Annotated in this window: 56 protein-coding genes, 2 tRNA genes and 1 pseudogene (2 of these 59 running past the window's edge); 33 read left to right on the top strand and 26 right to left on the bottom strand. The window is 62.7% G+C overall.

Annotation, left to right across the window (positions count from 1 at the left end):
• The 4 genes from ACP7AL_RS14290 to ACP7AL_RS14275 form a co-directional block, all read right to left on the bottom strand.
• Positions 1–299, bottom strand: the start of a protein-coding gene (locus ACP7AL_RS14290; protein ID WP_425992270.1) for an MBL fold metallo-hydrolase. It extends 559 nt beyond the left edge of the window; only the first 299 of its 858 coding nucleotides appear in the window; it begins with the start codon at positions 297–299; its stop codon lies beyond the left edge, outside the window.
• A gap of 88 nt (positions 300–387) precedes the next feature.
• The gene (locus ACP7AL_RS14285; RefSeq protein WP_006018842.1) at positions 388–1173 is read right to left on the bottom strand and encodes an SDR family oxidoreductase; all 786 of its coding nucleotides are present in this window, start codon (positions 1171–1173) and stop codon (positions 388–390) included.
• 111 nt (positions 1174–1284) lie between these two features.
• On the bottom strand, positions 1285–2892 hold the full coding sequence (locus tag ACP7AL_RS14280; protein WP_425992268.1) for a GMC family oxidoreductase: 1608 nt from the start codon (positions 2890–2892) through the stop codon (positions 1285–1287).
• A 63-nt stretch (positions 2893–2955) separates the two neighbouring features.
• On the bottom strand, positions 2956–4386 hold the full coding sequence (locus ACP7AL_RS14275; protein ID WP_425992266.1) for a coniferyl aldehyde dehydrogenase: 1431 nt from the start codon (positions 4384–4386) through the stop codon (positions 2956–2958).
• A 323-nt stretch (positions 4387–4709) separates the two neighbouring features.
• On the opposite strand from ACP7AL_RS14275, the gene ACP7AL_RS14270 reads away from it, so the two are divergent.
• Positions 4710–4786: transfer RNA gene (locus tag ACP7AL_RS14270), tRNA-Met, on the top strand.
• 67 nt (positions 4787–4853) lie between these two features.
• Here the strand turns inward: ACP7AL_RS14270 and ACP7AL_RS14265 are convergent.
• The 3 genes from ACP7AL_RS14265 to ACP7AL_RS14255 all read right to left on the bottom strand — a co-directional run bounded on the left by ACP7AL_RS14265 (position 4854) and on the right by ACP7AL_RS14255 (position 7329).
• Positions 4854–5915, bottom strand: coding sequence for a ketopantoate reductase family protein (locus ACP7AL_RS14265; RefSeq protein WP_425992264.1), 1062 nt, complete (start codon positions 5913–5915; stop codon positions 4854–4856).
• 294 nt (positions 5916–6209) lie between these two features.
• A complete protein-coding gene (locus ACP7AL_RS14260) occupies positions 6210–6695 on the bottom strand; it encodes a cupin domain-containing protein (RefSeq protein ID WP_006018846.1) in 486 nt (161 codons plus the stop codon).
• 109 nt (positions 6696–6804) lie between these two features.
• Positions 6805–7329, bottom strand: coding sequence for a GNAT family N-acetyltransferase (locus ACP7AL_RS14255; protein ID WP_425992261.1), 525 nt, complete (start codon positions 7327–7329; stop codon positions 6805–6807).
• 106 nt (positions 7330–7435) lie between these two features.
• On the opposite strand from ACP7AL_RS14255, the gene ACP7AL_RS14250 reads away from it, so the two are divergent.
• The 14 genes from ACP7AL_RS14250 to ACP7AL_RS14185 all read left to right on the top strand — a co-directional run bounded on the left by ACP7AL_RS14250 (position 7436) and on the right by ACP7AL_RS14185 (position 18035).
• Positions 7436–8677 carry an MFS transporter gene (locus ACP7AL_RS14250; RefSeq protein WP_006018848.1) on the top strand — a complete coding sequence of 414 codons (1242 nt, stop codon included), beginning with the start codon at positions 7436–7438 and terminating at the stop codon, positions 8675–8677.
• 173 nt (positions 8678–8850) lie between these two features.
• Entirely contained in the window at positions 8851–9447 is a 597-nt protein-coding gene (locus tag ACP7AL_RS14245) for a superoxide dismutase (protein ID WP_006018849.1), read from the top strand.
• A gap of 75 nt (positions 9448–9522) precedes the next feature.
• Entirely contained in the window at positions 9523–9897 is a 375-nt protein-coding gene (gene crcB / locus ACP7AL_RS14240) for a fluoride efflux transporter CrcB (protein ID WP_006018850.1), read from the top strand.
• 13 nt (positions 9898–9910) lie between these two features.
• The gene (locus tag ACP7AL_RS14235; RefSeq protein WP_425992258.1) at positions 9911–10504 is read left to right on the top strand and encodes a permease; all 594 of its coding nucleotides are present in this window, start codon (positions 9911–9913) and stop codon (positions 10502–10504) included.
• Positions 10501–10998 carry a hypothetical protein gene (locus tag ACP7AL_RS14230; protein WP_425992256.1) on the top strand — a complete coding sequence of 166 codons (498 nt, stop codon included), beginning with the start codon at positions 10501–10503 and terminating at the stop codon, positions 10996–10998. Before ACP7AL_RS14235 ends, ACP7AL_RS14230 begins: the two co-directional genes overlap by 4 nt.
• Before the next feature lie 132 nt (positions 10999–11130).
• Positions 11131–11328, top strand: a complete 198-nt coding sequence (locus tag ACP7AL_RS14225; protein ID WP_425992254.1) for a hypothetical protein — start codon at positions 11131–11133, stop codon at positions 11326–11328.
• 2 nt (positions 11329–11330) lie between these two features.
• Positions 11331–12086 (top strand): metal ABC transporter ATP-binding protein, encoded by a 756-nt coding sequence (locus tag ACP7AL_RS14220; protein ID WP_425992252.1) that lies wholly within the window; start codon positions 11331–11333, stop codon positions 12084–12086.
• Between the two features lie 7 nt (positions 12087–12093).
• A complete protein-coding gene (locus ACP7AL_RS14215) occupies positions 12094–12963 on the top strand; it encodes a metal ABC transporter permease (RefSeq protein ID WP_006018855.1) in 870 nt (289 codons plus the stop codon).
• Between the two features lie 11 nt (positions 12964–12974).
• A complete protein-coding gene (locus ACP7AL_RS14210; protein ID WP_425992250.1) occupies positions 12975–13868 on the top strand; it encodes a metal ABC transporter substrate-binding protein in 894 nt (297 codons plus the stop codon).
• Between the two features lie 51 nt (positions 13869–13919).
• On the top strand, positions 13920–14972 hold the full coding sequence (locus tag ACP7AL_RS14205) for a CobW family GTP-binding protein (protein ID WP_425992248.1): 1053 nt from the start codon (positions 13920–13922) through the stop codon (positions 14970–14972).
• Positions 14972–15991: a WD40 repeat domain-containing protein gene (locus tag ACP7AL_RS14200; RefSeq protein ID WP_425992963.1), complete on the top strand. Its 1020-nt coding sequence runs from the start codon at positions 14972–14974 to the stop codon at positions 15989–15991. Before ACP7AL_RS14205 ends, ACP7AL_RS14200 begins: the two co-directional genes overlap by 1 nt.
• Before the next feature lie 16 nt (positions 15992–16007).
• Positions 16008–16724: an MgtC/SapB family protein gene (locus ACP7AL_RS14195; RefSeq protein ID WP_425992246.1), complete on the top strand. Its 717-nt coding sequence runs from the start codon at positions 16008–16010 to the stop codon at positions 16722–16724.
• Between the two features lie 132 nt (positions 16725–16856).
• Complete coding sequence (locus tag ACP7AL_RS14190; protein WP_425992244.1) at positions 16857–17186, top strand: hypothetical protein; 330 nt, start codon at positions 16857–16859, stop codon at positions 17184–17186.
• A 108-nt stretch (positions 17187–17294) separates the two neighbouring features.
• Positions 17295–18035 (top strand): acetoacetate decarboxylase, encoded by a 741-nt coding sequence (locus tag ACP7AL_RS14185; RefSeq protein WP_006018861.1) that lies wholly within the window; start codon positions 17295–17297, stop codon positions 18033–18035.
• Positions 18036–18110: 75 nt separating this feature from the next.
• On the opposite strand, the gene ACP7AL_RS14180 is transcribed toward ACP7AL_RS14185, so the two are convergent.
• The 6 genes from ACP7AL_RS14180 to ACP7AL_RS14155 all read right to left on the bottom strand — a co-directional run bounded on the left by ACP7AL_RS14180 (position 18111) and on the right by ACP7AL_RS14155 (position 23610).
• On the bottom strand, positions 18111–19505 hold the full coding sequence (locus ACP7AL_RS14180; protein ID WP_051054983.1) for a homospermidine synthase: 1395 nt from the start codon (positions 19503–19505) through the stop codon (positions 18111–18113).
• Positions 19506–19668: 163 nt separating this feature from the next.
• A complete protein-coding gene (gene rnk / locus ACP7AL_RS14175) occupies positions 19669–20073 on the bottom strand; it encodes a nucleoside diphosphate kinase regulator (protein WP_425992242.1) in 405 nt (134 codons plus the stop codon).
• A 269-nt stretch (positions 20074–20342) separates the two neighbouring features.
• Complete coding sequence (locus tag ACP7AL_RS14170; RefSeq protein ID WP_425992240.1) at positions 20343–20732, bottom strand: RidA family protein; 390 nt, start codon at positions 20730–20732, stop codon at positions 20343–20345.
• Between the two features lie 73 nt (positions 20733–20805).
• Complete coding sequence (locus ACP7AL_RS14165) at positions 20806–21408, bottom strand: GNAT family N-acetyltransferase (RefSeq protein WP_425992238.1); 603 nt, start codon at positions 21406–21408, stop codon at positions 20806–20808.
• A gap of 166 nt (positions 21409–21574) precedes the next feature.
• A complete protein-coding gene (locus ACP7AL_RS14160; RefSeq protein ID WP_006018867.1) occupies positions 21575–22717 on the bottom strand; it encodes a type III PLP-dependent enzyme in 1143 nt (380 codons plus the stop codon).
• A 632-nt stretch (positions 22718–23349) separates the two neighbouring features.
• The gene (locus ACP7AL_RS14155) at positions 23350–23610 is read right to left on the bottom strand and encodes a hypothetical protein (RefSeq protein WP_006018868.1); all 261 of its coding nucleotides are present in this window, start codon (positions 23608–23610) and stop codon (positions 23350–23352) included.
• A gap of 130 nt (positions 23611–23740) precedes the next feature.
• Here ACP7AL_RS14155 and ACP7AL_RS14150 point away from each other — a divergent pair, with 130 nt between their 5' ends.
• The 6 genes from ACP7AL_RS14150 to ACP7AL_RS14125 all read left to right on the top strand — a co-directional run bounded on the left by ACP7AL_RS14150 (position 23741) and on the right by ACP7AL_RS14125 (position 30567).
• On the top strand, positions 23741–25825 hold the full coding sequence (locus ACP7AL_RS14150; RefSeq protein WP_425992235.1) for a M3 family metallopeptidase: 2085 nt from the start codon (positions 23741–23743) through the stop codon (positions 25823–25825).
• A 12-nt stretch (positions 25826–25837) separates the two neighbouring features.
• Positions 25838–26488 carry a DUF1007 family protein gene (locus ACP7AL_RS14145; RefSeq protein ID WP_425992233.1) on the top strand — a complete coding sequence of 217 codons (651 nt, stop codon included), beginning with the start codon at positions 25838–25840 and terminating at the stop codon, positions 26486–26488.
• 143 nt (positions 26489–26631) lie between these two features.
• Positions 26632–27705 (top strand): nickel/cobalt transporter, encoded by a 1074-nt coding sequence (locus ACP7AL_RS14140; protein ID WP_425992960.1) that lies wholly within the window; start codon positions 26632–26634, stop codon positions 27703–27705.
• 49 nt (positions 27706–27754) lie between these two features.
• Positions 27755–28792, top strand: coding sequence for a ferrochelatase (gene hemH, locus ACP7AL_RS14135; protein ID WP_006018872.1), 1038 nt, complete (start codon positions 27755–27757; stop codon positions 28790–28792).
• Between the two features lie 345 nt (positions 28793–29137).
• The gene (locus tag ACP7AL_RS14130; protein ID WP_425992231.1) at positions 29138–30118 is read left to right on the top strand and encodes an SPFH domain-containing protein; all 981 of its coding nucleotides are present in this window, start codon (positions 29138–29140) and stop codon (positions 30116–30118) included.
• Positions 30119–30123: 5 nt separating this feature from the next.
• A complete protein-coding gene (locus ACP7AL_RS14125) occupies positions 30124–30567 on the top strand; it encodes an NfeD family protein (RefSeq protein ID WP_425992229.1) in 444 nt (147 codons plus the stop codon).
• A gap of 95 nt (positions 30568–30662) precedes the next feature.
• Here ACP7AL_RS14125 and ACP7AL_RS14120 read toward each other — a convergent pair whose 3' ends face one another.
• Positions 30663–31676 (bottom strand): KpsF/GutQ family sugar-phosphate isomerase, encoded by a 1014-nt coding sequence (locus ACP7AL_RS14120; RefSeq protein WP_425992227.1) that lies wholly within the window; start codon positions 31674–31676, stop codon positions 30663–30665.
• A 248-nt stretch (positions 31677–31924) separates the two neighbouring features.
• Between ACP7AL_RS14120 and ACP7AL_RS14115 the strand changes: the two genes are divergently transcribed.
• From ACP7AL_RS14115 to ACP7AL_RS14105, 3 genes and pseudogenes are all read left to right on the top strand, one after another.
• Entirely contained in the window at positions 31925–33586 is a 1662-nt protein-coding gene (locus ACP7AL_RS14115) for an outer membrane beta-barrel protein (protein WP_425992225.1), read from the top strand.
• A gap of 154 nt (positions 33587–33740) precedes the next feature.
• Positions 33741–35228, top strand: a pseudogene (locus ACP7AL_RS14110) (sensor domain-containing diguanylate cyclase).
• Between the two features lie 905 nt (positions 35229–36133).
• Positions 36134–36337: a hypothetical protein gene (locus ACP7AL_RS14105; protein ID WP_006018879.1), complete on the top strand. Its 204-nt coding sequence runs from the start codon at positions 36134–36136 to the stop codon at positions 36335–36337.
• Between the two features lie 218 nt (positions 36338–36555).
• Here the strand turns inward: ACP7AL_RS14105 and ACP7AL_RS14100 are convergent, their stop codons facing one another.
• From ACP7AL_RS14100 to ACP7AL_RS14085, 4 genes are all read right to left on the bottom strand, one after another.
• Entirely contained in the window at positions 36556–37884 is a 1329-nt protein-coding gene (locus ACP7AL_RS14100) for a serine hydrolase domain-containing protein (protein WP_425992223.1), read from the bottom strand.
• Positions 37885–38030: 146 nt separating this feature from the next.
• Positions 38031–38441, bottom strand: a complete 411-nt coding sequence (locus tag ACP7AL_RS14095) for a BA14K family protein (protein WP_425992221.1) — start codon at positions 38439–38441, stop codon at positions 38031–38033.
• Positions 38442–38618: 177 nt separating this feature from the next.
• Positions 38619–40304 carry a hypothetical protein gene (locus tag ACP7AL_RS14090; protein WP_425992219.1) on the bottom strand — a complete coding sequence of 562 codons (1686 nt, stop codon included), beginning with the start codon at positions 40302–40304 and terminating at the stop codon, positions 38619–38621.
• A gap of 143 nt (positions 40305–40447) precedes the next feature.
• Positions 40448–41557: an ATP-dependent DNA helicase gene (locus ACP7AL_RS14085; protein WP_006018883.1), complete on the bottom strand. Its 1110-nt coding sequence runs from the start codon at positions 41555–41557 to the stop codon at positions 40448–40450.
• 194 nt (positions 41558–41751) lie between these two features.
• Between ACP7AL_RS14085 and ACP7AL_RS14080 the strand changes: the two genes are divergently transcribed.
• The 4 genes from ACP7AL_RS14080 to ACP7AL_RS14065 all read left to right on the top strand — a co-directional run bounded on the left by ACP7AL_RS14080 (position 41752) and on the right by ACP7AL_RS14065 (position 44241).
• A complete protein-coding gene (locus ACP7AL_RS14080; protein ID WP_425992216.1) occupies positions 41752–42144 on the top strand; it encodes a DUF4345 domain-containing protein in 393 nt (130 codons plus the stop codon).
• Between the two features lie 17 nt (positions 42145–42161).
• Positions 42162–42323: a hypothetical protein gene (locus tag ACP7AL_RS14075; RefSeq protein WP_006018885.1), complete on the top strand. Its 162-nt coding sequence runs from the start codon at positions 42162–42164 to the stop codon at positions 42321–42323.
• Between the two features lie 119 nt (positions 42324–42442).
• On the top strand, positions 42443–43684 hold the full coding sequence (locus ACP7AL_RS14070) for a PLP-dependent aminotransferase family protein (protein ID WP_425992214.1): 1242 nt from the start codon (positions 42443–42445) through the stop codon (positions 43682–43684).
• Positions 43685–43689: 5 nt separating this feature from the next.
• The gene (locus ACP7AL_RS14065; protein WP_425992212.1) at positions 43690–44241 is read left to right on the top strand and encodes an SRPBCC family protein; all 552 of its coding nucleotides are present in this window, start codon (positions 43690–43692) and stop codon (positions 44239–44241) included.
• Between the two features lie 167 nt (positions 44242–44408).
• On the opposite strand, the gene ACP7AL_RS14060 is transcribed toward ACP7AL_RS14065, so the two are convergent.
• The 8 genes from ACP7AL_RS14060 to ACP7AL_RS14025 form a co-directional block, all read right to left on the bottom strand.
• The gene (locus ACP7AL_RS14060) at positions 44409–45785 is read right to left on the bottom strand and encodes a sigma-54 interaction domain-containing protein (RefSeq protein WP_024919478.1); all 1377 of its coding nucleotides are present in this window, start codon (positions 45783–45785) and stop codon (positions 44409–44411) included.
• A 68-nt stretch (positions 45786–45853) separates the two neighbouring features.
• Positions 45854–46207, bottom strand: a complete 354-nt coding sequence (gene fliN / locus ACP7AL_RS14055) for a flagellar motor switch protein FliN (RefSeq protein ID WP_425992210.1) — start codon at positions 46205–46207, stop codon at positions 45854–45856.
• Entirely contained in the window at positions 46204–46851 is a 648-nt protein-coding gene (locus ACP7AL_RS14050) for a FliH/SctL family protein (protein WP_006018890.1), read from the bottom strand. The genes fliN and ACP7AL_RS14050 overlap by 4 nt, the downstream gene beginning before the upstream one ends.
• Positions 46851–47951 (bottom strand): flagellar motor switch protein FliG, encoded by a 1101-nt coding sequence (fliG, locus tag ACP7AL_RS14045; protein ID WP_006018891.1) that lies wholly within the window; start codon positions 47949–47951, stop codon positions 46851–46853. The genes ACP7AL_RS14050 and fliG overlap by 1 nt, the downstream gene beginning before the upstream one ends.
• A 6-nt stretch (positions 47952–47957) precedes the next feature.
• The gene (gene fliF, locus ACP7AL_RS14040) at positions 47958–49574 is read right to left on the bottom strand and encodes a flagellar basal-body MS-ring/collar protein FliF (RefSeq protein ID WP_425992207.1); all 1617 of its coding nucleotides are present in this window, start codon (positions 49572–49574) and stop codon (positions 47958–47960) included.
• A gap of 173 nt (positions 49575–49747) precedes the next feature.
• Positions 49748–50023, bottom strand: a complete 276-nt coding sequence (locus ACP7AL_RS14035; protein WP_002714638.1) for a DUF1153 domain-containing protein — start codon at positions 50021–50023, stop codon at positions 49748–49750.
• A 201-nt stretch (positions 50024–50224) separates the two neighbouring features.
• Complete coding sequence (locus ACP7AL_RS14030) at positions 50225–50929, bottom strand: flagellar hook assembly protein FlgD (protein ID WP_425992205.1); 705 nt, start codon at positions 50927–50929, stop codon at positions 50225–50227.
• Between the two features lie 10 nt (positions 50930–50939).
• Positions 50940–52481, bottom strand: a complete 1542-nt coding sequence (locus tag ACP7AL_RS14025; protein ID WP_425992203.1) for a flagellar hook-length control protein FliK — start codon at positions 52479–52481, stop codon at positions 50940–50942.
• A 300-nt stretch (positions 52482–52781) separates the two neighbouring features.
• On the opposite strand from ACP7AL_RS14025, the gene mnmA reads away from it, so the two are divergent.
• The 5 genes from mnmA to ACP7AL_RS14000 all read left to right on the top strand — a co-directional run.
• Positions 52782–53957, top strand: coding sequence for a tRNA 2-thiouridine(34) synthase MnmA (gene mnmA, locus ACP7AL_RS14020; RefSeq protein ID WP_006018899.1), 1176 nt, complete (start codon positions 52782–52784; stop codon positions 53955–53957).
• 78 nt (positions 53958–54035) lie between these two features.
• Positions 54036–54674 carry a class I SAM-dependent methyltransferase gene (locus tag ACP7AL_RS14015; RefSeq protein ID WP_006018900.1) on the top strand — a complete coding sequence of 213 codons (639 nt, stop codon included), beginning with the start codon at positions 54036–54038 and terminating at the stop codon, positions 54672–54674.
• 52 nt (positions 54675–54726) lie between these two features.
• Positions 54727–55098, top strand: coding sequence for a hypothetical protein (locus ACP7AL_RS14010; protein WP_425992200.1), 372 nt, complete (start codon positions 54727–54729; stop codon positions 55096–55098).
• A 151-nt stretch (positions 55099–55249) separates the two neighbouring features.
• Positions 55250–55326, top strand: a tRNA-Met gene (locus tag ACP7AL_RS14005).
• A gap of 135 nt (positions 55327–55461) precedes the next feature.
• Positions 55462–56059, top strand: the 5' portion of a protein-coding gene (locus tag ACP7AL_RS14000) for a Bug family tripartite tricarboxylate transporter substrate binding protein (RefSeq protein ID WP_425992198.1). 392 nt of this gene lie beyond the right edge of the window; the window shows 598 of its 990 coding nt (coding positions 1–598); its start codon is at positions 55462–55464; the stop codon falls past the right edge of the window.

Here is a 56059-nt window from a genome sequence, read left to right as displayed (position 1 = left end):
CCTGCGGCAGCGAGGTCATTCAGGAACGGCCTGTCGAGATTATTCCACACCGGTACGGATCGGCCGGTCTTGTTGTTGCCGATGCAGGTATCGACAATGATCTTGTTCGTCGGCGTCTCCACGATCCACGACTGCACATTGAGCCTCAAGCGGCCTTCGGCGTTCGCATAATGCGGCACCAGCCATGGAAGCTTCCGGGCTTCTTCAGGTGTGGCCTGCGGAAGAATGAATCGCGTGCCGCCCGTCGCTCCGATTTCCACGACGTTGGTGATTTTGACGCGGCCCACGGTCCATTGCATCAAGCCTGCTCCCGGTCGCTTCGGCGTATTGTTTTCACCCTCGGGTTTTCAACCCGAGGGTTTGTTTTGCGTTGATCGCGCGTGACGCTTACATCGTGCCCGGATAGGCGCCGCCGTCGAGCAGGATGTTCTGGCCGGTGATGAAGCCGGACTTGGCGCCGCACAGGAAGGCGCAGGCGAGGCCAAATTCCTCCGGATCGCCGAAGCGTCCGGCGGGGTTCTGCTTGGCGCGCTGCTTCAGCAGATCCTCGACGGAAATGCCTTGCGCATCCGCGGCCTTCTGCGCGATCGGCCCGCGAATGCGGTCGGTGTCGAACGGTCCCGGCAGCAGGCCGTTGATGGTGACATTGGCGATCACGGTCTTGCGCGCGATGCCGGCGACGAAACCGGTGAGACCGCTGCGCGCGCCGTTCGACAATCCCAGCACGTCGATCGGCGCCTTCACCGCGGCGGACGTGATATTGACGATGCGGCCGAACTTGCGCGCCATCATGCCGTCGACCGTCGCCTTGATCAGTTCGATCGGCGTCAGCATGTTGGCGTCGAGCGCCTTGATCCAGTCGTCGCGGGACCAGTCGCGAAAATCGCCCGGCGGCGGCCCGCCGGCATTGTTGATCAGGATGTCCGGATCGGGACAAGCCTTCAGCGCGGCTTCGCGTCCGGCCGGTGTGGTGATGTCGCCGACGACTTCCGTCACCGTCACCTTGGGGCTGGCTTTGCGAATGTCCGCTGCGGTCCTGGCGAGGGCTTCCGCGCCGCGCGCCGTGATCGTGACATGCACGCCTTCATTCGCCAGCGCGATCGCGCAGGCGCGGCCCAGACCCTTGCTTGCTGCGCACACAATCGCGCGCCGTCCTGAAATTCCGAGATCCACTGGTTACTCCCGTTTTTGCTGGGTTTCTTGTCTCCGCCGCAAACCGGTCACGGAACTGTCGGCGGTGTTGGGTAGATAAGCCGTCATGCCTGATCTATGCGGCGCGCGCAATCAAGGGGCGCGCATCTCTGCCTTGATCATGTCGGCCGCCTTCTCGCCGATCATGATGGTGGGGGCATTGGTATTGCCGCCGATCACTTCGGGCATGATCGATGCGTCCGCGATGCGCAGGCCCTCGATGCCGTAGACCTTGAGCCTTGGATCGACCACGGCCATCGGATCATTGACGCCCATCTTGCAGGTGCCGACCGGGTGATAGACCGTGTCGGTCCGCGCACGCAAAGCCTCGCGAATCTGGTCGTCGGATTCCACGCCAGCGGTGAACGGATCGGACGTTTGAAGGGCTTTCAGCGCGGGCGCATCGAGCAGGCGCCTGGTTGTCTTGAAGCCTGCGACCATCGCCTCGAGATCGTCGGGATCGCCAAAGAAATTCGGGTCGATGGCGGGTGGCTGCATCGGATCGGCGCTTTGCAGCCAGACGCTGCCGCGGCTTTTCGGCCGCAGCAGGCAGACGTGGCAGGAAAAGCCGCTGCCGAAGAACGGCGTGCGGCCATGGTTGTTCACCACCGCCATGCAGAAGTGCAGTTGAATGTCCGGCAAATCCAGATCGGGCCGGGTTTTGAGAAACCCGCCGCATTCGGCGATGTTCGATGTCATCGGGCCGCGGCGCTCGCGGCGATACTGGAAGATCGATTTGATGATGCGTTTGATGCCCGGAAGCGTCAATCCGGTGAAGTTCGGATTGTCCGAGCGGAAGCCGAACACGAAGTCCGGGTGATCGTGCAGGTTCTTGCCGACGCCGGGCAAATGATGCACCGGCGCGATGCCGTGCCTGGCGAGTTCGGATTGATCGCCGACGCCGGACAGCATCAGCAGTTGCGGGGTCTGGAAAGCGCCGAGGCCGAGGACGATTTCGCGCCGCGCCTTGACCTGCTTCGTCTCCTTGCCCCGGCGATACGCGATGCCGGTCGCACGCTTGCCGTCGAACAGGATGCGCGTGGCATGCGCGCCGGTGATCACATGCAGGTTCTTGCGTGTATCCATGAACGGATGGATGTAGCCGCGCGCGGCACTCCAGCGTTCGCCGTTCTTCTGCGTGACCTGATAAACGCCGAGCCCTTCCTGTTCCTCGCCGTTGAAGTCCTCGTTGATCCGGAACTGTGCCTCGCGCGCGGCCTGCAGGTAGATGTCCTGAACCGGATTGTCGGTTTGCAGCTTGGTGACGCTGAGCGGGCCGCCCTTGCCGTGATAGAAGCCGTCCAGTTCGCTGTTGTCTTCGGACCGCTTGAAGTAGGGCAGCACGTCGGCATACGACCATCCCGTGTTGCCGAGCGAGGCCCAGCGATCGTAGTCGGCCTTGTGGCCACGGATGTAGCACATCGCGTTGATCGATGACGATCCGCCGAGGCCCTTGCCACGCGGCTGGTAGCCTTTGCGGCCGTTGAGGCCGGGCTGCGGGACCGTTTCGAACGCCCAGTTGTTGACCGGGCCGGACACCATGAAAATCAGCGCGCCGGGCGTGGTCACGACCCAGTTGTCGTCCTTGCCGCCGGCTTCCAGCAGCGCGACCGAGACATTTGGGTCTTCCGACAGGCGGCTTGCCACCGCGCAGCCTCCCGAGCCCGCGCCCACAACCACGTAATCGAGCGTGTCCGCCATGATCTGCCCCCTGACAGCATTGTTTACGCCGGCATTGATGCCGGTCGTCTTGATCTGAAAAGTTTACGACATGAAACGCAGCAGCTTGATCAGGCGCGCGATCCTGCTGCCATAGGGCGGGTACAGGTCTGCGAGCCGGTTGAACGGTGAGCGATAGAACACCGGCTTCATCTTGCTCAACGTGCGGAAGCCCCATTCGCCGTGATAGGCGCCGGTGCCTGATGCGCCGACGCCGCCCATCGGCTGATTGGCCTGCACGAAATGAAACAGGCAATCATTGATGGTGACACCGCCGGAGACGGTGCGTGCGAGCACCTGATCCCGCGCGGCGTCGTCCTTGCCGAACCAGTACAGTGCCAGCGGACGATCATTCGCGTTGATATGAGCGATGGCTGCGTCGGTGGTGTCACAGGCGAACACCGGCAGGATCGGCCCGAAGATTTCCTCCTGCATCACCTTCATGTCGGTGGTGGCGCCGCTGATGAAAGTTGGCGGGAATTTCCGTTGTGCTTTCCACGCCGGATTGTCGGCGCTCGCCGGCTGCACGATTTTGCCGCCCCGCGCGGCGGCGTCCTGCACAAGGCTTTCGAGCCGGGCGTAATGCTTGTCCGAAACGATCGAGGTGTAATCCTTGTTGTCGGGGCTGGTGCCGAACATCCGCGCGACCGCGCTGTTCGCCCTGGCGATGAACTCGTCCATGTTGCCACGTGCGATCAGGACGTAGTCCGGCGCGATGCAGGTTTGTCCGGCGTTCATCAGCTTGCCGTAGACGATCCGCTCGGCGGCTTCGTTGATGTCGGCGGACCGATCGATGATGGCCGGCGACTTGCCGCCGAGTTCGAGGGTCACCGGCGTCAGGTTGCGGCCCGCGGCTTCCGCCACCAGCCGCCCGACGCGGGTCGAGCCGGTGAAGATCAGATGATCGAACGGCAGCGCCGCGAACCGCTCGGATATATCGCCGTCGATGCCGGTGACCGTCACTTCGGTATCGTCGAATTTTTCCGCGATCAGCTTCTGCAGCAGCGCGGAAAACCGCGGCACCAGTTCGCTCGGCTTGATCATCACGCGGTTGCCGGCGGCGATGGCGGCGACGGCAGGGGCGAGTGTGAGCTGCAATGGATAATTCCACGGCGCGATGATGCCGACCACGCCGAGCGGCTGCGGCAGCAGTTTGTTCTTCGCCGGGAAGTATTGCAGTTCGGTCGCGACATGCTTCGGCGCCATCCAGCGGCCGAGATTCTTGGTCGCGTGCTTGATCTCCGCGAGGACGAACAGCGTCTCGGCGATCAGGGTCTCCGTCCTGGAGCGATTGCCGAAATCTGCCGAGATCACCTCGTCGAACCGGGTTTCATTCTCCACCACAAGGGCGCGCAGCCGGGCGAGCCGGTCGCGGCGCTCTGCAAGGGAAGGTTCTGCCGCACGCGACAGCGCCATGGCGCGGCGGAACACATCCTCGATGCCGCCTGCGGCGGGATTCCTGACGGCCTGATTCATCGGTCTCCCCGGGTTTCCTCGTGGCCGGCTTTTGGATGCCATGCCTTATTTGGATTGACTGAAGGCTGATATGTCGCGGCCCTGTTGGCAAGCCCGCTTGGACGCGAGCCGCAGAAACGCCATGGCATCAGTCCCTTGGACGGCCGTCATAAAATCGTGAAAAAGATCGCCCGCAGGCCTTTCCAAAGCGGGGTGTCGTTGGTACATACGCCTCGCACCACGGGCGTCTTGCCCTGGTAGCCTTCTCTCGCCTCCGGACGGGTTGGAACGACGCTTTTGGCGTTGAACTGTCGTCGGTCGTGTGAAGGTGCGCACCGGTTTATCGCGGGGTGGAGCAGCCCGGTAGCTCGTCAGGCTCATAACCTGAAGGTCATAGGTTCAAATCCTATCCCCGCAACCAAACAAAAAACCCTTCCAGATCAATGATCTGGAAGGGTTTTTCTTTGGCCGGGTTACGGCAGCGGCCGCTATCCTGCGGATCCACCCGGCACGATCTTCTCGCCCAGTTTCATATCGACGACTTCGACCGTGCGATCGATATCGGCATTGGGCATTCCAAGCTGATGCGAGATCAGCTTCACCAAGAGATCGACCCGCTCAATGAAAGGCGCGCCGCTGGCCACCGCGCGTGCGGCTGACGACGGCTTGAGCAGGCTTTCCGCGGCCTTGGCGTATTTCTCGAACGGCACCTGATCTTCCGGGTCCGCGCCGAGCTTTCGCGCGACCGCATCGACATGGTTGTAGATCGACTTCGAGAGATTCAGATCGCGATGCACGGCCTCGCGGATCGGCTGGGGATCGTTGGGCGTGATGCAGCGATAGTTTCCGGTCAGCAGCATCGACCACTTCGCCAGCGGGACGAACAGCGAGTCGAACACCTTCAGCTTCACCGGAACGTCCTTGCCGTCGAGCGTCACCGCGTCGATATCGGCTTCGAGTTCGCGCAGCAGCTTGTTGTGCGCCTCATCTGCAAATGTCGCAGCCTTGAAATTTGTCGGCAAGCCGACGTGAAGGACATTCGCCGGCTCCTCCGGCGGACGGAAGGCCTGCGGATCGGGCGAGCAGAGCGTCACGAGGCCCGGCTCAAACCGTTCCCAGACCTGCGCATTGGTGTAGGCCTCTTCGAGGTCCATGTTCGCCAGAGCGTCGATCCGCTTGAGATAGGGCAGCGGCGGCATGTTCATGATCGACAGACACGGCAGCCTCGCCGCGGCGATCTTGATCATCAGAACGCGGATCGTGTGGTTGGTGTACTGCGGCTCCTGCATGGCAAGAGCGACGAGATCATAACGCGACAGATCGACCTTGTCGGGCGAGGTGGCGTCCAGTTTCCCGGGCAGGTCGCGCGAAAAGATAGAGCGGTGCGCCGGTTCGCCGCGAAGCTGGATGCGGACTTCGGTGCCGTCACGGTTGATGAGTTCCGCGGTGTTCTTGCGGCAAACCAGCGTCACGTTGTGACCGGCCATCAGCAGCTTTGTTCCCAGCAGCGAGCCGTACGAGGCTCCAAGAATCAGAATGTTGCGTGCCATGCTTGCTCGTCCTCAAAATTACGCCGTCTCAACACAACCGGGCTGAGAGTGTCTGTCACATCAGAAATCCTGCCGGGGCAAAGAACGGCTCAGGCCAGATCCTTAACATCGCAGGGAAAATAGGCCTTCGGGTGGAAGGGCGCCCGTATCTAACGCAAGTTGGTATACATAACAATCATATACCAGCCCGTTTTGGGCTTTTGGGCAGGCTATTGGCCGCGATGGCCGTGTCGATTGTCGTGCGCCTGCCTCTGGAAAAAGCCGCCCGATTGGGGCGGCTTTTATTTGGTCTTGTCAGTTGGTTTTGCCGAATTGCGGCTCATCCGGTTTGCTGAAGGCGTTTCCGCTTGGTCCGTATCCCGTGATCTGGATGATCGCGCCTTCCTCGCGCGTGCCGTCCCAGTGCACCTTGCCGTTCGGATGCATCATGTAGGCGCCGGTCTTGAGCGGGATTGCCTTCTGCGGCTCGAACGCTTCGCCTGTGCCGGTGTACCAGGTGCCGGACAGCACCACGACATGCCGGTCTTCGGGATGCTTGTGCGGCTTGCTCATGATGCCCGGTGGCCACTTGATGCGCAGCACGTAGATGCCGGGCTTTGATGGATCGCCAAACAGTGTCGCCACCTCGACCCCGACACCGAACGGATTCTTGTACTGCTCTTCGCCCTGCTTGATTCGAATGAAGCCATCGGCATCTGTTTCGGCCTGCGCTGCCGGCTGAAACATCATCGCGACAGCGGCACATCCCGCGATCGTCAAAGCAGTTCTGATTTTTTTCATGGTGGTTCGCTCCCTTGCTTTTCTTGTTGTGAAGGGAGGCTAGCCCGGCCTTTCAGAACGGGCAATGGAGAGAGCCCTGTTTAAAACTCTTCAGGCGTATTCGCTTCGCTCACCAGGGCAGGCCGCAGAGGTCGATCGTGCCTTCGCGCAGCAGGCGCTTGATCTTGAAGACATAGGGCGCCATCGCCGTGAACGGCGCGCGTCCGCCGGGCTGCTCTGCGTACACGGTGCCGTTGAAAGTCTGCCAGCCGAGTTTTTCGTAAAATGCAGTGTTGTGCGGTTCGCAGAACAGCATTCCGAAGTCGGTGGCACGTTCCTCGGTCAGGGTGTGGATCGCCGCGTTGATGGCCAGCGTCGCGTAGCCGCGGCCGCGGACATCCTCGCGCGTCGCCACGCCGCCGATTCCGCCGATGGTGACCTTGCGGCCGTTCCAGGTGCCGGTGCGGCGATAAATCCCGGCATGGCAGACGACATCGCCGTCCAGTTCGATCATCACCCGCAGGTCGGCATGGGCGAAGACGATGTGGCCCCAGGGTGCTGCTTTCACGACCTCCGGCGGCCAGACCGCCGACAACAGCGGTTTGACCGCGGGCCAGGCCGTATTACCGGTCGCGATATCGATTTCGATGCTCATCCGATCGCCTGTCCTTGGGGCGCGCACATCAGCCTTGTTCTTTGCGCAGATGTAAAATGCCGATTCCGATGCGACTATGAACGCCATATCGGGAGAATTTTTTACAATGCAGGCTTCTCAGCTCAGCTCCTACCAGAAGTGGTCGATCCTGATCGGCGCGTCCGTCATGTTGAGCCTGTCGATGGGTATGCGGCAGAGCTTCGGGCTTTTCCAGCCCTCGATCCTGCATGATACCCAGATCACCAGCGCGGATTTCTCGCTGGCCACCGCGATCCAGAACATCATGTGGGGCATCACCCAGCCTTTCGTCGGCATGTTCGCCGACCGCTACGGCTCCCGTTACGTGATGCTCATCGGTGTCCTTGTCTACATTCTCGGCCTCGTCACCATGATCTTCGCGACCACGGCGCTGGCCTTCACGTTCGGCTGCGGCATCTGCGTCGGCATCGCGCTGTCCTGCACGGCGTCGAGCATGAGCATGACCGTCTCGGCGCGGGCGGTGTCCGCGGCCAAGCGCAGCGTCACCATGGGGGCGATTTCAGCCGCCGGTTCCATCGGTCTGGTGATCGCCTCGCCACTGGCCCAGACCCTGATCTCGACATCCGGCTGGCAGATCGCTCTGGTCGGTTTCATCGGTCTGGCCTGTGTCATGCTTCCGTCAGCCTTCAGCGCGGGCAAGGCCGACAAGATCGAGATCGACAAGGCGGACGATGTGAACCAGTCGCTTGGCGCGGTGGTCCAGTCGGCGCTCGGACATTCCGGCTACGTCATCATGGCGCTCGCGTTCTTCGTGTGCGGGCTGCAGCTTGTCTTCATCACGACACATCTGCCGAATTATCTTGCGATCTGCGGCCTTGATCCGTCGCTCGGCGCAACGGCGCTGGCGCTGGTCGGGCTGTTCAATGTGTTCGGGTCCTACGCGTTCGGCTGGCTGGGAGGACGTTATCCCAAGCAACTGCTGCTCGGCGGCATTTACATTGTGCGTTCGCTTGCGATCGCGGTGTATTTCCTCCTTCCCGCCACGCCGACATCGACGCTGATTTTCGCGGCGGTGATGGGCTCGCTCTGGCTCGGCGTCGTGCCGCTGGTGAACGGTCTCGTCGCGCAATTGTTCGGACTGCGCTACATGGCGACCCTGACCGGTATCGCCTTCCTCAGCCATCAGGTGGGATCGTTTATCGGCGCCTGGGGCAGCGGCCTGATTTTCGATCGTCTCGGCAGCTATGATCTGGCCTGGAAGGGCGCGGTTATCATCGGCCTGATCGCGGGGTCGTTCCAGATGCTGATGAATGTGCGGCCGCCGAAGGCCAAGAACGAACTGGCCGGAGCGCTGCCCGAGGCTGCTTAAGAGGCTGTCCGAATAAGGCGATTTGTAAAAACGATGGTCCGGCACTACCCGCTCTGCGGGGCGATCCGGCCATCATCGCGATTCAGTGCGGCAACCCTGTTTCCCTCTCCGGGAAACCTTCTATAGTGCGCCGCGTTGACACCTCGTCACCCACAATTTCCGGAAGTTGACCCATGACCTTCACGCTCGCGAATTTGCCTTACGCTCATGATGCGCTCCAGCCGTACATGTCGAAGGAGACGCTCGAATATCATCACGACAAGCATCACCAGGCTTACGTGACCAACCTCAACAATCTGATCAAGGGCACCGAGTTTGAGGGCAAGTCCCTTGAAGACATCGTGAAGGGCTCGTTCGGCAAGAACGCGCCGATCTTCAACAACGCCGGCCAGGACTATAACCACAACCATTTCTGGAACTGGATGAAGCCCAACGGCGGCGGCGACAAGCTTCCCGGCAAGCTCGCCAAGAAGATCGACGAGGATCTCGGCGGTCTCGAGAAGTTCAAGACCGACTTCATCGCGGCCGGTGTCGGCCAGTTCGGCTCGGGCTGGGCGTGGCTGTCGGTGAAGAACGGCAAGCTCGAAATTTCGAAGACGCTGAACGGCGAGAGCCCGCTGGTCCATGGCGCGACGCCGATCCTCGGCGTCGATGTGTGGGAGCATTCCTACTACATCGATTACCGCAATCGCCGCCCTGACTATCTCAAGGCGTTCGTCGATCACCTCGTGAACTGGGAATACGTCGAGTCCCTGTTCGAGAAGGCCTAACCAGCGCATTGAACTCAAGGGGCCGCAATTTGCGGCCCCTTTTTTAGAACGACATTCAGGCGAACCTGAGTTCCCATGAACTATGTTCTTGTCTTTGTCGGCGGTGGTCTGGGCGCGTCGCTTCGCCATGCGGTCAATGTCGGCTGCGCCCGTGCATGCGGCCTCAATTTTCCCTACGGCACGTTCGTGATCAACATCACCGGCTCGCTGGTGATGGGGCTCATCGCCGGTTATCTCGCCTTCAAGGGTGAGGCATCGCAGCCGTGGCGGCTGTTCGTCATGACCGGGATTCTTGGCGGCTACACCACGTTTTCGGCATTCTCGCTCGATGCGGTGACGCTGTATGAGCGCGGCGAAATGGGACTGGCCCTGTTCTACGTGGTCGGATCGGTGGTGCTGTCGATTGCGGGACTCATCGGCGGTCTCGCGCTGGTCCGGCATTTCGCCTGAGCGAAAGTTCTTCTTGTCCAAACTCCCCAAAACCGAACCTGCCGACGACGAAGAGGGTGCTGAAACCGTCTCGCGCAGCAAGCGCAAACCGTTCGGCTGGTCGACGTTCATCATCGCTGCGCTTGTGGTGATCAGCGCCGCGCTGGTGTGGCGGCGCGACGGCCTCGACGGCGTATGGACCATTCTTTCCCACGATGTCTCGCTGTTCGGCGAGATCATGCCGCGCGTCCTCGCCGGCTGCCTGCTCGGCGGGTTGATCGCCGCCGTGCTGCCGCACGACAAGGTGTCGAAATCGCTCGGGCCTGAATCCGGCCTGAAGGGTTTGATGATCGGGACGGCGTTCGGCGCGATCCTGCCCGGCGGACCTTTCACCGCCTATCCTGTCGCCAGCGCCTTGCTCGCAGTCGGTGCGGATTTCGGTGCGACCATCGCCATGGTGGTGAGCTGGACGCTGATAGGCTACGGCCGCGCGGTGGCATGGGAAATGCCGATCATGGGCGCCGACTTCACGCTCTGGCGCATCGTGATCTCGCTGCCGATGCCGATCCTCGCCGGTGCGCTCGGGCGCTACGTCTATGTTCGCGTGCGGCACAGGTTCAAGCTGTGACCGCGCTGATCATCGACATTCTGCTGTGGGGCTCACTCATCGGCGTGAGCGTCATCGCGTGGCGGCAAGATAAGACGGTGCTGGGCTCGGCGCTCCGCAACGGCGGAATGGATTTCATCAACATCGTGCCGCGCATTGCGCTCGGCGTGATCGGGTCAGGATTCATTGCCGCGATCATCCCGTCGGAAGTGATCGTCGGGGGGCTGGGGCCGGACACTGGATGGCTTGGCGTCGCCACCGCGGTGGTTGCCGGTGCAGCGACGCCGGGAGGGCCGGTGGTCGGCTTTTCGATCGGGGCGGTTGCGCTCAAGAGCGGTGGTGGAACCCCACAGGTGGTCGCCTATGTGGTCGCATGGGCCCTGTTTGCATTCCAGCGGGTGATCTTGTGGGAAATCCCGTTCATGCCGGCCCGGTTTGTCTGGTTCCGTTGCGTGGTGTCGGTCCCGTTCCCGTTCCTGGCTGCCGCCATCGTGATGGTGATTGGTAAACCTTGAAGCCGTAACGGCCCTGTGGGGTCCAGAAGCATTGCGGGCCTGTGGACGCGGGTTATGTTATAATATAACATTTCTGAGCAATTTGAGGGGTCCAGCGCCTCTCAGCCTCACTGGACCTGGAAAGCGGACCTCATGGCCCATTCGCACGGGCATTCCCACCCTCACCACCATTCACACGGTCCTCATCCGCACAGCCATGGCCCTGCATCGCCGCATCCGGCCCAGCCGGTCCATTGGTCGATCCTGCGGATGACGCTGGCGGCACGCCTGACAGGCGCCGTGGCGATCAGCGCCGGCCTGTGGGCCGTGGTGCTGCTGGCGATGAGGTGAGCATGTCCGCGCAACTGACATTCCGCGACGTCACGCTGGGCTATGACCGGCATCCCGCCGTGCATCATCTGAGCGGCGAGGTCGCCGCCGGTGCGCTGGTGGCGGTGGTCGGGCCGAATGGCGCCGGCAAGTCCACGCTGTTTCGCGGCATTGTCGGCATTCTCAAGCCGCTGGCAGGGGTCATCGGCCTCGGCAGCCTGAACCCGCGCGACATCGCCTATCTGCCCCAAACCGCCGACATCGATCGCAGTTTCCCGATCTCGGTCTACGATTTCGTCGGCGCGGGCCTCTGGCGCCGCAAGGGCATTTTCGGCGGGCTCGGCAAGGACGAGCAGCATCGAATCCGCGAGGCGTTGGCAGCGGTGGGATTGAGCGGCTTCGAGAACCGTCCGATCGGAACACTGTCCGGTGGGCAGATGCAGCGCATGCTGTTTGCCCGCGTGCTGTTGCAGGACGCGCGCGTGATCGTGCTGGACGAGCCGTTCAACGCCATCGATGCGAAAACCTCCGCCGACCTGATTGCGCTGGTGCGGCGCTGGCACACCGAGAAGCGCACCGTCCTGGCGGCATTACACGATATGGAACTGGTGCGCGCGAATTTTCCCGAAACACTGTTGCTGGCGCGCTCACCCGTTGCGTGGGGCGCGACGCCGGATGTGCTGACGGCCGAAAATCTTCTGGCCGCGCGTCACATGTGCGAAGCGTTCGATGATGCGGCTGTGCCGTGCGCCGAGCACGCACCGTCGCAGGCGGCGTGAGACTGTCATGATCTATGATGCGCTGATCGCGCCTTTCATCGAATTCGAGTTCATGCGCCGCGCGCTGGCCGGCGTGATCGCGCTGTCGCTCGGCGGCGCGCCGATAGGGGTGTTCCTGATGCTGCGGCGGATGAGCCTTGTCGGCGACGCCATGGCCCATGCAATCCTGCCTGGCGCGGCGGTCGGCTTTCTGCTGTCGGGTCTCAACCTGTTCGCGATGACATTCGGTGGCCTGATTGCTGGCTTTACGGTTGCGCTTCTGTCGGGCCTTGTCGCGCGCAGCACCGAACTGAAGGAGGACGCCTCGCTGGCAGCGTTCTATCTGGTGTCGCTGGCGCTCGGCGTCACCATCGTTTCGGTCAAGGGCACGAATATTGATCTGCTGCATGTGCTGTTCGGCAACATTCTGGCGATGGACGACCAGACTCTGCTGGTGATTGCGTTCAACGCCACCATCACGCTCTTGGTGCTGGCGGTGATCTACCGCCCGCTGGTAATCGAATGCGTTGATCCCGTCTTCCTGCGCACGGTGAGCCGTGCAGGCGCGCCCGCACATCTGGCGTTTCTGGCGCTCGTCGTCATCAATCTGGTCAACGGCTTTCACGCGCTGGGCACATTGCTCGCAGTAGGCTTGATGATCCTGCCCGCGGGCATCGCCCGGTTCTGGTCGCGCGACATCACCGGCATGATTGGCATTGCGGTGGCGAGTGCGGCGCTGTCGGGTTTCGCCGGGTTGCTGGTGTCGTTCCACACCAAGGTGCCGTCGGGACCGGCGATCATTCTGGTATGTGCTGGCCTCTATGTCGTGTCGGTCCTGTTCGGGAGCGTCAGCGGCCTGGTTCGGCAGCTCTTTCCGGGCCGCCATCTCGAAGCGTGATGGGACGTCCGATGCGCCATATCCTTGCGATTCTGACTGTTGTTCTATTCGCTGCTGCCGAACCGGCGCAGGCGCAGGAGCGGCTTAACGTCGTCGCGACATTTTCGATCCTTGGCGACTTCGCAAAAAATGTCGGCGGCGAGCGCGTGAACGTGACGACGCTGGTTGGACCCAACAGCGACACTCACGTCTATACGCCGACACCGTCGGACGCGAAAAAGATCACCGACGCCAAGCTGGTGATCGTCAATGGCCTCGGCCTCGAAGGCTGGCTGCCGCGTCTGGTCAAATCGTCAGGCAGCAAGGCGGCGACCGTTGTCGCCACCAAAGGCATCGCGACACGCAAGATCGAGGATGGCCACAGCCATGATCCCTCCGATGCCGACCCGCATGCCTGGCAATCGGTGGTCAACGCAAAAACCTACGTCGCCAACATCCGCGATGCGCTGATCGCCGCGGACCCGGCGGGAGCGGAGGCCTACAAGGCCAATGCCGCTTCGTATCTCTCAAAGCTCGACGCGCTGGATCGTGATGTCCGGGACGCGGTGGCAAAAATTCCACCCGAGCGGCGCAGCGTGATCTCGACCCATGATGCCTTCGGCTATTTTGCCGCCGCCTATGGGATCAAATTCATCGCCCCGCAGGGCGTCTCGACCGAATCCGAGCCCAGCGCCCGCGACATTGCAGCCATCATTTCCCAGATCAAAAAGCAGAAAATTCCGGCTGTTTTTCTGGAAAATGTCAGCGATCCGCGCCTGATGCGGCGGATCGCCGCCGAGACCGGGGCCAATATCGGCGGAACGCTCTATTCGGACAGTTTGACCGACGAAAAGGGCCCGGCCCCCACTTACATTGATCTGGTCCGGCACAATATAAAGGCCCTGACGAGCGCGCTTTCGAGCTAGGGCAGGGGCCACCCCGCCGCCGGGCGTGTTCCTGATTTGCCTGGAGATTCCATGTCTGAAGCCGCTGCCAACAAGATCCCCGTGACCGTTCTCACCGGCTACCTCGGTGCGGGCAAGACCACGCTGCTGAATCGCATCCTGTCCGAGAACCACGGCAAGAAATACGCCGTGATCGTCAACGAATTCGGCGAGATCGGCATCGACAACGATCTGATCGTCGGCGCGGACGAGGAAGTGTTCGAGATGAACAACGGGTGCGTCTGCTGCACGGTGCGCGGCGACCTCGTGCGTATCATCGACGGCCTGATGAAGCGCAAGGGCAAGTTCGACGCTATCATTCTGGAAACCACCGGTCTCGCCGACCCGGCGCCGGTGGCGCAGACCTTCTTCGTCGATGAAGACGTGCGCGAGAAGACCATGCTTGATGCCGTGGTGACGGTGGCCGACGCCAAGTGGCTGAGCGACCGCCTCAAGGATGCGCCGGAAGCCAAGAACCAGATCGCGTTTGCCGACGTCATCGTGCTGAACAAGACGGATCTTGTGACCAAGCCGGAACTGGCCGAAGTCGAGGCCCGGATCCGTGCGATCAATCCCTATGCGACTCTGCACCGGACCGAACGTGCACAGGTGAAACTGTCGGATGTGCTGGAACGCGGCGCGTTCGATCTGGACCGGATTCTCGAAATCGAACCGGAATTCCTGGACGACGGCGGTCATGGCCACGATCATCATCACCATGATCATGATGGCCACGACCATCATCACGACCATGGTCATTCCCACGGCGGCATGAAGCACTATCACGACGAGGACATGCAGTCGCTGTCGCTGCGGACCGACAAGCCGATCGACCCGACCAAGTTCATGCCCTGGCTGCAGGAACTGGTCGCCAAGGATGGCGAGAAGATTTTGCGCTCCAAGGGCATTCTCTCGTTCAAGGGTGATGACGACCGATATGTGTTCCAGGGCGTCCACATGATGCTGGAGGGTGACCATCAGCGGAAATGGCGCAATGACGAGAAGCGTGAAAGCCGTCTGGTGTTCATCGGCCGCGAATTGCCCGACCAGGCGATCCGCGACGGCTTCGCGAAAACCATCGCGTGATGAAAGACTTCAATCCGGCCCCGGAAACGGCCTCCATCGTTTCCGTCACTGATCGCGTTACCAACGTGAAGCTGGATGCGCCTGCGACTGCCGTGCATTTTCTCGGCGACGTCGCAGCGTTTGTCGGCGCGGAAGAGAGCGTCACCTTCGCGGTCAGCGACGGCGAGGCAACGCCGGTCGCAGTGCACGGCGGCGGCATCCTGTGCTCGGCCTCAGACGGCAAGCGCATCGTCATGGGCGGCGATGACGGCAAGCTGATCTCTCTCGATGCCGAGTCGAACATCGTGACGCTCGCCATCGACGCCAAGCGCCGCTGGATCGACAATGTCGCGCTGCATTCCGATGGCGCGGTGGCGTGGTCGGCAGGAAAGACGGCTTATGTGAAAGCGCCGAAGGGCGACGAGAAATCGCTCGACGTGCCGTCGACCGTCGGCGGGCTGGCCTTCGCGCCGAAGGGCGTCCGGCTTGCGATCGCACATTACAACGGCGTGACGCTGTGGTTTCCCAACATGGGCGCGAAGCCCGAATTTCTGGAATGGAAGGGCTCGCATCTCGGCGTCACCTTCAGCGCGGATAACCGTTTTCTTGTCACCTCGATGCATGAAGCGGCGCTGCACGGCTGGCGGCTGGCGGATTCCCGCCATATGCGGATGACCGGATATCCGGCGCGGGTGCGTTCGATGTCATGGAGCGCCGGCGGAAAATTCCTCGCCACCTCCGGCTCGGACAGCGTGATCCTGTGGCCGTTCGCCAGCAAGGACGGCCCGATGGGCAAGGAGCCGGGGATGCTTGCGCCGTTGCAGGCCAAGGCGACGGTGGTCGCATGCCATCCCAAGGACGATGTTTTCGCAGTCGGCTACAGCGACGGTACCATCCTGATGGTGCGCATCGAGGACGGCGCGGAAATCCTGGTGCGCAGGAATGCGGGCGAGCCGGTGGCCGCGCTGGCATGGAATGCAAAGGGATCGCTGCTGGCCTTTGCCAGCGAAGACGGCGACGCTGGACTGCTCACGCTGTAGTGAGTAAGCAATCGTCATGCGGTTCCTGACGACATTCCAGGTTTTTGATTTTCTCGACACTCTCGTCAGCCTGACGGCGGCGTTCGTGCTCGGCACCCTGATCGGCGCCGAGCGTCAGTACCGTCTGCGCACAGCGGGACTGCGCACCAATGTGCTGGTCGCGGTGAGCGCGGCGGCTTTTGTCGATCTCGCCATGCAGCTCGCCGATGCCGACGGGGCCGTGCGCGTGATTGCCTATGTGGTGTCGGGGATCGGCTTTCTCGGTGCCGGCGTGATCATGAAAGAAGGCATGAATGTCCGCGGCCTGAACACGGCTGCAACATTATGGGGCTCGGCGGCGGTCGGGTGCTGCGCGGGGGCCGATATGCTGGCGCAGGCGGTGACGCTGACGGCTTTCGTGCTGGCCGGAAACACGCTGCTGCGGCCGCTCGTCAACGCCATCAACCGCAGCCCGCTGGACGAGCGTGCGTCGGAAGCGACCTACGAAATCAGGCTCACGGTGGATACTGAATCGATGGACGCGGTGCGTGACCTTCTGGTCGAAAAACTGGAGGCGGCAAAATATCCGGTCAGCGACGTCAATGTGATGGAGCGCGCGGAAGATGTCGTGGAGATCGTCGCAACCCTGGTGAGTACCGCGGTGGACGCAAAGGAACTCGATGCGGTCACAGCCGATCTTGCGCGGCGGCCGGGCGTTCGTCATGCGACATGGGACGTCAGCACCAAGGACTGATCCCTCCGGTCTCCCGGGTTCCTTTTTTTCAATCACAATTCATTGAGTGCGACATCGCGCACGCGGGCAGATCCCGGAACCATCGCTGTGACCATCCGTTGGCTCTTGCAATGGCAATCAACGGGTGCCGAGATGACTCCTGATAAGCGGGCCAATCGAACCGATCTCATCCTGTCCGCGATCCTGATCGCCGCCGGTCTGACGCTGTCCGGAATTTCGCTGATGCAACTGGCATCGCGGGGCGAGATTCATCTGGCGCAAACAACGCAGCCGACGGAATCGCAGCCTTCAGTTCCGGCCGGGAAAAGCGATGGCCCGGCGGAATCGATGCCGGGCGGCACAAGGCCGACAACGCCTGCGCCAGAACCGGCGCGGCCGAATGCCGACGCTCAGAAGGCGGGCGCGAAGCCCGCGCTGCCGCCCGCGCCTGCGGAAAAGACCGGCGAGCCGATCAAGAACTAGTTTATCGCGCCGGAAATATTCTGCCGCTTTTTGAGCCTCGCCAGTGCTCGCATCCGCAGCCATACTTGCGCCGCGACAAATGCGACGCACAGCTATGGGGCATCAAAGATGAAAATCGATGACGTCAGGCGCACGGCCTATGCCATGCCGCTCACCAATCCTTCGTTTCCGCCCGGACCCTATCGTTTCTTCAATCGCGAGTTTTTTGTCATCACCTATCGCACCGATCCCGAGGCGTTGCGGGCAGTCGTGCCCGAGCCGCTCGAGGTGACTGGCGATCTGGTGAAGTATGAATTCATCCGCATGCCCGACTCCACCGGGTTCGGCGATTACACCGAAACAGGTCAGGTGATTCCGGTTCGCTTCAAGGGCGAAGAGGGCGCCTACGTCCATTCGATGTATCTCGACGATGATGCGCCGATCGCGGGCGGACGCGAACTGTGGGGATTTCCCAAGAAGCTCGCGTCACCAAAGCTCGTGGTGGAGACCGATGTCCTCGTCGGTACGCTGCACTACGGTTCTGTACTCTGCGCCAGCGCGACCATGGGCTACAAGCACCGCGCGTTTGACCACGATACTTTGGTGAAGGGGCTGGCAGCGCCGAACTTCATGCTGAAGATCATTCCGCATGTGGACGGGACACCACGCATCTGCGAGCTGGTGCGCTACTATCTGGAAGATGTGACGCTGAAGGAGGCCTGGACCGGCCCGGGAGCGCTGGGTCTGTTTCCCCATGCACTCGCCGATGTCGCGCGCCTGCCGGTGCGGGAGGTGGTCTCCGCGCTTCACTACAAGACCGATCTGACGCTGGGGCTCGGTACGGTCGCGTTCGACTATCTGGCGAAGTAAAGGCGAGATGCGACGCTCAAGAACAAATGGCCGGGGCAAGCCCGGCCATTGCAACATTCCAGATCCGTCAGGTGTTCACCGGACCAGAACGTTCTTGAACTGCCAGGGATCGCTGGTGTCGATGTCTTCCGGAAAGAGACCCGGCCGATCCGTCAGCGGCGTCCAGTCGGTGTAGTAACCCTTCACCGGGCCGAGATAGGGCATCTGGATTTCCAGCAGGCGGTCGAAATCCATCTCGTCGGCTTCGACGATGCCTTCGTTCGGGTTTTCCAGCGCCCACACCATACCGCCGAGTACGGCGGAGGTCACCTGCAGGCCAGTGGCGTTTTGATAGGGCGCGAGTTTCCGCGTCTCCTCGATGGAGAGCTGCGAGCCATACCAGTAGGCATTGTTGTCGTGGCCGAACAGCAGCACGCCGAGCTCGTCGATGCCGTCGACGATCTCGTTTTCATCAAGGATGTGATGCTTCTCCTGCATCTTCGCCGCGCGGCCGAACATTTCGTGCAGCGAGAGCACCGCGTCATCCGCGGGATGATAGGCATAGTGGCAGGTCGGCCGATACATGACCGTGCCCGATGCGTCGCGCACCGTGAAATAGTCGGAGATCGAGATCGACTCGTTATGGGTGACGAGGAAGCCGTATTGCGCGCCGCGGGTCGGGCACCAGGTGCGCACGCGCGTGTTGGCGCCGGGCTGCATCAGATAGATCGCTGCGCCGCAGCCGGCCTCGTGGGTGTGTGCGTTTTCCGGCATCCACTTTTCATGGGTGCCCCAGCCGAGTTCGGACGGCTGCACGCCTTCCGACAGGAAGCCTTCGACAGACCATGTGTTGACGAACACATCCGGCTCCTTCGGCTTCTTCGAGCGCTGGGTGTCGCGTTCGGCGATGTGGATGCCCTTGATGCCGGCCTGGCGCATCAGGTCCGCCCATTCAGCCTTGGTCTTCGGCTTCGGGGCATTGAGCTTGAGGTCGGAGGCGACGTTCAGCAGGGCCTGCTTGACGAAGAACGAGACCATGCCGGGATTGGCGCCGCAGCAGGAGACGGCCGTGGTCGAGCCTGGCGGACGAGCCCGCTTGGCGGCCAGCGTGTTTTCACGCAGGGCGTAGTTGGAGCGTGCTTCCGGGCCCTTCGATGCGTCGAAGTAGAAGCCCAGCCAAGGCTCATTGACGGTGTCGATGTAGAGCGCGCCGAGTTCGTTGCAGAGCTCCATGATATCGGTGGAGCCGGTATCGACCGAGAGATTGACGCAGAAACCCTGGCCGCCGCCTTCGGTGAGCAGCGGGGTCAGCAGTTCGCGGTAATTGTCTTTGGTCACGGCCTGCTGGATGAAGCGCACATTGTGTTTTTCGCAATGCGCCTTGCGGCCTTCATCCTTGGGATCGATCACCGTGATGCGCGACTTGTCGTAGTCGAGATGCCGTTCGATCATCGGCAGCGTGCCTTTGCCGATCGAGCCGAAGCCGACCATGACGATGGGGCCGGTGATGCGCGCGTAAACGGGGAATTTGCTCAAAATCAGAACTCCGGATCACAGGGAAATGCTGCCGCGCAGAAGAACTACGGCAACTCAGGCGTGGCGGCAACGGTGCTTTGCCGCCGGGATTTTCATAAAGGTGTCTTATGACGCCGTGTTATCGGGGCTGCTGAACCCTGAGCACGGTCAGCGAGCGCCAACGGCCGCCCGGTGTCTGGAACTCGATGGTCTGTCCCACCGACAGGCCGATGAGTGCGGCGCCGATCGGGGTCAGAATCGAAATCCTGCCGGCATCGACGTCGGCTGCCTCGGGATAGACCAGCGTCACCGCCCGCTCCTGCATGCTGATGTCATCCCGGAAGGTCACCTCTGATTCCATCGTCACAAGACCGGGCAGCAATCGGGCGTCTGGCAGGATTTCTGCTCGCTCGATTTCCCGTGCGAGGAATTCGGTGGTCTGCGGATATTTCTCGGACGCGGCCTCGGCAATGTTGCGAAGCCGATTGGCGTCGCACATGCGCATGGAAATCGGGGGCAGTTCGGGCTGCAGATAGTCGATCATGTCATACTCCTCCTTGCGTCGAGATTCACAACGCAAGGCGTCGGCGCGAAGCGCCGGGTTTCTGGTCAAGACTTCAGTGTGGGGATTGAGAAACTGCAATGACCCGGAACGGCGCAGACGCGCGTCCGTCCGGGTCACCGTCCGGTTTGGAGGCGACCTGCGCGAAACAGCAAGCGGTTATTGCAGATGTTCAACATGATCTTTTCAACGTAGGCAGGCCCGCGCGAAAGTCAACGCGCGGACCGCGGCATCTTGGCGCTTGAATTCGATCAGGCCGTGCGGCGCTTCGCGGTGACTTCAATCTCGACTTTCATTTCAGGCTTGTATAGCGCGGAGACCGCAAGGATCGTCGCGGCTGGACGGATGTCGCCGAGCGTTTCGCCGCACACGGCGAACACCGCGTCGAAATCCTTGGCGTCGGTGACGTAGTAGGTCGCACGCACGAGATCGGCCATCTCGAAGCCGCCTTCCTTCAGCGCGATGCCGATGGTCTTGAAGCAGTTGCGGGTCTGCTCGGCGACGTCGTCCGGCAGGACCTTTGTCACGAGGTCATAGCCTGTGGTGCCGGCGACGAAACAGAAGTCGCCATCGACCACGGCGCGGCTGTAGCCGGCGATCTTCTCGAAGGGCGATCCGGATGAAATCAGGCGGCGGGACATTGGTCTTTTCCTTGTGACAGCAGAATTGCGGGGCTCATTTCAGGCCCCGCAATGCCGGGTCTTTGCGCTCAAATCAAGCGGCTTGGATGAGAAGCTTTCGCGCCTTGCCGTTCGCACGCGGCGCAGGGCCGCGCAGCTTGTCGCCGGTGGCGACAATCATGCCGAAGGCGTCGTCCAGTGCGCCTTGGCGCAGTTCGACGGCGAGCAACCGCTCGCGCTCGAACGGGCCGGGCAGCGCAAGCTCGCCGGTCTTGTCGGCCGAAAAGCCAAAGCGGGCGTAGTAGGCCGCGTCGCCGCGCAGGATCACTGCGCCATGGCCGCGAGCCTTGGCGGCAGCCAGCGCATGCTCCATCAGCGCCGCGCCGACGCCGAGCGAGCGGCACGGCGCATCCACGGCCAGCGGGCCGAGCACGAGCGCCGGGATGCCCCCGGCGCTGACGTGCCACAACCGCACGGTGCCGACCACACGGCCCTCACGCACCGCCGTGAAGGCGAGGCCTTCGGCGGGCGCGCGTCCGTCGCGCAGGCGCTGGCAGGTGCGGGCAAACCGGCCTTCGCCGAAGCTCGCATCCAGCAGCGCTTCACGCGCAACGACGTCCGAGGCTCGTTCCGCACGGATCGCGAACGGAGCGGCTTCGAGGGTGAGGGCAGTGGTCTTTTTCCAAACAGCAGTCATGGCACGTCAGTCCCCACTCCAGACGGCAAGGCAGCCGCGGAGCGTTGTCAGCAAAATAGCGATGTGACGGGATGGGAGCCGGCGGACCGGCTCCCGTTTTCTCGAAAGAACCGGATGCGCTCGGGCGCAAAACCGGTCCCCACTTTTGCTAGCGCATCCGGCTAGATCAGATGTGGTAGGTCTTCAGCGGCGGGATGCCGTTGAAAGCCACCGACGAGTACGTCGACGTATACGCACCCGTGCCTTCGATCAGCAGCTTGTCGCCGATCTCGAGCGTGACGGGCAGCGGGTACGGCACCTTCTCGTACAGCACGTCTGCGGAGTCGCAGGTCGGGCCGGCGAGAATGCACGGAGCCATATCCGCGCCGTCATGCGGCGTGCGGATCGCGTAACGGATCGACTCGTCCATCGTCTCGGCGAGGCCGCCGAACTTGCCGATGTCGAGGTAGACCCAGCGGTTCTCGTCGTCGTCGCTCTTCTTCGAGATCAGAACGACTTCGGTCTCGATGATGCCCGCATTGCCGACCATGCCGCGGCCCGGCTCGATGATGGTCTCCGGGATCTGGTTGCCGAAGTGCTTGCGAAGCGCACGGAAGATCGACCGGCCGTACTGCACGACCGGAGGAACGTCCTTGAGGTACTTCGTCGGGAATCCGCCGCCCATGTTGACCATGGACAGGTTGATTCCACGCTCGGCACAGTCACGGAACACCGTCGAGGCCATCGCCAGCGCACGGTCCCACGCCTTCACCTTGCGCTGCTGCGAGCCGACATGGAACGAGATGCCATATGGCTCCAGGCCCAGACGCTTGGCGAGTTCGAGCACGTCGACAGCCATTTCCGGATCGCAACCGAACTTGCGCGACAGCGGCCACTCGGCGCCTGCGCAATCGTAAAGAATGCGGCAGAACACCTTCGCGCCGGGTGCAGCACGGGCGATCTTCTCGACTTCGGCGGAGCAATCGACCGCGAACATGCGGATGCCGAGCGCGTAGGCGCGCGCGATATCACGCTCCTTCTTGATCGTGTTGCCGAACGAGACGCGGTCAGGCGTCGCACCGGCGGCCAGCGCCATCTCGATTTCGGCGACGGTCGCGGTGTCGAAGCACGAGCCCATCGAGGCCAGCAGCGACAGCACCTCAGGCGACGGGTTGGCCTTCACCGCGTAGAACACGCGGGAGTCCGGCAGCGCCTTCGCGAAGGTCTGATAGTTGTCGCGCACGACCTCGAGGTCGACGACGAGACATGGCTCGGTGTCGAGGCCCTCGCTGCGGCGGTTGCGCAGGAATTCCTGGATACGATCGGTCATAGCACCCTCCCAAACGGCCCTGCGACGGGACGTCCAAAAATGATGTCGGTATGAGCGATAAGCCTTTGTCGCGAGATGGAAGCGCGACAGAGCCTAAAACTCAGACCAAACTGTGCTGCCGTGGATTGGTTGGGAAAGCTCCCGCCCGCACACCTGGCAATGAAGGACAAGCCTTTTCAGTAGCCCGCGCCGGCGGTGGAATGCCGGTAGAGACCAAAAAAGCCCGATCCGTCGTTGCTTTAAGTCGCGTCCCCCGTTGAGAGCGGGGTGCGCCGGTTCGCCTCCGGCTGCCAGTCACGGTTGCAAGGAGCAAAGTCACCTTCAACGGCATCTCTGGAGAGAGATGCTGGCCTCTTAGTCTGAGCTAAGCGACCCTCGGCTTCTTCGTCCCTTGGCGGCTGTCCGGCCTCTTGTCCGGATACCTACCGACTGACACACGACCACAGGCACGTGCGAAATTGGGCAAGGGTGAAATATGAGTTTTGACTCGGTGGTGCAAGTTTTTTTTTGCCCGCGAGACAACTTTCCACGCATCGTGATCGAAATGCCGCGCGCGGGTTAACGAACTGAGAGAAAGATGAATGCGCGTTAATTTTCGGCGTGCAAGAAGCGCCTGCGGCGCAGCCGGAATCTCAGATCTTGCGGGTGAAGGGCTCGACGCGCTGAGCGCCGCGCACGAAGGCGATCATGATCGCGACGCCGATCAGGAAGAGCACGATCTGGACGATGTGCGCGGCGGTGTCGCTGAGGCCGAACAGGATCGCGAGCGCCCAGCCGCCGGCGAAGGCCGCACCGAACACCTCGGCGCCGATCAGGATGGCGGCGCTGATGACGGTGATGACGCTGGGCCACGCGATTTCGCGGGCGTTGGCTTCGAGCTTCTTGGCGTTCATGACTTTGTGATCCCGTTTCGGGCCGCAATCTCTGCGAAATCGACGCGTCAATCAAGCGGCAAGGGCGCAAAAAAGCCCCACCGGATGCTATAGAGAATGCCTTGGAAATCGCTGGAAATAAGGCCTCACCATGTCAGAAGCGTCCTCAACGGCTGTCGACTCCCATACCAACCCGCTGCTGGCGGCCTGGCAGACACCGTTCCAGACGCCGCCCTTCGCCGACATCCGTCCCGAGCACTTCCTGCCGGCCTTCGACAAGGCTTTTGCCGATCACTCCGCCGAGATCGAGGCGATCAAGGTGAACCCGGCCGAGCCGACGTTCGAAAATACCGTCACCGCGCTGGAGCGCGCCGGCAAGCTGCTCTCCAAGGTGTCGGCGGTGTTCTATGACCTCGTGGGGGCCCACTCCAATCCCGAGCTTCTTAAGATCGAGTCCGAAGTGGCGCTGACGCAGGCGCGGCACTGGAATCCGATCTCCATGGATGCCGCGCTGTTTGGCCGCGTCTCGAAGCTGCGCGACAAGGCGGCGTCGCTCAATCTGACGGGTGAGCAGGCGCGGCTGCTGGAGCGGACCTGGACCAGCTTCCATCGCTCCGGCGCGGGCCTCAGCGAGGCCGCCAAGGCCCGGACCGCGGAGATCAACGAGCGGCTGGCGCATCTGGCGACATCTTTCAGCCACCATTTGCTCGGCGACGAGCAGGAGTGGACCATGGAGCTGGGCGGGGACGATCTGGCAGGCCTGCCGGACAGCTTTGTCGCCGCCACGAAGGCTGCGGCGGACGAGCGCGGGATGCCGGGCAAGATGGTGGTGACGCTGTCGCGCTCCTTCGTCGAGCCGTTCCTGAAGGATTCTGCCCGCCGCGATCTGCGCGAAAAGGTCTACAAGGCCTTCATCGCGCGCGGCGATAACGGCAATGCCAACGACAACAATGCCGTCATCTTGGAAGTGCTCAAGCTGCGCGAGGAGCGGGCGAAAATCCTCGGCTATCCGAGCTTCGCCGCCTACCGGCTGGAAGATTCCATGGCCAAGACGCCGGAGGCCGTGCGTGGCCTGTTGGAGCGGGTCTGGAAGCCGGCCCGTGCCCGTGCCATGGCCGATCGCGACGCGCTCCAGGCGCTGATCGCCGAGGAGGGCGGTAACTTCAAACTCGCCGCCTGGGACTGGCGCTACTACGCCGAGAAGCTGCGCCAGCGCCGCGCCAATTTCGATGATGCCGCGATCAAGCCCTATCTCGCGCTCGACAATATGATCGACGCCGCCTTTGACGTCGCGACCCGGCTGTTCGGGGTGACCTTCGTTGAGCGCAAGGACATCCCGGTCTGGCATCCGGACGTGCGGGTGTGGGAGGTCAAGGACGCCATGGGCAACCACAAGGCGCTGTTCTATGGCGACTACTTCGCGCGGCCCTCCAAGCGTTCCGGCGCGTGGATGACGTCGCTGCGCGACCAGCAGAAACTTGATGGCGATGTCGCGCCGCTGGTCATCAATGTCTGCAATTTCTCCAAGGGCACCGACGGCCAGCCGTCGCTGCTGTCGCCCGACGACGCCCGTACCCTATTCCACGAATTCGGCCACGGGCTGCATGGCATGCTGTCGAACGTGATATACCCGTCGCTGTCGGGCACCAGCGTGTTCACCGATTTCGTCGAGCTGCCGTCCCAGCTTTACGAACACTGGCAGGAACGGCCCGAGGTGCTGCAAAAGTTTGCGCGGCACTATCAGACCGGCGAACCGTTGCCGGAGGATCTGCTCAAGCGCTTCATCGCCGCGCGCAAGTTCAACCAGGGCTTTGCCACGGTGGAGTTCGTCTCGTCGGCGCTGATCGACCTCGAATTCCACACCCAGCCGGCGGCGTCGATCACCGACGTACGCGCGTTCGAGAAGCAGGAACTTGAGAAAATCGGCATGCCGGCGGAAATCGCTCTGCGCCACCGGCCGCAGCAGTTTGGTCATATCTTCTCCGGCGATCACTATGCGTCGGGCTACTACAGCTACATGTGGTCCGAGGTGATGGATGCAGATGCGTTCGGCGCGTTCGAGGAAGCGCATGACATCTTCGATCCGGCGGTCGCGAAGCGCCTACATGACGACATTTATTCGTCGGGCGGATCACGCGATCCGGAAGATGCCTACATTGCCTTCCGCGGACGCAAACCTGAACCCGACGCGCTGCTGCGCCGCCGCGGTCTGCTTAACGAACCTGAAGCCGCATAGGACCGGATAACGATGCGCCGTCTCATTCAGTGTTTCTTCGCTGTGGCTATGCTGGCAGTCACCGCCGGTGCGGCGCAGGCGCATCCGCATGTCTGGATCGTGGCCAAGAGCGAAGTGATCTACGCGCCGGACGGATCGATCACCGGCATACGTCACGCATGGACCTTCGACGACATGTTCTCGACCTATGCCTTGCAGGGCATCGAGAGCAAGACCAAAGGCGTTTACACCCGCGACGAGCTGAAACCGCTGGCACAGACCAATGTCGAGTCGCTGAAGGAATACGCCTTCTTTACCTTCGCCAAGGCAGGCGGCGCGGGCAGCCAGAAGAAGGAAAAATTCAACGATCCGATCGACTACTATCTCGAATACAAGGACTCGGCGCTGACGCTGCACTTCACGCTGCCGTTCAAGGCGCCGGTCAAGACTTCCGCGCTCGCGCTGGAGGTGTTCGATCCGTCCTACTTCATCGATTTTCAGTTGAACGAAAAGGACCCGGTAACGCTGGTCGGCGCCCCGGCGACCTGCAAGCTGACGGTCCAGCGTCCGACCGACGGCAGCGCGCAGGCGCAGAAGCTCAACGAGGACACCTTCCTCAACGGCGATAATTCGAACTATGGCGCGATGTTCGCGAACAAGATCTCGGTGGATTGCGCACCATGATGTCAGTACGTCGTCATTCCGGGGCGCAAGCCGCGCGATCGAACCCGGAATCCGGAATTGCAATGGAAGGAAAGGATTCCGGGTCTGCGCCAACAGGCGCATCCCGGAATGACGCCTGGGGTAAATTAGCTGTCGTGACGGGGATGCTTCTCGCTGCGGTCTATCTCGATGGCGTCGTCCATGCAGTGATGGCGCAGAACCCGTTCGGCGCTCCGAAGGGAGCCGTTGCCGAGCCGCAGGTCGGCGGCATCATCGGATGGCTGCTCGCCAAGCAATCCGAATTCTATCTCCAGATGTCGAAGACCATTCGTGCCGCCAAGACCGATGGGAGCGCGGTATGGGCGCTACTTGGCATTTCCTTCGCCTACGGTGTCTTTCACGCGGCCGGCCCGGGACACGGCAAGGCGGTGATCTCGTCCTACCTCGTCGCCAACGAGGAGACAGCCAGGCGTGGCATCGTGCTGTCCTTCGTCTCCGCCCTGATGCAGGCGCTGATGGCGATTGCCATCGTCGGCATCGGCGCAGCCGTCTTGAATGTGACAGCCGGTCAGATGTGCGGGGCCGAACGTGTCATCGAAATCGCCAGCTATGGTCTGATCGCGGCGTTTGGTGCGCGGCTGGTCTGGAGCAAAGGCGGCGGATTTTTCCGCGCGCTGCGGTCATGGCGCGGTGCGCCGACGCCGCTCGTTCCTGCGATGGCGCATGCGCACGGTCACGATCATACCCATCACGATCATGGGCATTCCCACGATACGCATGAGCGAGTTGCCCACGATCACGCGCATGCCCACCACCATGATCACAATCATCCGGATCATGTTCACGATGAGCACTGCGGTCATTCCCATGGCCCGGAGCCGAGCGCGCTGGCCGGCCCCGGCGGCTGGTCGCGCGGATTGAGCGCGGTCCTGACGGTTGGCATCCGGCCGTGCTCCGGCGCAATTCTGGTGCTGGTATTCGCGCTGGCGCAGGGCCTGTTCTGGGCCGGCGTGGCGGCAACGCTGCTGATGGGGCTCGGCACCGCGATCACCGTCTCGGCCATCGCGATCATCGCGGTATCGGCCAAGGGGCTCGCCGGCCGGATGGCTGCCGGCCGCGATGGCGGCGGGGCGATCCTGCTGCGCGGGATCGAGTTTGGCGCCGCGGCCTTGGTGCTGCTGTTCGGCACCGGCCTGCTGCTGGGATACATTGCCGCGGAACGCGTCACCTGTTTCTGATCCCGGTCGCCTTGACAACATTTCTGCAACGCGCGATGCCAGACCCATCATGACAGCCGTCATTCCCCTCGATGCACATCGGCCCGCCGCGCAACCGGCGCGGTCGCGCGTCGGCGTGCTGCTGGTCAATCTCGGGACGCCTGACACAGCCGACGCGAAGGGTGTCCGCGTTTATCTGCGCGAGTTCCTGTCCGATCCGCGCGTGATCGAGAACAACGGATTGATCTGGCAAATCATTCTCAACGGCATCGTGTTGCAGATTCGTCCGGCCAAGAAGGCCAAGGATTATCTGAAGATCTGGAACACCGAGAAGAACGAGTCGCCGCTCAAGACGATTACGCGCGGACAAGCCGAGAAGCTGGCTGCGTCGATTGCGGATCAGAAGCATGTCGTTGTCGACTGGGGCATGCGCTACGGCAATCCGTCGATCAAGTCGCGGATCGATGCGCTGATGGCGCAGGGCTGTGACCGGATTCTGGTGATGCCGCTCTATCCGCAATATTCAGCGTCGACCTCGGCGACGGTGGTGGACAAGGTTGCCGCCGCGCTCAAGGACATGCGTGCACAGCCGACGGTGCGGTTCACGCCGCCTTACTATGACGACCCGGGTTACATCGATGCCCTTGCGGTCTCGATCGAGCGTCATCTGGCGACGTTATCTTACAAGCCTGAGACCATCGTGGCGTCGTTCCACGGCATGCCGCAGTCGTACATCGACAAGGGCGATCCCTATCAGGCGCAGTGCGTTGCAACGGTGAATGCGTTGCGCACGCGCATGGGTCTCGACGAGAAGAGTTTGATGCTCACCTTCCAGTCGCGGTTCGGTTATGAGAAATGGCTGCAGCCCTATACCGCCCAGACTGTCGAACAGCTTGCGAAGGACGGTGTGCGGCGGATTGCCGTTGTAACGCCGGGCTTCGCGGCCGACTGCATTGAAACGCTTGAAGAGATCGTGATGGAGAATGCCGAGATCTTCCACAAGGCGGGTGGTCAGGAATTCTCGGCCATTCCGTGTCTGAACGACAGCGACGAGGGCATGGATGTGATCCGCCAGGTCGTGCTGCGCGAGCTGCAAGGCTGGATTTAAAAGGCTGGACCCGAGCGGCCGCGATTTAATTGCCCCTCCCGCCCGTTTCAAGGCGCGACTTTTCCTCTCTTTCGAACCGTATCCCCGCTTAAATCGACCAAGCGACAGAGCGGTTGTCGCGTGCCCGTGCTAGTGTGGTGGTTCGCAAGTCCGCATCATGTCTACGGCGCGTTCTTTGCGGACTTGCGAACCAAAACCACACTGGAATCATAGTTTTCTGGTGTCCTTTTGAATCCGAAGTTCGCTATGGAGGTTGCTGTAAAATGAAGCGAACTTCGGATTCAGGACACTAGGCTGCCCACATCTCAGGTTTTGCGCTTCGGGTTTATTTGCAGGGAGTTTTAAATGTCCGGTTTCGATATTTTTGCGATCGCGTTCGTTCTGCTTGTGATCTTCACGCTGTTTGCCGGCGTGAAAACGGTGTCGCAGGGCTACGACTGGACCATCGAACGGTTCGGCAAATACACCCGCACGCTGGGTCCGGGCCTCAACATCATCATTCCCTACTTCGACCGCGTCGGGCGTAAGGTGAACATGATGGAGCAGGTGATCGAGATTCCGCAGCAGGAGGTCATCACCAAGGACAATGCCACCGTCACGGTGGATGGCGTCACCTTCTACCAGGTGTTTGATGCCGCCAAGGCAAGCTACGAAGTCTCCAATCTCAATCAAGCCATCGTGACGCTGACCATGACCAATATCCGCTCAGTGATGGGTTCGATGGATCTCGATCAGGTGCTGTCGCACCGCGATGAAATCAACGAGCGGCTGCTGCGCGTGGTCGATGCCGCCGTTTCGCCGTGGGGCGTCAAGGTCAACCGCATCGAGATCAAGGACATTGTGCCGCCGCACGATCTGGTCGAGGCGATGGGCCGGCAAATGAAGGCCGAGCGGGTCAAGCGCGCCGACATTCTTCAGGCCGAGGGCCAGCGGCAGTCTGAAATCCTGCGCGCAGAAGGCGCCAAGCAGTCGCAGATTCTTCAGGCCGAAGGCCGCCGAGAGGCTGCATTCCGTGATGCCGAGGCCCGCGAACGTGCGGCGGAAGCCGAAGCGAAAGCGACTGAGATGGTCAGCAATGCCATCGCCAGCGGCGATGTCGCTTCGCTCAACTATTTCATCGCGGACAAGTACATCAAAGCATTTGGTCAGCTTGCGGAGTCGCCGAACCAGAAGATCATCATGCTGCCGATCGAAGCGACCGGCATGCTCGGGTCGCTTGCGGGCATCGGAGAGATCGCAAAGGCGACCTTTGGCGAGAGCGCGACGTCCGCTACCGCAGGAGTTCGCCGTCCGCCCACCGTGCCGAACACCAATCCGAAAGCGTGATCGATATGGTTGAACTCCTGTCGAAACTCGGGACGTGGAACTGGCTCATCATCGGCCTGGTGCTGATGTCGATTGAGACGTTTGCGCCCGGCGTGTTCATGCTGTGGCTCGGCCTTGCGGCGCTGATCGTTGGGCTGCTGTCATTTGGCATCGCGTGGTCGTGGCAGGCGCAGGTCATTGCGTTTGCCGCGCTGGCGATCGCGATGGTGCCGCTGTGGCGATACTACTCGGGACGAAATGCCAGGCCGACCGACAAGCCGTTTCTCAACAGGCGCGCGGAAGGCCTGGTCGGCCGCGTCTTCACGCTTGAGAAGCCAATCGTGGACGGCGTCGGCACGGTGAGGATCGACGATACGGTCTGGCGCGTTTCGGGCCCGGATGCACCTTCCGGCAGCCGTGTGAAGATCGTCAGCGCCGATGGGGCGAGTCTGAAAGTCGATGCAGCCTAGGTTCAATTGCCGTCATTGCGAGGAACATGGCGGCGAAGCAATCCAGTTTTATCCACAAGATTGCTTCGCTTCGCTCGCAATGATGCGAAGGGATGTTACGCCACGCCGGCGCGCAGAATATCGTGCAGGTGCACGATCCCGACAGGCGTCTTGCCCTCGGTCACGATTAGCGCGGTGATCTTTGATGCGTTGAGAATTTCCAGCGCCTCGCTGGCAAGCAGATCCGGGCTGATGGTCTTTGGATTTTTCGTCATCACCTCGTCGACGCTTGCCGTCATCAGGTCGGGCCGCATGTGACGCCGTAAATCGCCATCGGTCACGATGCCGGCGATCTCGCCGCGCGCGTCGACGATGCCGACACAGCCGAAGCCCTTGGATGTCATCTCCACCAGCGCGTCGGACATCCTGGTGCCGAGCGGCTTCACCGGCACCGCCTCGGCCTTGTGCATCAGGTCGCGCACAAATTTCAGCATGGCGCCGAGCTTGCCGGAAGGATGCAGGGCGCTGAAATCGAGCGCGGTAAAACCTCGGCTTTCCAGCAGCGCCACGGCAAGCGCGTCGCCGAGCGCAAGCTGCATCAGCGACGACGTGGTCGGGGCGAGATTGTGCGGGCAGGCCTCACGCGCCTTCGGCAAGGTCAGCACGATGTCGGCGGCGGCGCCCAGCGTGGAGTCCGCTTCCGACGTGACCGCGATCAATCCGATCCGGAAGCGGCGCGAATAGTTGATCAGGTTTTTGAGTTCAGCGGTCTCGCCGGACCACGACAGCGCCATGATGACGTCGTCGGGCGTGATCATGCCGAGATCGCCGTGGCTGGCTTCCGCCGCGTGGACGAAGAATGACGGCGTGCCGGTGGAGGCGAAGGTCGCCGCCATCTTCTTGCCGATGTGGCCGGATTTGCCGAGGCCCGTCACGATCAGGCGGCCCTTGGCATCGCGGACGCGCGCGATGGCGGCATCGAAAGCCGCCCCGAGATCCGACTGCAGGGCGTTCACGAGTGCGGTGATGCCGCTCGCCTCGGCATCCAGGGTGCGCAGCGCGGACTCGATGGCGGCAGATGCCGCGCGAGTCGCGGAAGGGGTCGCCGTCCGCGGTTTTGAAGTGGCCATGCGGGATTCCGGTTGAAGAGGACGGCAGCGCGACGCGCGCGCCAATCCGGGACATTTCCTAGCACATTCAAGCGCCTGAGGCGACGCGCCAGGCCGCCCGCAACGCTCCGTTAACCATAATTGTTTTAACTCTGTTAACGGCGTTCAGCAACGCCGGACGGCAGTGTTTTTGGCCGCCAATTGCTTGAAGTTGTTTCGTTTTCCGGCGCGGTCCCACGTGGCTTTCGGGGCCGGGAGAAGAGTGAAAAGTGCAGGGCTCACAGCAACCTGTCCGGTTGTGGGATCATCGCTGGCGCGCGTCCGGATGGCGCGTGCTGCCGGTGTGCTGCGTGCTGATCCTGTGGAACCCTGCAACGGCGCTGGCGCAGGCGCTGACCGCGGACATGATGAACCCGGCGCAGGGCGGTTTTGCGCCGGCGGACAAGTCGCTGCTTCGCAAGACGGCGGACAACGGGGCCGACGACGACACGCCGAAGCGCAGTGCCAGGGCGCCGTCGCGGATCGGGGCGATTCCGACCTACGGTGTCCCGCCTGCTTCAGGGGCGGCGGATGTCGGATTCGACTCGCTCAACCGCACACGCAAGAAGCCGAAACTTTATCCCGGCGCACCGAAGCCGAAGATCGCTGGTCCCGGCAATCCGCCGCCCGCCGCACCCAAAGCAAAGATCGCTGCGCCGGTTTCGCAATCGGTCGCCGGCACGTTCCCCGGCCAGCCGCAACGCCGCCGCCTGAAGGTGGACGACGATCCGTTCGCCAATGTCGGCTTCCACACCGGCACGTTTCTCACCAAGGCCGCGGTCGAGCTTTGGGGCGGCTACAACACCAATCCCGGACGCATCAACACGCCGAAGGGTTCGGCGTTCTACACGGTCGCGCCTGAATTGCTGATCGCGTCCGACTGGGAGCGCCATTCGCTGATCGCGGACCTGCGCGGCTCGTTCACCGGTTACGAGGCGACATTTCCGCCAACCGCCAGCGGGCCGTCGCCGGTGCCGACCAGCATCGACGCGCCGACCTTCAACGGCAAGATCACGGGCCGCGTCGATGCGGCGCGCGATACCCGCATCAATACCGAACTGCGCATGCGGGTCTTCACCGACAATCCCGGCTCGCCGAACATCCAGGCGGGCCTGGCGCAATATCCGCTGGCAACGAATATCGGCGGCACCGCAGGTGTCGAACACGATTTCAACCGGCTGACGGTTTCCGTCGCCGGCCTCGCGGACCGAACGACCTATCAGCAGTCGAAGCTCACCGACGGCTCGACCTTCACCAACGACGACCGCAACTTCAACCAGTTCGGCGGACTTGGGCGCGTCAGCTACGATCTGATGCCTGGTCTCAAGCCGTTCGGCGAGTTCTCCGCCGACACGCGTCTTCACGACGTGAAGTCCGATCGTTCCGGCTATCAGCGCGATTCCACGGGCGGCTACGTGAAGGCCGGCACCTCGTTCGAGTTTTCGCGGCTGCTGACCGGCGAGGCCGCAATCGGCTATTCGCGGCGCACCTATCAGGATCCGCGCCTCACCGACATGAAAGGCCTGCTCACCAGCGCGTCGCTGATCTGGACTGCGACCGGGCTGACCACGGTGCGGTTCGATGCGACATCCTCGATCGACGAGACCACGCTGCCGGGCGTCTCCGGCGTGATCTCCCGCGATTACTCGCTCCAGGTCGATCATGCGTTCCGGCGCTGGCTGATCGGCACGGCGAAGGTCGGCACCGGGACGTCGGACTACGACGGCACCCGCTTCGACCGGCGCTACTTTGTGGAAGGCGATCTGGTCTACAAGCTGTCGCGCACGTTCCAGATCAAGGGACAGGTGCGGCACGACTGGTTGAACAGTTCCGCCAACGGCGCGAGCTCTGCCGCGACCGTGGTGATGCTCGGCATCCGCGTGCAGCGCTAGCGGCACCCGCCTGCGGATATGCGCCGTTGTCCGGTCGCTCCATTCCGGCGCAATCCGGAAATATTTCGTTAACTCCGAACAATATGAAACCAATCATCTAAAGACCGCCGCAACGAATTGAGCGCATTCAGGCACGTTCAAGGGAAAGGGTGCGATGCGGTTGCGTTTGCCAAAGGGTCGGCCGGGGCGAAGTTCGGCCAAGCTGCTGGTGTGGTGCTCGATTGCGACGATCGTCGGCTTCTCGGCGGTCTGCGGCAGCATGATGCTCGACATGCGCCGCAGCGAGCAGGCGCTGGCGCTTCGATCCATGGAAAACCTCGCCACGACGATCGATTCCGATATCAGCCGCAACATCGAACTCTACGATCTGTCGCTGCGCAATGTCGCGAACAACATGATTGAGCCGGAACTCGCCGGCGTCAGCAAGCGGTTGCTCAACCTCATTCTGTTCGACCATGCCGCGACCGCTAAGCACTTTGGCGCGATCCAGGTGTTCGACGCCGCGGGCAATCTCCTCCACGATTCCGCGACGGACGATCCAAAGCCGGAAAATCGCTCCGACGAAAACTATTTCTCGGTGCACCGGGATAACCCCAATGCCGGTCTGTTGATCAGCCGGCCAGGTCTGCATCGCGGTGCTTACGCGATCGTTCTCAGCCGCCGGATCACAGGCAGGGACGGCGCCTTTCTCGGCGTGGTTGCGGGCTCGTTGCGGTTCAGCTACTTCCACGACCTGTTCGAGCGCCTCAGCCTTGCAGCGGAGGATGTTATCAGCGTTGTCCGGCGGGATGGCGTGGTGATCATGAGGACGCCGTTCGATCTGGATGTGATCGGCAGGGACCTCAGCCAGAGTCCCGGTGTCAAACGTGTCCTCGTGGAGCAGAGCGGAACGTTTGAAGGGGCCGGCGCGATCGATCCGATCCAGCGTCTCTATGTGTGGCGCGACAGCAGTCATCCGCTGGTCGTTATCGTCGGCAAATCCTGGACTGACATCTTCGCCATCTGGCGCAGCCAGGCGTTGCGGGTCGGGGGGATCATGCTGGCGCTGATCGCATTCGTCGCCGGAGCGACAATGATGCTGGCACGGGAAATCAAGCGGCGCGGGCGTGCCGAGGACAAGCTCGCAGAACTCGCCATCACCGATGCGCTGACCGGGCTCAGAAACCGCCGCAGGTTCGATCAGGTCATCGCGCAGGAATGGCTGGGGGCGCAGCGCCGTCAGGAGCCGCTCGCGCTTCTGATGATCGATGCCGACCACTTCAAGACCTACAACGATATGTTCGGGCATCAGGCCGGCGACCAGGTATTGGTGCGGATCGCAACCAGCATCGCGGGTGCGGTGGAGCGTGCGAGAGATTGCGCCGCGCGTTACGGCGGCGAGGAATTCGCGGTGCTGCTGCCGGGGCTTTCGGCCGATATGGCGATTGCGATCGGTGAAAACATCCGCACCAGTGTGGAAATGCTGTCCGCGGACAAATGAGCCACCACCGTCAGTGTCGGTGTGGCGAGTGTCGTGCCGAATGAAGCTATGCAGCCGGCGCACCTGATCGAAGCGGCCGACAAGGCCCTGTACGAAGCCAAGTCGCGCGGCCGTAATCAGTCGGTGGCGACGCCGAGAGTGCATCTGTCGCGCGTCGCGTAACGGATTCAATTTTCAAACAGCATGCGCGCGTGGGGCTTGCTCCATTCGCGCCAACGAAAGGCGTGCGCGTTCGCTCTCGCGCATTGCGCGAGGTGAGCTTTTCGTTGTGCCCCTCACAGCGCGCGCGAGGCCTGCCTCGTTCGCGCCCTCAATATGAGGGGCATGGAGCGCCGCGAGGCGCACCTTGTCTTTGTCTCGCTTCCGGCATCGCGTGCGAGGCGATGGTCTTCCGGAAGCGCATCGCCTTGCGGCGCTCCATTGCGGGACTTTAGGCGAGGGGACCGTACTTCCGGGTGCGGACGGGGGAGGTTACTCGACCCCTGATCCGGACGGCTTTCGCCGCCTTCGTCCGCTCCGCGTCCAGCCGGCGAACGGCAGAGCCACATAGTTGGCCCGGACGGTGACCCCAGCCTCCCGGGCGCGTGTGTGCGAGACACGCGCGCAGGCGCCGCATCCCTGCTCCGCCTTAAAGACGCCTCTAGAAAGCGCCCCTCACGAACAGGACATGGCGAACTTAAGCGCGCTTCAGAGCACGGGGACGCGTATCCCCATCACGAAATGTTTCGAGCCGCGCGCCTGCAATACTTTCCGCCGTCATTCCGGGGCGCGCGGCTTCGCGCGAACCCGGAATCCATGGCCATTTCGGAGATCGTCGCAATCATGGATTCCGGGCCTGCGCCAAGTGGCGCATCCCGGAATGACGGTGAGATACTCGCGCGAAGACGCGCGCCCCGGAATGACGGGTGTGCGGCAACGGGACGGCGGCCATCAAGCGGTGTGTAAACCGGACCGGCTCTTGACATCACGATCGCCAAAAGAACAAATAGGGAACAAAAAATCAGACCGCGACTCGCCGGGCGCTGTGTCCGGTGTGGCGGAATCTTTGCCAGCATCGGAGAGCCATCATGTTCACACCGGCCACCCAGCAGGACATCGACCGTTACGACCGGGCCGTCGACAGTGCGATCGCGACCTGCGGCGGCGATCTGCGCGGCGCGCTCAAGGCGCTGATCATCGCCAATGAATATCTGGAGGAGGAGTTACGGCAGGTGCTGGATGCGGTCGAGGCGCATGCCGTGAGCGCGATGCCGCGTAGGGAAGTGGCTTAGTAAGGCTCCGGCAGACAACGAGGGAGCTATCCAAGATTATGATGTCATCCCCGCGAAAGCGGGGATCCATCATCACGGAGCTTTCCATTTTGCGAGAGATGCCTGAACGATCATCTCGGCATTTGATGGTTATGGGTCCCCGCTTTCGCGGGGACGACACTGTTGTTGCATCAAGACGCGTGCAGAATTGCGCGACTGGCTATCTTAAGGACAGACGCCTACTTCATCAGCTCTTTCGCCAGCGCCATGTACATCGGCAGCGAGACCGGATCGTTGGCGGCGTTGGCCGCCATCGGATGCGAGGCGTAGCGGGCGATCACCATCTCCGCGGTCGGATCGACATAGATGCTCTGGCCATAGATGCCGCGCGCCGTGTAGGCGTTGTGCTCGTTGTGGGTGATCCACCACATGTCGCGATAGGACCAGCCCTTCAGCAGCGTGTAACCGGCCTTGGCGAAGTCCTCCTTCTTGCCGCCCTGTGTCACATCGGCGACGGCGGCTTCAGGAATGACCTGCTGTCCGTTGAACTTGCCCTTGTTGCGCATCATTTCGCCGAAACGCGCGAGGTCGCGCAGCGCGGTGTTGTAGCCGCCACCGCCGGATTCGGTGCCGACGCTGTCGACCATGAAGTAGCCGTCCTGCTCGGCGCCGAGCTTCGACCAGATTTCCGATGACAGCAGCGCCGCCAGAGACTGGCCTGAGGCGCGCTTGACGATCCAGGCCAGCACTTCGGCGTTCGCCGTCTTGTAAGCGAAGGCCTGTCCGTGCTCGCCTTCCTTGTTCAGCTTGACGAGGAAGTCGTAGAAACTGCGCGGCCCCTGATAACCGGGCGCGATCGGCATCATGCCGCCGGCGCGGGCATAGTCGAACACCTCGGCGTTCGGATCGGAATAGTTCTCCGAGAACTTCACGCCGATGGTCATGTCCATCACCTGGCGCACGGTGGCGTCGCCATAGGCCGTGTCCTTCAGTTCGGGCACATACTTCGGGACGGGGGCTGCGGGGTCGAGCTTGCCGTTGGCCGCGAGCACCGCCGCCAGCGTGCCGACGAACGACTTCGTCACCGAGAACGCGATGTGCGGAAGTTGCGGGCTGCCTTCCCCGAAATACTTTTCACAGACGATCTTGCCCTTGTGCAGCACGACGATGCCGTCGGTATAGGTCAACTGCATTGCGTCGTTGAAGGTGATGGCCTTGCCGTCCATCGTTGTGATGGCGACGGCGCCGAGATCCTTTTCGGCGCGCGGCAGCGGCACGAGGGGTCCTTCGCCGCGCGACACTGTCGCGGTCGGCACCAGTTCGCGGAAATGGCTGAACGACCAGCGCGTGTTCGGGAAACGTGACGACGACCCATCGATAAAGCGGATGGTCTTGTCCGGCGGGGGCGGAAAGCCCTGCATCAGGCCGAGCGTCTTCGGATCGGTCTGCGCCGCCGTCGGAAGCGGCTGGGCGGTTTGCGCATTCAGGGCCGTCGAAGACAGCGTGCCTGCTCCCGTGAGCGCGAGGAGGGCGGCGGCATATCGTGCGGCGTGCGTGCGGATGGTCATGGCATTTCCCCGGCAGTTATTCTTGTTGGCGGCGAAGCCTAACCGAGCACCTCATCGCAAACCACATCTATTGCAGTAGTTTATGCAACAAAAAAACCGCGAGACGAATGTCTCGCGGTTGGTCGTGATCGCTCAGGGCGAAAAACTTACGGGCAGGGATAGCGGTTGCCGTCGTTGTTGAGATACGTGCCCGATGCGGGATCGTAGGAGCGATAGCGTTGCGAGCAGTAGGCCGCATTCTGCTGGGCCTGCGCCTGCGACGACGCAATGGCGCCGCCGATGATCGCACCCGCGGCGAGGCCGATGCCGACGCCTGCCGCCGTGCCGCCGTAGCCACGCCGATAGTAGCCGCCGCGATAGCCATAACGGGGACCGTAGCCGTAACGCGGGCCGTAGCCACGGCGAACCGGATAGTACTGAACGTTCTCAACGTTGCCTGAGGCCGCGCCGGACAGCATCGTGTTGTTCATCAGCGGTGCCGCGGCTGCGGGCTGCGCGACGGCGAGGGCTGCCGAACCGGCAAGAAGTGCGGCTGCGAGAAGTTTTGTTGTTCGCATGTATTTTCCTTCAATGCGCGTAAGGGGGTGAGGTGGAGGTTTGAAAATGCGACGTCGCGAGGCGCGACTGTCTCTGGGGTGGGTGATGGTAACCCTTTGTGGTCCAAAAGGTTCCGTATCATCGCACCTCGATGGCGAGGGCCGGACACAAGTCCGTGTGCCCTCTCTCCGAACGGGTCATTCTTCGGGTTCGCGAATGCGGCGGCGATCCTTCACGACACCGATCGTAACGCCCATGCGCTCGACCCTGGCGATGACTTTTCCTGCGAGAATGCGATCGCAGTTCATGTGCGTCGGCGCGATGTAGAAATCGGCAAGACGCCAATCGCTCATCTTGATCCATTGCAGGTTCGGCCGCGCATACTCCTCATAGGAGACGCGCTCGCCGCACACGGCGACGCGGTAGGTTTTGGTCTGCGCGGTCGCGGGCTCGGTGCGGTCGAGGAAGTCGTGAAGCTCTTCGACGGCTTCCGGCATGCTGTTGACCCAGTAGTCGGTGACGAAGCGGCGCGACGCGCCTTCCAGCCCGCCGACGAGCTGGTTGTAATAGAGATACTCGTACGGGTGCAGATGATACAGCTTGCCCGCGGTCCACGTGAAACAGGTCGCAACGATCGCCAGCCACACGATCAGGACATTGCGATGCAGACGCGCGAGCGCGCCGATGGATGTGCTCAGGCCGATGCCTGCGAGGATGGCGATGGCGGGAAACACAAACAGGAAGTGCCGGCAGCCGTCGAATGCCGGTCCTTCCACCACGACCTGGCAGGCCACAGGGAAAAACGCCGTGAAAGCGACGATGCCGATCTCACGGCGCCGGCGGCCTGGGAAACCGCCGGCCCGCACCGGCAACGCCAGCAGTTCGAGCGTAAGAAGCATGCCGCCGAGCGTCAGCAGCGGCAGCCGGATGGCGATGTAGGTCGGCACGTAGGCGCGCGGCACATCGGCCATCTCGTAGACCTGGCCGAACAGGATGGTGCGGATGTGATAGTGAAATTCGCCGAACGACATCAGCCCGCGGACCGGATTGAGCGGTGAGAGCGCCGCCCACGGCCATGTCGCGATCATGATGAGATAGGCGATCACCAGCGCAGGCATGAACCAGAGCAGCGAGCGCAATGCGAACCGTGTGCGCTCCTGCCAGTGACCGATCACAGGGCGCGGCAGATTGATCAGGATCGTAAGGCCGAGATATCCCACCATCAGCAGGCTGAGCGATCTGATGCCGAGCGCAGCGCCGGTCATGATGCCGAAGCCGATCACGTCGCGCATACGCGGCGTCGGCAGGTCGCGGCTGGCGCGGATCAGGAAGAACATCGCGCCGGCCATGAAGGAGGCGAGCGGGATGCCTTTGGTGTGGTTGTACATCGCGCCATACCATGAGCCGCACAGCGCAAGCGCAATAATGGCGAAGAAGGCGGCGCGCGGCCCGGCGATCAGCCGTGTGGTGGCGCCCGCGGCGGCGATCCCGCCAATGCCGATCAGCGCACACAGCAGATGGCGCAGTTCATACTGATCGACCGGGATGATGGCGCTTAAGCCAAGCCCCAGGAGATCGAACAATCCGCCGTAGAGATAAAGATTGTCGAGCTTGAACAGCGACTGGTCGGTGAAGCCGCTCTTGTAATAGGCGATGATCAGCTCGCCGTACCGATGCTGCACGCCTTCGTCGTTGGAGATCGCGTAATCCTGGAAGGTCCAGATCGCGAGGACGACAAGGGCTGTCAGTGCCGTGCAGGAGGCGAGATCGAAGACATTGCGGCGGCTGATCCAGAGCGCATAACGCTTCAGCCGCTCGCCAAGGCCGGCGCCGGCGAGATTGCGGCCGGAAATATCCAGCCCGCCACTTACGGAATCGGTCATCCCCCTGCGTCCTCAGCCCCTTCGCCATGCCCCATGACGATGCCGGCGTCTGTGGCCAGCTTGGGTTGACCATAGGTGCTAATGATAGGATCGCTCAAGAAAATTGCATTTTGCGATGCGAGATGGAGCATCGGAAAAAAGTATCAGACAACCACCGTTAACCGTTTCGCGGCGCGGGTGATGCCGGTGTAGAGCCAGCGCGCGCGGCTGTCCTGGAAGGCGAAGCTTTCGTCGAACAGCACGACGTCGTTCCACTGCGAGCCCTGGGATTTGTGCACGGTCAGCACATAGCCGTAGTCGAACTCGTCATAGGGCCGGCGCTGTTCCCACGGGATATCCTCGATCCCGCCGCTGAAGCAGTCCTGCCGCACGGAGACCTTCGTGACCTTCGCGCCGAATTCCTCGTCCGGCGACAGCCGCATGGTGAGAATCTTCGACTTCGACGGTGTGCGCGATTTCACGCGCCAAAGTCCGCCGTTGAACAGTGCCTTCTTGCGGTTGTTGCGCAGGCAGACCAGCTTGTCGTCGGCCACCGGCAACGGATCCTCGATGCCCTGCTTCTGCCGAACGCGCATGTTGTACGCGCGCCGCGTGTTGTTGCGGCCGACCAGAACCTGATCAGCGCCCATGACGCGGTCCGGATCGAGCGCGTCGCGCCGCACGACCTCGCTTTCGCCGAAGGTGCCGAGATCGAGACTGCGGCCCTCGCGCACCGCCATCGACATCCGCACGATCGGATCGTCCTGCGCCTGACGGTGCACTTCGGTGAGCATCGCATCCGGCTCGGCATCGGTGAAAAAGCCGCCGCCCTGGATCGGCGGCAACTGCGCCGGATCGCCCAGCACCAGCAAGGGGCAATCGAACGACATCAGGTCGCGGCCGAGTTCCGCGTCGACCATCGAGCATTCGTCGATCACGATCAGCTTGGCCTTGGAGGCGGGCGCATCGTCCCACAATTCAAAGCTCGGCTGCTCCTCGCCGGATTCGCGGGTGCGGTAGATCAGCGAATGAATGGTGGAGGCATTGTCGCAACCCTTGTTGCGCATCACCAGCGCGGCCTTGCCGGTGAAGGCCGCGTATTTCACGTTGCCGTTGACGCCCTCCGCAATATGCCGCGCCAGGGTAGTCTTGCCGGTGCCGGCATAGCCGAACAGCCGGAACACCGGCGGCGTGCCGTTCTTGCCCGGCTTGGCCTTGAGCCAGTCGGCGACGGCGCGAAGCGCCTGATCCTGATGCGGCGTGAAGGAGGTCATCGTGATGTGCTGGATACTTCAAATAAGACGAACCGCAAGCGGATAAGGCGCCGCTGGCGGGGCAGATGTGCATACCTGACTCGCGGCCCTTATGATGACAAATTATGCGGCGTTTCGTGACGAAACATCCGTCGCCATCGCCGCCGCTTCTCATATATGGTTCGGCCTGAAGATCCCAAATCGACCGGTGCGCCATGGAACGGCTTTTTCTTCAGATTGCCACCGCTTTCAGCGCGCTGGTGCTGCTTGGTCTTGGACTGTGCGGGGTGGCTCTCGGTGTTCAGTTTCTGCATGGCGTCGGCACCATCACGGTCGATAATTACTTCCGGCTTCTCTCGGGAATGATGGCCGGAATGGGTTTCGTGCTTCTGGCCTCGATCCCGCATGTCGAGCGGTATCGCGAGCGGTTCGGAATTCTGACCTTCATGATCATGCTCGGCGGTCTGGCGGAACTGTATGCGGTGCTGCTGCACGGCGTTCCGAGCGTCGGCGCAATGTTCGGCCTGTTCATGTCGTTGATTTACGCGCCGCTGCTGTGGCTGCTGCAACGGCATGTCGCCAGACGCGCCGCACCGGGTGCGCACTGACAGGCACAGAAACGCACATGGCGAGAATCTTCAAGCGCGTGTTTATCGGACTTGTTGTCGCATTTGTTGCGGTGGTGTTCGGCCTGTTCGCCTACAATTTCTATCTCCGATCCACCGCAGGTGACGATCCCGCGCCGCCGGTGATCTACGAGCGCTCCAACCGGCCGTCCCGCGCCTGAAGCGCTGCGGCGCGATGCCGGTTGCGCCCCGACAGTCCATATCTGTAAGTTAACGCCACGCTGCGCCTAGCTGGCGATGGGGGTGTCCCCGAAACAACAATAAACGGGGAGACGCCGCCATGAGTTCTGCTGAAAATTCGTTCGACTTCACGCCGCTGCTGGCCAGCGGATTGCCGCCTGCGGCTGCGAAATGGAACGGCTTCCCGAAGTACAATTTCGTCGGTGGCAACAATGACGCCGATCAGGTGCCGGTCGACCGGCTGCTGGCGGCATCGACCGCGGTGCTGACGCGGGAAGGTGCGACACTTGCGACCTATGGGCTCAACAGCGGACCGCTCGGCTATCGGCCCTTGCGTGAATTCCTTGTCGGCAAGCTCAGGCGCGATGCGGGCATTACCTGCACCGCCGATGAAATCCTGATCACGTCGGGCTCGCTGCAGGGCCTCGATCTGGTCAATGCGCTTCTCACATCGCCGGGCGATACCGTGCTGATCGAGCAGGAGTGCTATCAGGGATCGATCACGCGGCTGGTGCGGCGCGGCGTCAATATCGTCGGCATTCCGCTTGATGATGACGGCATGCGGATCGATGCCGTCGCCATGGCGCTTGCGGATTTGAAGGCGAAAGGCATTCGGCCGAAATACATCTACACTATTCCGACGGTGCAGAATCCGACCGGGACCATCATGAGCGAGCAGCGGCGCGCCGAACTGCTGAAACTGTCCGAAGAGTACGGCGTGCCGATTTTCGAGGACGATTGCTACGCCGATCTGATCTGGAGCGGCAAGCGTCCGCCCGCGCTCTACGCCATGAGCAGGACCGGCGGCGTCATCCATATCGGCTCGTTCTCCAAGTCGGTCGCGCCGGCGTTGCGTGTCGGTTACATCGTGGCGCCCTGGGCGGTGCTATCGCGCATTCTGCCGATCAAGACCGATGCGGGCTCCGGCGCGCTTGAGCAGATGGTGCTCGCGGAATTCTGCACAGCGCATTTCAGCGATCACGTGCCGAAGCTGGCGCGGGGCCTGCGCGTGAAGCTGGAAGCGATGATGGAGGCGCTGGCCGAGCAGTTCGGCACCGCCGCCGAATTCGACGATCCGCCGGGCGGAATCTTTCTCTGGGTCAAGCTGCCCGATAACGTCGATACGATGAAGCTCTATCAGGCGGCGCTGGCGTCGGGCATTGCGATCAATCCGGGTACGGAATGGTCGGTCAACGCGGGATACAGCAAGAGCCGGTTGCGGCTGTGTTTCGCCAGTCCGTCGGTGCAGGAGATCCGCGACGGCGTTGCGGCTCTGGCCGAGGTGTGCCGCAGGGAATTCGGCGTGCCCAGCCGCAGCGCGAATGTGGAACGGACGAGTTAACTCTCATGATGCAAAAGATTCTGATCGGTCTGATTGCCATGATCGGATCGTTTCTCGCGCTGATCCTGCTGCAGCCGTCGGACTACCAGATTGCGCGGACGACCACGATCGCCGCACCGCCGCAGGATGTCTTCGCGCAGATCGACGATTTCCATCGCTGGCAGGCGTGGTCGCCCTGGGCGGAGCGCGATCCAAAGGCAAAGGTCTCGTTCGACGGTCCCGCCAGCGGCAAGGGTGCGGTGTTCGCCTGGTCGGGCAACAACGAGGTCGGCGAGGGACGCATGACGCTGGTGGAAAGCCGGCCAGGCGCGCTCGTGAAAATCAGAACCGATTTTGTGAAGCCGTTCGTGGGATCCAGTTATTCCGACTTCACATTGAAGGGGGAAGGCGAGGGTACTTCTTTGACGTGGAACATGTCCGGCCAGAACGATTTTATCGGCAAGGCGATCTGTCTCTTTGTCAGCATGGACAAGGTGCTGGGCGGCGAGATGGCGAAGGGACTCGCGGGCATCAAGCGGATCGCGGAAGCGACCGCGAAAAAGCCGGCGCAGAATTAATCCGCGCCTGCAAAATGGCTTTCCCTCCGCGTCGTCTCCGCGAAAGCGGGGTTCATTTTAGAATCGTCATGGCCGGGCTTGACCCGGCCATCCATCTTTATGAACGTATTTTTTTTGAAGAATGATGGATGCGCGGGTCAAGCCCGCGCATGACATCCTTCGATTATTCACGCCGCTGCGACACCGCGCAGTTCGCCGGAGCCCGGCGGCGGGATCGGCTGGCCGTCGTCGGCGTATTCGTTGAGCTTGTTGCGCAGGGTGCGGATCGAGATGCCGAGAATGTTCGCGGCATGGGTGCGGTTGCCGAGGCAATGCTTCAGCGTTTCAAGGATCAGGTCGCGCTCGACGTCGGCCACGGTGCGTCCGACCAGCGCGCGGGTGACCTGCTCGGCGGCGAAGGTCGCATGCGCCACGGCGGGCGGCGTCTTCGCCGTGTCGAGGCGATCGCCGTCCGGCGAGAGAATGGCGTCTGGCCCGATCTCGTCGCCGCTCGCCATCAGCACCGCGCGGTGCATGGTGTTCTCCAGCTCGCGGACGTTGCCCTGCCAGCGGTTGGTGGTCAGCACGCGGCGCGCTTCCGCCGAAATCGGCCGCAGCGGCACGCCATTGGCGTCGGCATATTTCTTGGCGAAATGTTGCGCCAGTTCGAGAATATCGGCGGGGCGGTCACGCAGCGCCGGAATTTTCAGGTTCACGACGTTGAGACGGAACAGCAGGTCCTCGCGGAATTTGCCTTCCTTGACGGCGTCGGCGAGATTGCGGTTCGAGGTTGCGATGATGCGAATGTCCACCGGCACCGGGCGAGTGCCGCCGACGCGGTCGATGACGCGCTCCTGAATCGCGCGCAGCAGCTTCGACTGCAGGCGGACGTCCATTTCCGAGACTTCGTCCAGCAGCAGCGTGCCGCCGGTGGCTTCTTCGAACTTGCCGATGCGCCGCGCGATCGCTCCGGTGAACGAGCCCTTCTCGTGGCCGAACAGTTCGGACTCCAGAAGGTGTTCCGGGATCGCGGCGCAGTTGATCGAGATGAACGGCTTCCGGGCGCGGTTGGAGCGGGTGTGGACATAGCGCGCCAGCACCTCCTTGCCGGTGCCGGATTCCCCGGTGATCATCACCGAAGCGTCGGAGCCTGCGATCTGCTGCGCCAGCTTCACCACGCGAGCCATGGCGTCGTCACGGTAGATGAGATCGCGCGAGTCGTTGGCGACCGCGGCCAGCACCGCCGCGATCAGTTCCGGATCGGGCGGCAGCGGGATGTATTCTTTCGCACCGGCATGGATGGCGGCGACCGCGGCGCGCGCATCGGTGGTGATGCCGCAGGCGACGATCGGAACATGGATATGTTCGGCCTCCAGGCGGATCACGAGATCGCGGATGTCGAGGGCGACATCGACCAGCAGCAGGTCGGCGCCCTTGCCGCCGCGCACCACACGCATCGCCTGTTCACTGTCTTCGGCGTGGGTCACCGTCGCGCCATTGTCCATGGCGATCTTGGTGGCGGTGGTAAGCTGGCCCTTCAGTGTGCCAACGATAAGAAGCCGCATGGTGGTCTCCTGTTATTAAGTCCTGCGAGTGGTCCGGGCCATTTTCGGCCTCGGTTTGCTCAAATGGATCAGGCGCGTTCCGCCTTGATGATTTCAGTCATGGTGACGCCGAGCTTGTCTTCGACGAGAACGACTTCGCCGCGCGCGACCAGCCGGTTGTTGACGTAGATATCGATGGATTCGCCGACGCGGCGGTCGAGTTCGAGCACGGTGCCGGGGCCGAGCCGCAACAGATCGGCGACGTCCATCTTGGAGCGGCCGAGCACGGCGGACACCTGAACCGGAACGTCGAACACCGCCTCGAGATCGGCGGCAATTCGCCCGGCATGATCGTCGTCATCGTAATAGTTCGGATCGTCGGCGACCGGCGTATCGGCGGCGTTGAGATCGGGAAGCGGGACGGTGCTGTCTGTGTCGCTCATGGTCGGTCCTCGTGGCCGGGAAGCACGGCCTGATTGCGGGACGCGAGATAGCGCCCCACGAGTTCATTGATCTTCGCATCGATGGTGGCGCGATCCAGCGTCACGCCGCCGTCGGCCCATTCGATCTTGCAGTCGCCGCTGGCGATGTCCGGCTCGGCCAGGATCACGAGCTTTCCTTCGAAGCCATTGCGCTTCGCCAGTTGTTCGATCTGCACACGGGCGGCGTCGTAGAGCGCGTCGTTGATCCGCACCACGATGTGCGGGGTCGAGGTCAGATGCCGGAAGCAGTCGCTGACCAGCGCCATGACTTCGGTGAGCGGTTCGGCGGCGATCATCTCCGCGCACAGCTTGCGGGCGACCGAGAGCGCGACATCGACGGCTTCGGTCTCCATCCGCTCCTCAATGGTCGAGAACCGGCCGGCGATGGCCCTGATCGAAATTCCGATTTCCTCCAGCGCCAGCGCCGCGCGCCGGTCGCTTTCCGCCTTGGCTTCATGCCGCGCAGCCTCATAACCGGCGCGATAGGCGCGTGCTTCCGCGTCGGCCAGTTGCTGGGCGACTTCGGCGGCGGTGGCCGCGCGTTCCTTCGCGACGTCCGGTGCGGCGAAGTCGAGATCGAACAGGAATTTTGCGGGTGCGCCCATCAGTACACCAGCTCGTCGTCAGCACGATTCTTCTGCAGCATGATTTCGCCCTTGGCCGCGAGATCCTTGGCAAGGTTGACCAGCAGTGCCTGCGCCTCGTCGACGTCGCGCAGGCGAACGGGGCCTGCCGCGGCCATGTCGTCCAGCAGCATCTTGGCGGCGCGGCTCGACATGTTGCCCATGAAGAAGTCGCGCACGGTCTCGTTGGCGCCCTTGAGCGCGATGCCCAGCTTGTCCTTGTCGACATGGCGCATCAGCGTCTGGGCCGATCCGGCGTCGAGCTTGACCAGGTCGTCGAAGGTGAACATCAGCGCCTTGATGCGCTCGGCCGCTTCGCGGTTGTCTTCTTCGAGCGAGGTGATGAAGCGGGTTTCGGTCTGGCGGTCGAAATTGTTGAAGATTTCCGCCATCACCTCATGGGCGTCGCGGCGGCGGGTTTGCGACAGGTTCGACATGAATTCGACGCGCAGGGTCTGTTCGACGCGTTCGATGACTTCCTTCTGCACCGCTTCCATCTTCAGCATGCGGTTGACGACGTCGAGCGCCATGTCCTCGGGCAGGATCGCCAGCACACGCGCGGCGTGTTCGGGCTTCAGCTTCGACAGCACGACGGCGATGGTCTGCGGGTATTCGTTCTTGAGGTAGTTGGCGAGAACCTCTTCCTGCACGTTGGAGAGCTTCTCCCACATGTTGCGGCCGGCCGGGCCGCGGATCTCGTCCATGATGCCGTGGACCCGGTCCGAGGGCAGGTATTGCTGCAACAGCCGCTCGGTGGCGTCGAAGTTGCCCATCAGAGCGCCGGATGCCGACATCCGGGAGACGAATTCCAGCATCAGGTCTTCGACGACATCCGCTTCGACGGTGCCGAGCGAAGACATCACCAGCGACAGCTCGCGGACCTCGTCGTCGTCCAGCATCGACCAGATCTTGCCGCCGTACTGTTCGCCGAGCGCCAGCATCATGATGGCGGCGCGCTTCGGTCCCGACATGGGCTTGGTCTTGGCGCGGCCGTTCTGGCGGCTGGCCAGGGTGGCGACGACACCGGCGATGTCGCTGGTGTTCTGGGCGTTGTTGTTGGTGAGCGCGGGTGCGTTTGCCATGTCGGATCAGGCCGGTTCTGAAAGCCACTGACGAATGATGGAAGCTGTTTCGTTCGGGTTGCGGTCGGCGAGTTCGCCGACGCGGTGCACGGACTGGGCGTGGACCTGGCCCTGGACCTGCGCGACGTCGATCATCTGCGCGGTCGCGTTGCTGGCGATCTGCGGCTGCGGATTGGTCGGCGCCGGCGGGGTTTCCGGCAGGGCTGGGAGCGGAGCATGGGCGGCGGCGGCATCTGCGGCGAGCACGCGCTTGAGCAGCGGGCGCACCACCATGAACACCACGATGACGCCCAGCACGAACATCACGCCGAGCTCCACGAAGTACATGATGTCGTCCTTGGTGAACTGGAACATGCCGAGCAGGCCCTTCGGAGCCTCGGCCGGGATCACCGACGGCACGTCCGCGAAGCGCAGGTTGACGATCTCGACCTGATCGCCGCGCTTCTGGTCGAAGCCGATGGCGGAGCGGACCAGTGCGGCGATGCGGTCGAGGTCTTCCTTCGCGCGGGCCGCGTAAACCACCTCGCCCTTGTCGTTCTTGCTGTAGCTGCCGTCGACCAGCACCGCGACCGAGATGCGGTTGACCCGGCCGGCTTCGGTGACTTCCGTCTTGGTGACGCGGGAAATCTCGTAGTTGTTGATTTCCTCGCTCTTCTTGCTCTGGTCTTTCGCGGTGGCGCCGCCGCCCTGGCCCTGGGCGCCGGGCAACTCGTTGTTGACAGTGACCTGGCCGTCGTTGGCGCCCGCAGTCGCGGCGGATTCTTCGCGGGACTGGCTGGAGCGCAGCACGCGGCCCTCGGGGTCGAACTTGTCCGAGGTCTGGGTGATCTTGTTGTAGTCGAAATCGGCGGTGAGCTGGACGCGGGCGCGGCCGGAGCCGACCACCGAGGAGACGATGGCTTCGACCTGGTCGCGCATGCGCTTCTCGAACGACGCGCGGCGCTCGTCGCCGCTGCCGCTGTCGCCTGCGCCGTCGCCGGCGGCGCCGTTGGCCAGCAACTGGCCGGCTTCGTCGACGATGGAGACCCGCTGCGCCTTCATGCCGTTGACGGCGGAGGCGACGATATGACGGATGGCGCGGACCTGCTGCGGTTCGAGCGCGCCGCGGACCCGCAGCACGATCGAGGCGGACGGCTCGGGGGTTTCGCGGGAGAACAGCGGCCGCTCCGGCAGCACCAGATGCACGCGCGCGGCCTGAATCCGGTCGATCGCCTTGATGGTGCGGGCCAGTTCGCCTTCGAGGGCGCGCAGGTGGTTGATGTTCTGGACGAAGCTGGTGGAGCCGAGGGCGTCGGACTTGTCGAAAATCTCGTAACCGATGCCGCCGCCCTTGGGCAGGCCGCCTTCGGCCAGCTTCATGCGCAGCCGGGTGATCTTGTCCTTCGGCACCTGGATGACGGCGCCGTCGTTCTTCATTTCATAGGGAATGCCCTGGCGTTCCAGATCCTTGATGATCGCGGAGGAGTCTTCATAGGTGAGGTCGGTGAAGAGGGTGGCCATCGGCGGCGTGGTGACGCGCATGATGACAAAGCCGAAGAAACCGACGAGAGCCAGCGTTACGGCGGCCATAGCCGCCATTCGCGCCGCGCCCAGACCTTTCAGGAAGGAAAACAAACCCTGCACGAACCACCCCAGAGATTCGGCTCACACGCCGACTGGGCAGAATTTGCCTATCTATGGTTTCCATATGGTTAACGAGGGTTAACGGGTGAGGAGAAAAAGCGGAAATGCCAAAAACCGGCTTCCCGTAAGGGAGCCGGTTTTCGGAAAATTGCGATGAAATCCGGGAGAAAGACTTACTGGCGGTACTGCTGGATGCGGGTGGTGCGCAATCCGGCCAGACCGTGCTGGTCGATGGAGAACTGCCAGGACAGGAATTCGTCAACTGTCAGGGTGTAACGGCTGCAGGCTTCCTCAAGGGAGAGGAGACCTCCGCGGACCGCGGCCACAACCTCGGCCTTACGGCGGATAACCCACCGTTTGGTACCGGGCGCGGGAAGATCCGCGATCGTCAGCGGACTGCCATCGGGCCCGATGACGTACTTCACCCTCGGGCGGTGGGGTTCTGTCATGGTGTACTCACAAACTCGAAACAACTGAACTCGTGGGAACAAGCTACCCCCGGCGGCTTAAAATTTACCTAAACCCAAGCCTCCAATACGATTCTCCTTCGATCTGCCCAAAACGGGACAGGCCGGCTCCGTGAGGGGCCAGCCTGTGGATATGAAAAGTCCCGGTCAGGAATTCCGCCGCGTCAGCGGATTGTCACATCGTCAGCTCGACGCGGCCTGCTTCACGACACGCTTGATCTGATCGACCGTGTAGTTCTTGCCGCCGATCGACAGCAGCGCCGGGCTTGCGGTGAGGTCGACGGAATCGACCGTGCCCTGTACTTCCGTGGAGATCGCAACGTCCTTGCCGTTGCTGTCCTTGGCCGTGACCGTCATCTTGTAGTCACCGACCGGCCACTTGGTGCCGTCATTGCCCTTGCCATCCCAGACGAAGCTGGAATTTCCGGAGCCGATGGCGAAGCTGCCGGTGTAAGCGGTCTGACCCGCTGAGTTGGTGATGGTGATGGTCGCGCTCGAATTCTGCGGCGCGCTAAAATTCCAGGTCGCGTTGCCATCGAAGTGCGCGGTGCTGCCGTCGACGGCCACGGTCTGGCCGACGAACACCAGCGCCTGGGTCGACTGTGCGCTCTGTTCGATCTTGACCAGCGATTCAAGCTGGCTGTTCGACTTCAATTGCTGCTCGACCTGCGCGAACTGCACGAGCTGCTGGGTGAACTGGTTGGTGTCCAGCGGATCAAGCGGGTTCTGGTTCTGCAACTGCGTGGTCAGCAGCATCAGAAAGGATTGAAAATTATCCGCAATGCCGGTCGAACTGCTGTTGGAGCTGCTCGAATTCGAACCGGATGAATTGTTTGTCGCGGGCGCCGACGTCGGTATCGTCGGCATGGTTGCTGCATCGACCGCCATGATGGTCTCCTCAAATCCTGATGTCGACGCCGCTGCTCGCTCCGAGCATGCGGCCGTAGGTTCGTCCCGCGACCTGTGCGGGGACGGCGTCTTCTTCGGTGATGACAACGCGCTGCGAATTGCGGCCGGAGCCGTTATCGCCATCGCGGCCTGAGGACGACTGGTCGCGCAGGCTGAACTGCAATCCCGAGTCGCCGGTCTTCAGGCCGGCGTCTTCCAGCGCCTGCTGGAGCCTCGGCGCGTCGTTGCGCAGCATGTCGAGCGTCGCCGGCCGTTCCACCGTCAGGTGCGAGGTGACATTGCCGTGCTTGTCGACGTCGAGGCGCACATCGATGCGGCCAAGCTCCGCCGGGTCGAGACGTATTTCAAAGCGGCTGTTGCCGCCCGCCGCGCGCAGCGCGATGTCAGCGGCAAGGCCGTTCAGCGGCACCGGCGCGCTGTCGGCGAGCGTGGTATTCGCCGCGGGTACGGGGATCGCCGTGAGATTGGCGGCGTGGACCTGAACCAACGATTGAACCGCGACAGGTGGCTGCAAACCCGGTTCGGTCTGCAGCGCCGGCTGCGGCGCGGAAGCAGCAGTGCGGTGCTCGGCTTGCGGCGTTGCCTTGGCAGCGTGTTTCGTTGGCTCGGCATCGGCCGTACCGGATTCCGCAGCCGCCTTGTCATGCTGCGCCGGCTTGTCGTCTGCATTCGATGCAGCGGTCTCCGGCTTGACGGTCTGATCCGGCACCGGCTTGGCCGATGGATCGGCAGCCTGCTTGCCGTCCTTGCCATCCTTGGCGGGCGCGGTCTCCGTCGTCTTTGCCGGGATTTCGGTCTTGCCGCCGTCGGACTTGATGACGGTGGTTGCAGCAGCGGTCGCGGCTGTTGCTCCCGGCGTGGCGGCCTCGACCGCTGGAGCTGACGGATCGGCGGCGGTGGTTGCGCTGGTGATCGCGGCCTCCGCAACTGCCGCAGCCTGCGCGGCCGTTGCGTCGGCGGGCGTGATAACGGCCGATGTACCGGTGATCGCCGCCGTTGCAGCGGTCGTCGTGGCAGACGCTGTTTCGTCTGCGGCTGCGGCAACCGGATTGGCTGCGGCGGTGATCACGACCGCGACCGGATCGGTGACGATGGCTGGAATTACCGGAATCGCGGCGCTCGCGGCGGCGTCATCGCTGCCGGATTTGTCGTCGGTTTTCGTGGCGTCAGACGCGGTTTTATCCTTGCCGTCGGTCTTGCCGCCGGTTGCCTTGGCATCGGCCGGTGTGGAGGCGTCGGCATTCTGCTGCGCGGCGCTCGAATCCTTGTTCGCGGAGGTGGGGCTATCGGCCTGCGGCCTGTCCATGCGGGGAGGGGGGGAATCGGCCTGCCGAGTGTCGCGGGAGTCGCGGCGAGGCGGGGCCGGCGTATCCGGCGCGGGGCGGGGGTCGGAGCTGGCGCTGGCGTTGCTGTCCACCAGTGCGGCGAAGCCGTCCGAGGACGGCTGTTCGGCGCGTGTCTGCCTCGCCTGCGGATCGAAAGCGGCATAGGCGGGCTTGGATGCGGCTGGTTCCGGGGTAACGCTGAACACGGGCGGCCTTTCAGGTGATTGCTTCCTCTGTTGAGCAAGGACCGGGCCACCGGCAACGGATTATAAAGACATTATATTTCAATGGCTTGCTGGGTGACGGCCATCGCGGAGACGGGCGTCGAACCGGGGGCTTTCTGCCCGGCGGCAAGATTTTCCCCCCAAAAGAGCCGGGTTTAATTGCAATGGATCAAGGCCGACCGTGATTGCCTCGGCTAGGGTCGGACTATAAGTAAAGTGCAAACCCAGAAATGACCGGTTGCGGGCGGTAGTGGCCCGGCAACAGCAAGATCGGCCCCTGTCATGCTCAACAGCCTCGACCTCGAAGGTCGCCCGGAAGACACCCGGGTCGTCGTCGCCATGTCCGGCGGTGTCGATTCGTCGGCGACCGCTGCGCTGCTGAAGGCCGAAGGCTACGACGTGGTCGGCATCACCTTGCAGCTTTACGATCATGGCGCCGCGACCCACCGCAAGGGCGCCTGCTGCGCGGGCCAGGACATTCACGACGCGCGCGATGTCGCCGCGCGTCTCGGCATTCCGCATTACGTGCTGGATTACGAGAGCCGTTTCCGCGAGTCGGTCATCGAGAGCTTCGCCGAGAGCTATGTGCACGGCGAGACGCCGGTGCCCTGCATCGAGTGCAACCGCTCGATCAAGTTTCGCGATCTGCTGAGCACCGCCCGTGAACTCGGCGCCAAGGCGCTCGCCACCGGACACTATGTCGCCTCGCGCCGTCTGGAAGATGGATCGCGCGCGCTGGTCTGCGCCGCCGATGCCGACCGCGACCAGAGCTACTTCCTGTTCGCGACCACGCAGGATCAACTGGCCGACGTGCGCTTTCCGCTCGGCGACATGACGAAGGCGCAGACCCGCGAACTCGCGCGCCGCTTCGGACTGTCGGTCGCCGACAAGCACGACAGCCAGGACATCTGCTTTGTGCCGACCGGCCGCTACACCGATGTGATCGAACGCCTGAAGCCGAACGCCATGGAGCCGGGCGACATCGTCGATCTCAATGGCCATGTGCTCGGCCGCCATCAGGGCATCGTCGGTTTCACCATCGGCCAGCGCCGCGGCCTCGGCATCGCCGCGAGCGCGCCGCTGTATGTCGTGCATCTCGATGCACAGACGCGCCGCGTTGTGGTCGGCCCGCGCGAGGCGCTGAATGTCCGCCGCATCCTGTTGCGCGACGTCAACTGGATCGGCGGCGGCGATCTGAATTCTGCGATCGGCGACGGCCTCGAGATGTTCGTCAAGGTGCGCTCCACCCGTCCGGCGCAACCGGCCTGGCTGCGCCGCGTCGGCGGGGCTTATGAAGTCGAACTCGTCGATGGTGAAGAAGGCGTGTCGCCGGGCCAGGCCTGCGTGTTCTACGATGCGCCTGCGGGACAGGCGCGCGTGCTCGGCGGCGGTTTCATCAGCGCCGCGCCGCGCGACCTTGTGTCAGTGCCGCGTCAGCGCGAAGCCCTTGCCGGATAACGTCTGGTCCTTCAAGAATAAGGGACTTCCGGCCGATCGTGCCGGACAAGAACACGTGTTGCTTAACAGGGCGGGGACATGACCAACGACATCGATCGTGCCGGAGTGGCGAAGGCCTACGCCGCGTGGGCGCCGGTTTACGACATGGTGTTCGGCAAGGTGTTCGACGAGGGCCGCAAGTCGACCATCGCCGTGGCCGATGCGATCGGCGGCCGTGTGCTCGATGTCGGCGTCGGCACCGGATTGTCGCTGTCGGATTATTCGCGCACCACGAAGCTCCATGGCGTCGATATTTCCGAACCGATGCTGCGCAAGGCGCAGGAGCGCGTGCGCGCACAAAACCTCACCAATGTCGAAACGCTGTCGGTCATGGATGCAAAGAACCTCGCATTCCCGGACGGCACGTTCGATGCGGTTGTGGCGCAATATGTCATCACGGCGGTGCCGGACCCGGAAGCGACGCTGGACGATTTCATGCGCGTGCTGAAGCCGGGCGGTGAACTCATTCTGGTCAATCACATCGGCGCGGAAAGCGGCCCGCGCAAGATCTTCGAACTCGCGTTCGCGCCGCTGGCGCGGCGGCTTGGCTGGCGGCCGGAATTTCCGTGGGCGCGGCTGGTGAACTGGGCTGCGAAACACGGCGGCGTGACACTGGTCGAGCGCCGTCCGATGGCGCCGATGGGACATTTTTCGCTGATCCGCTATCGCAAGGGCTGATTGCCGCGATGTGTCGCAGGGAACATCCGCGCTGTTGCGCCGTTTCCGTTCCATGACAATGAAACTCCCGATTGCCATAAGCGCCGCGCTGGTGGTGTTGCCTGCTGTGGCCTTTGCGCAGGCGCCGCCCGCGCCAGCGACGCCCCCGGCCCAAACTGCGCCGCCAAATCCCGACCGTGCAGCGTCGATGAACTGCACGCCGACCGAGGCTGTTCCGCACGAAGGCACCGTCGCGCCGCGAGGAACCACGACAGGACGCGCGCCGGAATCGCTCGGCGACCGGCTGGCGAAATCCGATGGCGTGCTGTGCCCTCCGCCGGGTGTCGACCCCGAGATGCACGCGCCGACGCCTCAGGGCGGGACCATGCCGGTGATTCCGCCGCCCGGCAGCCCCGGAGGCGATCCCTCGGTGCGGCCAAAGTAAGGTTTTTCCGCCTTCCCGCGTGCCGATTCCCGGAGAATGCGCATGCAAGGCCAATCAGATGGCGCTTTCGGCCATCGTTGCTTGACAGGCATTTGGGTGACTTCTTATATGCCGCCGTTCGCGACCGCGAAGGCGGCCGGTCTGGACCTGTGGCGAGGTAGCTCAGCTGGTTAGAGCACGGGAATCATAATCCTGGGGTCGGGGGTTCGAGTCCCTCTCTCGCTACCAATTCCGTCAATTCATCAAACAGCTTTTGATTTCAACGCATTCGCCGTGCGCAATGCGCCAATCTGTCTCGCCTCGGGCGCGTGGCAGCGCTTCGGCGATCGGATACCCTCCGGAAAAATGCCCAAGGAGGGGACCATGTCAGACAAATTCAGCCGCCGTCACTTTATCGCCGCCGGCACGGCAACGGTGGCGATACCCTTCCTCGCGCGCGGCGCCTCGGCGCAGGCCGCGTGGCCCTCGCGCCAGATCCGCATGATCTGCAGTTACCCGGCCGGCGGGCAGACCGATCTGCTCGCGCGCGCGTTCGGCGAGTTCATCGGCAAGCAGGTGGGGCAGACCGTCGTTGTCGAGAACAAGGCGGGCGCGTCAGGCTCTATTGGCGCAGCGGAGGTGGCGCGCGCGCAGCCGGACGGCCACACCATCCTCTGCTCGATCTCGACCACCTATGTGATGAACCGGGTGATGATGAAGACCCCGGGCTACGACATGGACAAGGACCTGACGCTTGTCAGTGTCATTCCGGGCGCCGGACTGCTGCTGATCGCGAGCCAGAAGTCCGGCGTCAAGACGCTGGATGATTTCGTCGCATTCGCGCGCAAGAACGGCAAGGTGAATTTCGGCACCTATAGCGCGGGCTCGGCTCCGCACATGACCATCAATGAACTCAACAAGCAGTACGGTCTCAACATCGAACCGGTCCATTACCGGGGCGAAGCGCCGATGTGGACGGGGC

The sequence above is a fragment of the Afipia sp. DC4300-2b1 genome, from assembly GCF_049895725.1.
In the GTDB taxonomy this organism is placed as follows: Bacteria; Pseudomonadota; Alphaproteobacteria; order Rhizobiales; family Xanthobacteraceae; genus Afipia; species Afipia broomeae.
The sequence above is the reverse complement of the archived record's forward strand: the minus strand, read 5'-3'. Positions and strand labels throughout refer to the sequence as shown.

Bases quoted from the DNA above. Each gene is read 5' to 3' on its own strand.
- ACP7AL_RS14280 (WP_425992268.1), bottom strand. From the start codon at position 2,892: ATGGCGGACACGCTCGATTACGTGGTTGTGGGCGCGGGCTCGGGAGGC.
- ACP7AL_RS14275 (WP_425992266.1), bottom strand. From the start codon at position 4,386: ATGAATCAGGCCGTCAGGAATCCCGCCGCAGGCGGCATCGAGGATGTG.
- ACP7AL_RS14265 (WP_425992264.1), bottom strand. From the start codon at position 5,915: ATGGCACGCAACATTCTGATTCTTGGAGCCTCGTACGGCTCGCTGCTG.
- ACP7AL_RS14260 (WP_006018846.1), bottom strand. From the start codon at position 6,695: ATGAAAAAAATCAGAACTGCTTTGACGATCGCGGGATGTGCCGCTGTC.
- ACP7AL_RS14255 (WP_425992261.1), bottom strand. From the start codon at position 7,329: ATGAGCATCGAAATCGATATCGCGACCGGTAATACGGCCTGGCCCGCG.
- ACP7AL_RS14250 (WP_006018848.1), top strand. From the start codon at position 7,436: ATGCAGGCTTCTCAGCTCAGCTCCTACCAGAAGTGGTCGATCCTGATC.
- ACP7AL_RS14245 (WP_006018849.1), top strand. From the start codon at position 8,851: ATGACCTTCACGCTCGCGAATTTGCCTTACGCTCATGATGCGCTCCAG.
- crcB (WP_006018850.1), top strand. From the start codon at position 9,523: ATGAACTATGTTCTTGTCTTTGTCGGCGGTGGTCTGGGCGCGTCGCTT.
- ACP7AL_RS14225 (WP_425992254.1), top strand. From the start codon at position 11,131: ATGGCCCATTCGCACGGGCATTCCCACCCTCACCACCATTCACACGGT.
- ACP7AL_RS14220 (WP_425992252.1), top strand. From the start codon at position 11,331: ATGTCCGCGCAACTGACATTCCGCGACGTCACGCTGGGCTATGACCGG.
- ACP7AL_RS14215 (WP_006018855.1), top strand. From the start codon at position 12,094: ATGATCTATGATGCGCTGATCGCGCCTTTCATCGAATTCGAGTTCATG.
- ACP7AL_RS14210 (WP_425992250.1), top strand. From the start codon at position 12,975: ATGCGCCATATCCTTGCGATTCTGACTGTTGTTCTATTCGCTGCTGCC.
- ACP7AL_RS14205 (WP_425992248.1), top strand. From the start codon at position 13,920: ATGTCTGAAGCCGCTGCCAACAAGATCCCCGTGACCGTTCTCACCGGC.
- ACP7AL_RS14200 (WP_425992963.1), top strand. From the start codon at position 14,972: ATGAAAGACTTCAATCCGGCCCCGGAAACGGCCTCCATCGTTTCCGTC.
- ACP7AL_RS14195 (WP_425992246.1), top strand. From the start codon at position 16,008: ATGCGGTTCCTGACGACATTCCAGGTTTTTGATTTTCTCGACACTCTC.
- ACP7AL_RS14190 (WP_425992244.1), top strand. From the start codon at position 16,857: ATGACTCCTGATAAGCGGGCCAATCGAACCGATCTCATCCTGTCCGCG.
- ACP7AL_RS14185 (WP_006018861.1), top strand. From the start codon at position 17,295: ATGAAAATCGATGACGTCAGGCGCACGGCCTATGCCATGCCGCTCACC.
- ACP7AL_RS14180 (WP_051054983.1), bottom strand. From the start codon at position 19,505: ATGGTCGGCTTCGGCTCGATCGGCAAAGGCACGCTGCCGATGATCGAA.
- rnk (WP_425992242.1), bottom strand. From the start codon at position 20,073: ATGATCGACTATCTGCAGCCCGAACTGCCCCCGATTTCCATGCGCATG.
- ACP7AL_RS14170 (WP_425992240.1), bottom strand. From the start codon at position 20,732: ATGTCCCGCCGCCTGATTTCATCCGGATCGCCCTTCGAGAAGATCGCC.
- ACP7AL_RS14165 (WP_425992238.1), bottom strand. From the start codon at position 21,408: ATGACTGCTGTTTGGAAAAAGACCACTGCCCTCACCCTCGAAGCCGCT.
- ACP7AL_RS14160 (WP_006018867.1), bottom strand. From the start codon at position 22,717: ATGACCGATCGTATCCAGGAATTCCTGCGCAACCGCCGCAGCGAGGGC.
- ACP7AL_RS14155 (WP_006018868.1), bottom strand. From the start codon at position 23,610: ATGAACGCCAAGAAGCTCGAAGCCAACGCCCGCGAAATCGCGTGGCCC.
- ACP7AL_RS14150 (WP_425992235.1), top strand. From the start codon at position 23,741: ATGTCAGAAGCGTCCTCAACGGCTGTCGACTCCCATACCAACCCGCTG.
- ACP7AL_RS14145 (WP_425992233.1), top strand. From the start codon at position 25,838: ATGCGCCGTCTCATTCAGTGTTTCTTCGCTGTGGCTATGCTGGCAGTC.
- ACP7AL_RS14140 (WP_425992960.1), top strand. From the start codon at position 26,632: ATGCTTCTCGCTGCGGTCTATCTCGATGGCGTCGTCCATGCAGTGATG.
- hemH (WP_006018872.1), top strand. From the start codon at position 27,755: ATGACAGCCGTCATTCCCCTCGATGCACATCGGCCCGCCGCGCAACCG.
- ACP7AL_RS14130 (WP_425992231.1), top strand. From the start codon at position 29,138: ATGTCCGGTTTCGATATTTTTGCGATCGCGTTCGTTCTGCTTGTGATC.
- ACP7AL_RS14125 (WP_425992229.1), top strand. From the start codon at position 30,124: ATGGTTGAACTCCTGTCGAAACTCGGGACGTGGAACTGGCTCATCATC.
- ACP7AL_RS14120 (WP_425992227.1), bottom strand. From the start codon at position 31,676: ATGGCCACTTCAAAACCGCGGACGGCGACCCCTTCCGCGACTCGCGCG.
- ACP7AL_RS14105 (WP_006018879.1), top strand. From the start codon at position 36,134: ATGTTCACACCGGCCACCCAGCAGGACATCGACCGTTACGACCGGGCC.
- ACP7AL_RS14100 (WP_425992223.1), bottom strand. From the start codon at position 37,884: ATGACCATCCGCACGCACGCCGCACGATATGCCGCCGCCCTCCTCGCG.
- ACP7AL_RS14095 (WP_425992221.1), bottom strand. From the start codon at position 38,441: ATGCGAACAACAAAACTTCTCGCAGCCGCACTTCTTGCCGGTTCGGCA.
- ACP7AL_RS14090 (WP_425992219.1), bottom strand. From the start codon at position 40,304: ATGACCGATTCCGTAAGTGGCGGGCTGGATATTTCCGGCCGCAATCTC.
- ACP7AL_RS14085 (WP_006018883.1), bottom strand. From the start codon at position 41,557: ATGACCTCCTTCACGCCGCATCAGGATCAGGCGCTTCGCGCCGTCGCC.
- ACP7AL_RS14080 (WP_425992216.1), top strand. From the start codon at position 41,752: ATGGAACGGCTTTTTCTTCAGATTGCCACCGCTTTCAGCGCGCTGGTG.
- ACP7AL_RS14075 (WP_006018885.1), top strand. From the start codon at position 42,162: ATGGCGAGAATCTTCAAGCGCGTGTTTATCGGACTTGTTGTCGCATTT.
- ACP7AL_RS14070 (WP_425992214.1), top strand. From the start codon at position 42,443: ATGAGTTCTGCTGAAAATTCGTTCGACTTCACGCCGCTGCTGGCCAGC.
- ACP7AL_RS14065 (WP_425992212.1), top strand. From the start codon at position 43,690: ATGATGCAAAAGATTCTGATCGGTCTGATTGCCATGATCGGATCGTTT.
- ACP7AL_RS14060 (WP_024919478.1), bottom strand. From the start codon at position 45,785: ATGCGGCTTCTTATCGTTGGCACACTGAAGGGCCAGCTTACCACCGCC.
- fliN (WP_425992210.1), bottom strand. From the start codon at position 46,207: ATGAGCGACACAGACAGCACCGTCCCGCTTCCCGATCTCAACGCCGCC.
- ACP7AL_RS14050 (WP_006018890.1), bottom strand. From the start codon at position 46,851: ATGGGCGCACCCGCAAAATTCCTGTTCGATCTCGACTTCGCCGCACCG.
- fliG (WP_006018891.1), bottom strand. From the start codon at position 47,951: ATGGCAAACGCACCCGCGCTCACCAACAACAACGCCCAGAACACCAGC.
- ACP7AL_RS14035 (WP_002714638.1), bottom strand. From the start codon at position 50,023: ATGACAGAACCCCACCGCCCGAGGGTGAAGTACGTCATCGGGCCCGAT.
- ACP7AL_RS14030 (WP_425992205.1), bottom strand. From the start codon at position 50,929: ATGGCGGTCGATGCAGCAACCATGCCGACGATACCGACGTCGGCGCCC.
- mnmA (WP_006018899.1), top strand. From the start codon at position 52,782: ATGCTCAACAGCCTCGACCTCGAAGGTCGCCCGGAAGACACCCGGGTC.
- ACP7AL_RS14015 (WP_006018900.1), top strand. From the start codon at position 54,036: ATGACCAACGACATCGATCGTGCCGGAGTGGCGAAGGCCTACGCCGCG.
- ACP7AL_RS14010 (WP_425992200.1), top strand. From the start codon at position 54,727: ATGACAATGAAACTCCCGATTGCCATAAGCGCCGCGCTGGTGGTGTTG.